The following is a 54,621-nucleotide window of genomic DNA, read 5'->3' as shown; positions in this document are numbered from 1 at the left end:
CGCGTGCTGTTGGCCGGGCTGGTGTTTATCCCGCTGACCCGCTGGCGCTCGGTAGAACCGGCGTTCATGCGTGGCATGCTGTTGATCGGCGCGCTGCAGTTTGGCGTGACTTACGTATGTCTGTATTTGAGCTTCAGAGTACTGACGGTGCCGGAGGTGTTGCTGTTCACCATCCTCACGCCGTTGCACGTGACCCTGATCGAAGACGCCCTGAACCGCCGCTTCAATCCGTGGGCGCTGGTGGCCGCATTGGTAGCGGTGACGGGAGCGGCGGTGATCCGCTTTGACCAGATCACCCCGAACTTCTTCGTGGGCTTCCTGCTGCTGCAACTGGCGAACTTCACCTACGCTGCCGGGCAGGTGCTTTATAAGCACTTGGTGGCCCGCCATCCGAGCGATCTACCGCACTATCGGCGCTTTGGTTACTTCTACCTCGGCGCGTTGGCGGTGGCATTGCCGGCGTTCCTGATGTTCGGCAAGGCCAATTTCCTGCCGGAAGCACCGTTGCAATGGGGCGTTTTGGTGTTCCTCGGGCTGGTCAGTACGGCACTGGGCATGTACTGGTGGAACAAGGGCGCGTGCATGGTCAATGGCGGCACATTGGCGGTGATGAATAACCTGCATGTGCCGGTGGGGTTGTTGCTGAACTTGCTGATCTGGAATCAGCATGAGCCGCTCGGCAGGCTGTTCCTGGGTGGCTCGGTGATCCTGGCGGCGGTGTGGATCAGCCGGTTGGGCCTGCGGTCGTCGGCGCCAACTGCGTCACCAAAAAATCAATGAACGTGCGGGTCTTTTGCGGCACGCGTCGCGCTGACGAGTAAACCGCGTTGATGGTGATTGCCGGCGCCTGCCACTCGCAGAGCACCGGCACCAGGCGTCCGGCGTTCAGGGCGTCTTCGACGATAAAGTCCGGCAACAGGGCGATGCCCATCCCGGCTTCTGCCGCCTGGGCCAGCAGGTCGCCATTGTTGGCGTGTAGAGGGCCGGTAACGTTGACCCGCTGGGTTTCCTGGCCCTTGCTCAGTTGCAGGCTGACGCCGCTTTGCAGATAGCCATAATTGAGGCATTGGTGCTGCCGCAGGTCTTGCGGGGTTTGCGGTGTGCCCGCGCGTGCCAGGTAGGCTGGCGCGGCCACCATGACCCGTGGCGCCGGCGCGAGTTGGCGAGCGATCATCGTTGAGTCTGGCATGCTGGCGATACGGATGGTCACATCGAACCCGCCGCGTACCGGGTCCACCTGCTGGTCGCTGAGCACCAGTTGCAGCTCGATATGCGGATGCTGTTCATGGAACAGCGGAATCAATCTTCCCAGGCGGTGCAGCCCGAACGACATCGGCGCATTGACCCGCAACACTCCCCGTAGCTCCCCTATGCCGTCTCTGGCTCTCTGTTCGGCCTCATCCAGGGCGGCCAGTACTTCACGCGCCGCTTCAAAATACTCGGCCCCGGCCTCTGTCAAATGCAGGCTGCGGGTGGTGCGCTGAAGCAGTTGCACGCCTATGGCTTCTTCCAGAGCCTGAATCTGTTTGCTGACTTTTGAGCGCGGTACGTCCATGGCGCGCGCGGCGGCCGCAAAGCCGTTCTCGCCGACGGTGACGACAAACGCGCGCATGCATTCAATGCGATCCATGATTGTCACTTTTTTAGAATCAATGATTCTCGATTTTAGGTAATTGTCTCGATTTTATCCAGATCGTAAAGTTACTTCCAAGCCGCCAGCAAAGCTTCAAAGCGGCGCTGAACGCACCCCTTACCGAATCGAAAACATTAAAAGGAAGTCACCATGTCTATTCGCGAATTGCTCAACCCAACCAACTCCACCCTGATCTTGATCGACCACCAGCCACAGATGGCCTTTGGCGTGCAGTCGATCGATCGCCAGACCCTGAAGAACAACACGGTGGCGCTGGCCAAGGCCGCCAAGATCTTCAACGTGCCGACCATCCTGACCTCGGTTGAGACCAAGAGCTTCAGCGGCTACATCTGGCCGGAGCTGTTGAACGTGTTCCCGGACCAGCAGCCGATCGAGCGCACTTCGATGAACTCCTGGGAAGACAAGGCACTGGTGGCCGCGGTGAAGGCCACCGGCCGCAAGAAGCTGATCATGGCGGCCCTGTGGACCGAGGTTTGCCTGAACTTCCCGGCCCTGGAAGCCCTGGCCGAAGGCTACGAGGTGTACATCGTCACCGATGCCTCCGGCGGCACCAGCAAAGAAGCGCACGACATGTCGGTGCAGCGGATGATTCAGGCCGGCGCGGTACCGGTCACCTGGCAGCAAGTGCTGCTGGAGTACCAGCGTGACTGGGCTCACAAAGAGACTTACGACGCGGTGATGGGCCTGGTCCTGGAGCACAGCGGTGCTTACGGCATGGGCGTGGATTACGCCTACACCATGGTGCACGGTGCGCCGCAGCGTCAGGTCAAGTAAGGCTGAACGCAAAAAAACGGCACAACGCAGGTTGTGCCGTTTTTTGTTGTTACATCACTGCCTTTTCCGCCGGGGGCAGGTGACTGGCCCCCAATACCGCCGGCAACATCCCGGCCCGCAAGTCACCGCCACTCGGCTGCTGGTACAGGCTCAAGCCAAACTCCGGCAGTACTGCCAGCAGGTAGTCGAAGATATCGCCCTGGATCCGCTCGTAGTCGGCCCATGCGGTGGTGCGGGTGAAGCAGTAGATCTCCAGCGGAATGCCCTGGGCCGTGGTCTGCATCTGCCGCACCATGCAGGTCATGTTCGGCTGGATTTCCGGATGGCTTTTCAAATAGGCCAAGGCATACGCGCGGAAGGTGCCGATATTGGTCATGCGCCGACGGTTGGCCGACATCGCGGCGACATTTCCCTGGGCTTCGTTCCAGGCCTTGAGCTCGGCCTTCTTGCGGCTCATGTAGTCGGTCAGCAGGTGTACCTGGGAAAGCCTCAGCTCTTCGTCGTCGCGGATGAAACGCACGCCGCTGGCATCGATGTACAGGCTGCGCTTGATTCGCCGGCCACCGGAAGCCTGCATGCCGCGCCAGTTCTTGAACGACTCGGACATCAGGCGCCAGGTGGGAATCGAGACGATGGTCTTGTCGAAGTTCTGCACCTTCACGGTGTGCAGGGTGATGTCCACCACGTCACCGTCCGCGCCGACCTGGGGCATTTCGATCCAGTCGCCGACCCGCAGCATGTCGTTGCTGGTCAACTGCACGCTGGCGACGAACGACAGCAGGGTGTCCTTGTAGACCAACAGGATCACTGCCGACATCGCACCCAAACCGGAAAGCAGCAAGAGCGGCGAGCGGTCGATCAAGGTGGCGACGATGATGATGGCGCCAAACACGAACAGCACCATTTTCGCCAACTGCACGTAGCCCTTGATCGAGCGGGTGCGGGCGTGTTCGGTGCGGGCGTAGATATCCAGCAGGGCGTTGAGCAGTGCACTGATCGCCAGCACCATGAACAGAATGGTGAACGCCAGGGCGACATTGCCGATGAACAGGGTGGCGGTCTTGCTCAAGTCCGGCACCAGGTACAGGCCGAACTGGATCACCAGCGACGGCGTCATCTGCGCCAGGCGGTGGAAGACTTTGTTGTGCCGCAGGTCGTTGAGCCAGTGCAGCGCGGGTTGCCGGCCCAGCAACTTGACGGCGTGCAGGATGAGGTACCGAGCCACTCGTCCGAGCAGCAATGCCACCACCAGCAACACCACCAGCGCCAGGCTGGAGTGCAGCAGCGGATGTTCGTCGAGGGTGCCCCAAAGGTCTTTGACGTTGAGCCAGAGCTGTTTGATATCCATGGGTAAACGCGATTCTTCTGTAGGACGTGACGGGGCGATTAGAGCATTTAAGCAAGTCAAAGTTGTCGTTGTGGACAAATTCTCTGACAAAAAAGCGGCTGATTAACGCAGTTCGCGTAAAGAAACTCGGCCTGAGCGCCCGAAACCGTTACCCTATGCAGCTGTTTTTTTGTATTTCTTCGAGGTAGCACCCGTGTTTTCCCAATTCGCCCTGCACGAACGCCTGCTCAAAGCCGTGGCCGAGCTTAAATTTGTCGAGCCAACGCCTGTGCAAGCAGCGGCCATCCCGCTCGCGCTCGAAGGGCGTGACCTGCGGGTGACGGCTCAAACCGGGAGTGGCAAGACCGCCGCTTTCGTCCTGCCGATTCTTAACCGTCTGATCGGCCCGGCGAAAGTCCGTGTCAGCATCAAGACCCTGATCCTGCTGCCGACCCGCGAACTGGCCCAGCAGACCTTGAAGGAAGTGGAGCGCTTCTCGCAGTTCACCTTCATCAAGTCCGGCCTGATCACCGGCGGTGAAGACTTCAAGGTCCAGGCTGCCATGCTGCGCAAGGTGCCGGACATCCTGATCGGCACCCCGGGCCGGATGATCGAACAACTGAACGCCGGCAACCTGGACCTCAAGGAAGTTGAAGTCCTGGTGCTCGACGAAGCCGACCGCATGCTCGACATGGGCTTTGCCGACGACGTGCAGCGCCTGGTGCAAGAGTGCGTGAACCGCCAGCAGACCATGCTGTTCTCGGCCACCACCGGTGGTTCGACCCTGCGTGACATGGTTGCCAAGGTCCTGAACAACCCCGAGCACTTGCAGGTCAACAATGTCAGCGACCTGAACTCGACCACCCGTCAGCAGATCATCACCGCTGACCACAACGTGCACAAAGAGCAGATCCTCAACTGGTTGCTGGCCAACGAGACCTATCAGAAGGCCATCGTGTTCACCAACACCCGGGCCATGGCCGACCGTATCTACGGTCGCCTGGTGGCTCAGGAGTACAAGGCGTTCGTCCTGCACGGTGAAAAAGACCAGAAGGACCGCAAGCTGGCCATCGACCGCCTCAAGCAAGGCGGCGTGAAGATCCTGGTGGCCACCGACGTTGCCGCCCGCGGCCTGGACGTGGATGGCCTGGACATGGTGATCAACTTCGACATGCCCCGCAGCGGCGACGAATACGTACACCGTATTGGTCGTACCGGGCGTGCCGGCAACGATGGCCTGGCGATCTCGCTGATCTGCCATGGCGACTGGAACCTGATGTCGAGCATCGAGCGCTACTTGAAGCAGTCGTTCGAGCGCCGCACCATCAAGGAAGTCAAAGGCACCTACGGCGGGCCGAAGAAGGTCAAGGCGTCGGGCAAGGCTGTTGGCGTGAAGAAGAAAAAGGTCGACGCCAAGGGCGACAAGAAGAAGGCCGGTGCCAAGTCGCCGACCAAACGCAAGATTGCCAACCGTCCAAAGACCGACAACCTGTCGTTGGTCAGCAAGGATGGCATGGCGCCTCTGAAGCGCCGCAAGCCGGAAGCACCGGCTGCCGAGTAAGGCTTGAGCCATAAAAAAACCGGACAATGTCCGGTTTTTTTTCGCCTCAGTTTTTGGCTTTTGCAGCGGCCTCGTCCATTTCCTTGAGGCGCTGGTCGATCAGTTGGCACTTGTCGGGCAGGTCTGCGCTGGCGGTTTCCAGCTTCATGTTCTGCAGCTCTTCGTTGATCTCCTTGGCCTTCTCCGGGTTCTGTTGGGTGAGCTTGGTCACCTCCTTGGCCAGTTGTTCACGCTTGGCGGTGGCTTCTTCCAGCGTGCAGGCCCAGGCGGGCAGGGCGGCGAGCAGCGTGGCCGCGACGGCCATATTCAGCAGGGTTTTCATGATTCGGACCTCCATGGCGATGATGTTCGGTTGAGGGTTGCGAACGCTTAAAAGTTCAGCGAAATCGCGCCTGTCCGCTAGGCTGAACGGACGATGGGTCCGGCATGTCACACCTTTGAAGGGCCTATTTCGTGTGCCTTCAGGAGGAATCAGGATGACGACTTACGATTGGGATTTGATCGAACGATTGCTGCATGAGGTACAGAACGGTGGCGCCAACTTCGCCCCGCGCAAATATGCCGAAGAGGAAGCAACTAGAAGGGCTGCTGCCGGAGAGCACATCGGTAATCTCGATGAGTTTAAAAAGCTCGCAGCGGATTACGAGGCGTTATTGTTCAAGCACGGCTTTATTGAGTCGAGGTCAGAGGAAGAGTGCGGCAATGGTGAGAATTTCAAATTGACCCTGCGCGGCTCTCAGCTGCTGAGCCTGATCGACAGCAGCATCCCCGGCGATAATCACCCGCGGCAGGTGCTGGACGAGCAGGCGGATGCGCTGGATCCGGCGACGTTTGACGAAGTGTCGTCGAAAGCACAGATTGCCTGATGTCTACGGGGTGCCAGCCTTCAGGCATTTAAGGGCCTTGAAGTCACTGCGCACCTTGTCGATTTTCTGCGTGAGCTTCTGGCGTTGCTGCACCGTGCTTTCCGCCATCAGGTCGATGATCAAACTACGGGCTGCGGTTTCGGTCTGGGCGTAGGCCTGGCGGTACTCCGGGGTCCACAGGCTTTCGCGGTCCACCAGCAGTTGCTCGATCTTCTGTGGGAAATCGCTGCTATGGCGGTCTTTGACCGCTGCGATAAATAGCGTTTGCCAGTGGGCGCGGTTGCCAATCCATTGTTGGTTCTGCTCACCCAAGGCGATCGACCAGGCGGTGACGCGATTCTGCTGGCTGACGCTTAACGGCCCGAGCCATGCATCGAGGCGCTTGTTCATACGCTCGGCGCGCTCCTTGATCTGCTGTTCGAGGGGCGGTTTCAGGTATTCGTCCTGGCGCTTGCGCAGGTCCTTGGCGAATGCCTGCTCCATATCCTGTACTTGCTGGTCGTCCAGCCCCTGCAATAGCTCGACGGCGGACGGCGTGATCGCCCGGGCGCTTTCGGCAATGGCTTGCTTGGCCTCGGTAGTCCGGGTTTGCAGGGCTGCGTCGGTCACCTGGTTGTTGTCGACCATCTGTTGCAGGCGGTCGAGCCAGTCCAGGTAGCCCGGCAATTGAGTGGTGCAATGCCAAGCCAGGTGTTCCTTGAGTTTGTCGTTGAACCAGCTCTTCTGCCCGGCATTCATCTCCAGGTAGTCGCTCAGGGTCCAGGGGATGATCACATCCAGATTGCGATAGGCCAGGCCTACCCGATTGCAGCCGGCGAGTACCAGGCTGAGGGTCAGCAACATCACCAGAAGTTTTAACCGGCGCAGCATGAGCGAGTCCTTGCGCAGACGAGAGTATTGCATCTGAACCCGTCAGTGCAGCGACAGTTCAGCCCATCAATAAAACGCCCGCTCTGCTTTCAGGGTCAATAGTCCGTCGCATTGCGAGTTGTGTCCGGAGTAGGCCGAGCAATCGCCGCCGCTGAGGCTGGAGTCGCTGTAGATCAGGTTCAGGTCGACGCCCATCCACGGCCGGGAGAATTGCACTGACCAATCGCTGAAACTGCGGATGGAGCTGCCATCGGCGACTGAGACCGGAGTGCCCAGTTGGTGGGTGGTGTACTTCATGCTGACGCCGATGCCAAAAGGCTTGGTGCCGCCGAGGTCGGCAAACAAGGTGCTGTCCTGGCGGTCCGGGTCGTTGCTGAAGGAGGCGCCGAAGCGGTTGCCCAGCACGGTCAGGCCGCCGTAGAACTCCTGGCTGTCGAGGGGGCTCAGCTTGGGATAGCTGTAGTGAATCATCCCCAGTTCGTAGCCCAGGGTCTGGTCAAAAGGGCGCTTGAAGCCCAGGTAGGAATCGACTTCCAGATTGCTGGTAGGGGAAATCCCCATACTCGGTGAGAATTGGCCGAGGTACAGGCCGCTGCCGTGGCTCAGGTCCAGGCCGCCGTGGAACGAGTCGCTCCCGGGTGCGGTGGGTTTTACCAGGCCTTGGGCCATGCTTCGGCTGGGTGTCGTGCCCAATTTCAGGTCGAAATCACCCAATTCACGCTGGAAAACCTGCGCTTCGGCGAGGGGGCTGGCCAACAGGGCACCGGCCAGGAAAATGCAGGATTTGAGCATGCTTCACTCCATGAAAAGCGAGGAGCAGTAACGGGAAATATCAGGCAAATGCACGATCTAGACGTGTGCAAGCATACCGGCGATGGTTCGCAGATGAAGCCCGTTCGTCGATTGGTGTAAAAGGGGGTGGATCAGAGGGTGTTGCGGGCTCTAGTCCTAGCGCCTTGAAAGGCAAAGCGCTTAGGGACCAGGTGTGATGCGCCAGTATTACTTTTTACCCAGGGTGATCTGCTTGGACGGGCCGAAAGTCTGGCCGCTTACGCCTTTGGCAATCTGCTGGATTTCGCCGCCCTGCTTGAGGAATGCAGCGATTTGGCTGTTGATCGATTCGCTGGTTTCAACGGCGGGAGCTGGCTTTGCTTTGCTGTTGGATGCTTTTACGCGCATGGCGGCCACTAACCTGTAGAAAATTAACTTGGCCATGCATCGTACATGAAATGCTTGACAATTGCTTGGCAAATATCCCCCTGAAATATACGGCGGGCTTATGAATTGTCTGCAATGAATGATTGAAATAGTCACCTAACTTGCTGTTTTAAATCGAAACCGAGCAAGAAAACATGCCCGGGGCGCCTGCAGAATTCAGGCTGATGATCTGACGAGCGGGGCGCCGTCCGTCAAACCCATGATTTTTCAGGGCTGTACGCCTCTACACGGGACCGCCGCCGTCAACTCGGGTAGAATGCCGCCCACGCAATGAGGGTATTTGAGATGGCTTTAGTCGGGCGCTACAACAGCTTGCAAGTGGTTAAACACACTAACTTTGGTTTGTACCTGGATGGTGATCAAGAGGGCGAAATCCTCTTGCCCAACCGTTATATCCCCAAAGATATTCCCAGTGAAGATGAAGACTGGCTCAACGTTTTCATTTATCTGGACAGCGATGACAAACTTATCGCGACCACCGAAAAACCAAAAGTACAGGTGGGTGAATTTGCCAGTCTGAAAGTGGTTGAAGTCAACAGCATCGGTGTATTCCTCGATTGGGGCCTGCCGAAGGATTTGCTGCTGCCTTACTCCGAAGAAAAGCGCCAGCTGACCGCGGGTGAATATTGCGTGGTGCATGTCTACCTCGACAAACACACCAAGCGCATCACCGCCACTGCGCGCCTTGACCGCTACCTGGACAAGACCCCGGCCACCTACAAGGTCGGCCAGGAAGTTGATTTGTTGGTGGCCGAGGCCACCGACATGGGCTTCAAGGCCATTATCAACAACAAGCACTGGGGCCTGATCCACAAGAACGAAGTGTTCAAGTTCCTGCGCCCGGGCAAGGAAGAGAAAGGCTTCATCAAGGAAATCCGCGCCGATGGCAATATCAGCCTGAGCCTGCAGCCGGTCGGTGAAGAAGCGGCCTCCAGCCTGAACTCGAAGATCCTCGCCAAGCTGCGTGACAACAACGGCACCTTGCCGGTCAGCGATAAAAGCGATCCGGCAGTGATCAGCAGTTTGTTCGGTGTCAGCAAAGGCAACTTCAAGAAGGCCATCGGTGCCCTCTACAAACAGGGTCACATCGTGATCCATGCGGATCGCATTGAACTAAGCTGATCCGGGTTTGCTCTTTTGTAGGAGCACGTTCGCTCCTACAAAAGGCCCGCCAGGATGTCCAGGAAAACACTCTTCGCCTACCTCGGCACCTTGCTTGCTTTTCTGATCCTCGACGGTCTTTGGCTCGGCGTCCTGATGGGGCCGACCTACAAAGCGCTGCTCGGCCCACTGATGCTCGACCAGCCGCGCCTGTTCCCGGCCGCGGCGTTCTATCTCCTCTACGTATTCGGTTGTGTGGTGTTTGTCGTCCTTCCGGCTTTGGCGAGCGGCGGCTGGCAGCGTGCCGCGCGGCTGGGCGCATTCCTGGGGTTGGTGGCTTATGGCACTTATGATCTGAGCAATTGGGCGACTTTGCAGGGCTGGTCCGCCGGGCTAGCCATCATGGATATTGCGTGGGGTACCTTCCTCAGCGCCGTTTGCTGCACCGTCGGCTATCAATGTGCACGCAGGGTGCACAATTGATTGTGTACAGGATTGGTCTGCACCATCCCTGAGCGAGCCTGCAGCGTCTAATCATCCCTGCTCCATTGTGTAACCTTCTGAAGACCGTTGTTTCAGAGGGATTGTGCCGAGTTTTAATTCATTGGCACGCATTCTGCTCATCAACTCGTATACAAACGATGCCGCCTCCCGTACGCACTCCCGTCGCGGGTGGCAGGCCGGTATTTACGAGTATTTACGAGGAGCCCTGCGATGACCGAACAATTGCCCAAAGGCTACAGCCCGCGCCTGTACAATCAGGACTTGGGGCCGCTGCCGCAAAAATGGAACTGGTACAACATCTTCGCCTTCTGGATGAGCGACGTGCACAGCGTCGGTGGCTACGTATTCGGCGCCAGCCTCTTCGCCCTGGGGCTGGCCAGTTGGCAAGTGTTGATTGCCTTGCTCGCCGGGATTTGCATTGTGCAATTGATCGCCAATCTGGTGGCCAAGCCGAGCCAACAGGCGGCGGTGCCTTACCCGGTGATCTGCCGGCTGGCCTTTGGGGTTTTTGGGGCGAACATCCCGGCAGTGATTCGCGGCTTGATCGCGGTGGCCTGGTACGGGATCCAGACGTACCTGGCGTCCAGCGCACTGATCATTGTGGTGCTGCGCTTTTTCCCACAGATGGCGGTATACGCAGAGCCGCATTTTGCCGGTCTGTCGTACCTGGGCTGGTTTGGTTTCCTCAGCCTGTGGACGCTCCAGGCGCTGGTGTTCTGGGCCGGCATGGAATCCATACGTCGTTTTATCGACTGGGCGGGGCCCATCGTCTATGCGGTGATGTTTGCCCTGGCCGGCTGGATCGTCTGGAAGGCCGGCTGGGCCAATATCAGCTTCACCCTGGCGGAAAAGTCCCTGTCAGGCTGGCAGGCGTTTGGCCAAATCATCGTGGCGACCGCCTTGGTGGTCTCGTACTTCTCCGGGCCAACCCTGAATTTCGGTGATTTCAGCCGCTACTGCCGGACGATGAAGGACGTACGTCGCGGCAACTTCTGGGGCCTTCCGGTAAATTTCCTGGCGTTCTCCTTGGTCACCGTGGTGATCGTCTCGGGCACCTTGCCGGTGTTTGGTGAAATGCTCCACGACCCAATCGCTACCGTTTCGCGCATCGACAATGACATGGCCGTGCTGCTGGGGGCGTTCGCCTTCGTTACCGCGACCATCGGCATCAACATCGTGGCCAACTTCGTCTCGCCGGCCTTTGATTTTGCCAACGTGGCACCGAGCAAAATCAGCTGGCGTGCCGGTGGAATGATTGCGGCGGTGGCGTCGATCTTCATCACTCCATGGAACCTGTTCAACAACCCGTTGATGATCCACTACACCCTCGACATCCTTGCCGCGTTTATCGGGCCGTTGTTCGGGATTCTGCTGGTGGATTTCTACCTGATCAAAAAACAGAAGATCGACGTGGATGCGCTGTTCGATGACAGCCCGAGCGGACGCTACTACTTTGACGGCGGCGTAAACTGGACGGCGGTCAAGGCACTGGTGCCCGCGACGCTGGTGGGCGTCGCGATCACCTTTACCCCGGCGCTACAGGGCATGGCCAACTTCGCCTGGTTTACCGGCTGCTTCCTGGGTGGGCTGTTTTTCCTGGTGCTGGCGCGGCGTGAACAGGTTCGCGCGCCTGTGCCGATGATTGCCGGCTGACCAGTACCGATCCGGCCACTAGCAATCCGGCGCCGGCGACCACCAGCGCCGGTTGCAGGCCACCGCTGAGGTGGCTGCTCACCGACGCCAGCAACGGCCCGCTCAATTGGCCGATTGCAAAGCTGGCGGTCAGCAACCCGGTGCTGCGCTGGTAGCCGTGGGGGGCGACCTCACGCAAGCGCGCCATCACCAGTTGCATGCACGCCAGGAATGGCCCGCCGCACAGCAACACTCCCAGCGCCAGGCCCCAACCGTTGCCCAGCAGGCAGGCAAACACCCCGGCCGCTTGCAGCCAAAGGGTGGTCATCAGCCAGCGACGGGTGGTGTCCGGGTCCTTGCGGCGCAAGCTCGCGACCACCACGCCAATCGCAGCAGCCAGGCCAAAGCAGGGCCAGAACAGGTCCGCCTGCCAGGCGCCTTTGAATTGCGCACTGGCCATCTGTGACAGGAACGTCGCCGGGATGATGTAGCCAAGGCCATACAACACGTAGATCCAGCACAGGTGAGTGATGCTGCCGTTGCTGGCCACGTCGGTGTGGCTGGCAACGGGGGAGCTGGTGGCGGAAGGCTTGGGCAGGAACGGCAGGATTGCCAGCAGCATGACCAGCGCGACCACGCCATACACCAGCCACAAGGTCGCAGAATCTTGCCCCAGCAGGTTGGAGCCCAGCGCCAGCAGCCCGGTCAACAGAATCCCCAGCCCCGGCCCGGCAAATACCAGCGCACCCAAGCGTGGGCGCCCGGCCGCAATGGCCAGTGGCTGGCTCAGGCTAGTGATCATCACCAACGCCCAGGCGCTCGCCACGCCGGTACCGAAGCGCAACAGCAGATGCGGCCAGAACCCATGGGCCCAGTACGACGCCAGGGTCAGCAGCACACATAACCACAGCCCACCGTACAAACGTCCGCGTACATGGTGATGGCTGCGGGCGAATATCGAATCCACCGCGCCGACGAAATAGCCCAGGTAGTTGGCCGCCGCAATCAGGCCAGCGCCGGTCAGGTCGATCTGGCCTTCGCTGAGCAAATGCGGCATTTGCGGGGTGAGTGCGAAGCGGCCAATGCCCATGGCCATCATCAAGGCGATAAAGCTGGCTAGTAAGCGGATCAGCGGTGACATGATGTTTTTTCCTGGGAGCAGCGAGTGACCATCAGGCTAAAGCGGATTGACTTTCTGTAAAAATGAATAATAGTGAGTAACTTGTTCAGTTTTGGAGAAAGGTGATGGAGTTTAGTCAATTGCGGATTTTCCAGGCCGTGGCCGAGGAGGGCTCCATCACCCGTGCCGCCGAGCGTTTGCACCGGGTGCCGTCCAACTTGTCGACCCGGCTTAAACAAATGGAAGAACAGCTCGGCGTCGAACTGTTCGTGCGCGAGCGTCAGCGTTTGCAGCTTTCTCCCGCAGGCAAAGTATTGCTGGACTACAGCGCGCGCCTGCTGGCCCTGCATGACGAAGCCCATGGCGCGGTGCAGGGCGGGCAACCGGCCGGCGACTTTGTGCTCGGCAGTATGTACAGCACGGCGGCGATTCATTTGCCCAAGCTGCTGGCGCGTTACCACAAGGCCTATCCGATGGTGAACCTGCAGGTGCAGTCGGCCCCCAGTGGTGAACTGCTGGAAGGATTGATCACCGGGCGCCTGGACGCCGCGCTGGTGGACGGGCCGTTGACCCTCGCCACCCTCGATGGCGTGCCGCTGTGCGAAGAGCGCCTGCTGCTGATCTGCGAGGCGGATCACCCGCCCGTGCGTGGGCCGCAGGATGTTGCCGGCCGCTCGGTGTTCACTTTCCGACGCAGTTGCTCCTACCGGGCGCGCCTGGAAGCCTGGTTTTCCCACGACCGCGTGGCTATGGGCCGGGCTATCGAGATCGAGTCCTACCAGGGCATGCTGGCCTGTGTGATCGCCGGATCCGGGGTGGCGCTGATGTCGGAATCGATGCTCGACAGCTTGCCGGGCAAGGACAGCGTGTCCATTCATCCGTTGGCGGAGCCATTTGCCAGCGCCACCACTTGGTTAATGTGGCGCAAGGGCATGCTCGGCGCTAACCTCAATGCGTGGATTGATCTGCAACAAGAGGGCAAGGTGCTACCGGAAACCGAAACCAGAGCGATCGCTTGAACGATCCGTCAGGATTTTGATCAATTCAGTAATAGTTCGTTGTGGTTTCGTTCAAGCAATACGTAGGACTTAAGACTACTATCTGTAGGAAGCGGCCACAGAATTCCAGCCGCTCGGCATTACCCCAAGGGGGCACCATGAAAGAGAAACTGCAAAACTGGCTGCACGACCTCGGCGTCGCACTCGGCTTGATCGAGCCACCGCTGCAACCGGTGCCAATCCGCACCGATGACGAGCAGCGTCGCCCACGTCGCAGGTAAGTCCTGGAAAGCGCTCAAGCACGTTTGTTTGGGCGCGGTCAGGTGGTCTTCCCACGTATTGAAGTCATGATTGATCATGACCTGTCCCTGTGTACTTCTATTCTTCGTCTGGCCTTGGCCGGACGTTTTCGTTTCTGCGGGTTGGTGAGTTTCTCAAAAGCGCCTGCTTTCAGAAACCCTTCAAGAACCCTTCAAGGATTTTGTTTAATCACGCCACGGTGATACGGATAAGTCGTCCGAACTTGTAAGCGTCAATCAGACCTCGGTGTTAAGCGTCGGAAGTGGACTACCTGTTTATCAGAGTTGACTGGCTTATTGGATTCTAAAGATAAGCGTAGGTTGAGTGTCATCACGAAAAGATTTGTATCGTTTGTAGTTCTACAAACTCCCAACTTTATTGAATTCCGATCTCCGGGGCATGAGTCAGTCAGAATTGTTGGAGACAAAACTATGATGTTCTCTTCCGTTCCGCCAGTCGCCGCTTCACTTATCGCCACTACCGAAAATATTTTGCATATCGCACCTGCGTCGAGAGGCTGGAAGGCTGACGCACCCAGCAACGTAGTGTTTTTCCCTCCGACATTAACCAAGCAAGCTCTGCTTATACAGATTGGACTTCTGCGGCCATCAACGATCATTGTCGCGGACCAAGTTATCGATGCCGACGTCATCGGCCAATGGCGTATATCTCATCCATTTGGAAACCTCCACTTGGTCCGTCGTGGTGCGAGTCTGGATAAGGTGCGTCTTGATCTTTGCGAGTCCAACGATATTCAAGTAATCAATACACCAGGCATTAACGCGCCGCATGTCGCCGCCTATATAGCGCACTGGTTGACACTGGCGGATGGCTCCATGCCCCGTGATATCTGTGTGCTGGGATACGGCAATGTAGGGAAAGAGCTTGTTGAGTTACTACTTGATCAAGATCCGGGTGTTCGGATCAAGGTGTTGGATCGACGTGATGGAGTAGCGGGCAATATCGGGAAAGCCTCTTCCGATTGTAGAGTCTCATTTGCCGCTAACTGGCTCGACGCGCTGGAGGGTGCCTATGCGGTCGCCATATGCGTGTCCTTGAATGATGAATCCGCGCATCGCATTGATCGGACCCTCATTCAACGTCTGCACAGACAAGCTCGCCTGGTCTGTGTCTCCAAGCCGGATGTCTTTAGCGATGATGCTTTGCAGACCCTGGCAATGGCTGAAGACATCCAGCTGGTATTGGACTACGGCCCCCGGACATTGGATGCGTTTCGGATGCGCGCACAAGCGCTCGGCTGCTGTGTCTCCAAGTGGCGCAAGCCGGCGACGCTGACGACACAGGCGGCCACCACCGAAGCCTGCCATTGCGACCTCGACTATGCGGTCTCTGTGCAACTGAGCTTGATGGCCTTGCGCGGCCTTGTCAGGCGCAAGCTTGCACACTCATTGACGATCCCCTCTCAGCAGGCCGATGCCGGTGCGCCGCGCGTGTCGATCATCGGCAGAGGTATCAACGGCCTGCTCCAGGCTGTGATGTTCCGCCTGGCGAATTATCAGGTCATGGTTTACGGAGGAAATCAGGAGCGCGATGGCGCCAGTCACAAGCAGGTGAACATGCGTCATCTGTCAGCAACGGAGACGACTGCAAAGCCGCTGCATAACGATTATCTGACTCCCGGAAATCAGTACTTGGCCGTTGAGTGCAATCGAGCAGGCATCGAGCTGCTTGAAAAGCTCCTGGCCGACAACCCGTCGTTGGCGCGATTCGCGCGGTCGCGGATCGTACGCGCCTATGTGGACGGCGCCAGTGGCGTAGAGGCCGCGATCAGCGAGCAACGTGATATCGAAAACAGGCCTTGGCCGAGTGGCAAGCCGGGACGTGAACTTGCAGAGATCGGTCAACTGCAATTCCAGGCAACGTATGGCGTCCCTGGGGTCTGTCGGGCGATTGAGGTGTCGGGCTACGATCTGGAGTTCAGCCATCTTATGGAGGAGATGGCGTCGCTTTTGCAGGGCTCCGGGGTCCAGTTCATGCCCCAGCGCCTAAGCCCGATCCAAATTGCTGACCTGAGTAGAGAGCACTTCGTCGTCACCGCCATGGGGGTAGAGGAGCCGGAGGTAGTTGCGATTATTGGCTGGTTTTTCAAGCTTCGCGCCGTTGGTAATGAAGGTGTCGAAATGCGCGGACTCAAGCTGCAGTACGATCTGCCAATCGGCGTCATGAATTGCCGGTTGGACGGGGACTGCATTCTTGTCTCAGGCGGGCAGGTTCCGCCCGATTCGACGCCGCAGTACAAGGAGCAGATACGGGCGGCGTGCCTGGCTGCTGTTTCTCGGCACTTTCCACAGTCCTACGCCAGGGCGATCGAACGTGGCGACTTGCAGCTTATCGAATGTGCCAGGCCCGGCACCGCAGATGGACTTTCAATCGTCCATTGGTCCGCCTACAACCGAATTGTGGCGGGGGCAACTTACGCCGCAGGTACAACCCAGGGATTGGTTTGGGCCTCTTTGGTGCAGGCCGTCATCCAGGCAAGAGCGCCGGCGGTTTCGGCAATGTGGGAATAAAAAAAACGGGTGCGACATCCGACGTCGCACCCGCTGAAGAAAGCTTCTTTCAAATGTTTTTTCAGATCGCCCGAGCGGCTACGGCCTCCGGACGACGCGACAGCAAGCTCACCACCACAAAACTCACAAGACCCACACCCAGGCTGTAGTAGATCGGCGTGTTGGCATCCAACCCATCCTTAATCATGAACACCAGTGCGGTCACAAAGCCCAGGGTCATGGAGGTGATCGCTCCGGACGTCGTCGCACGTTTCCAGAAAATCGCGCCGATCAGCGGAATCAACATACCGCCCACCAACAGGTTGTAAGCCAGGGTCAGCGCGCTGATCACATCGCTCACCACCAGTGCGATACCCAGTACGGCGATACCGGTCAGCAAGGTAAACAGGCGGTTGATCTTCAGGCTCGACTGTTTACCGCCCCGCAGGCGCGGCAGCAGGTCTTCGGTCAATACGGTGGACGCGGCGAGCAAGCCGGCACTGGCGGTGGACATCATCGCGGCCAGTGCGGCGGCGATCACCAGGCCGCGGATACCGTCCGGCAACGAGACTTTGACGATGGCGGCAAACGCGTTGTTGACGTTGTCCAGGTCCGGGATCAGTACATGGGCGGCCATGCCGATCAGCGCACAGGCCAGGCCGTAAAGGATGCAGTAGAAACCGGCGAATGTACCTGCGTACTTGGCGACCTTTTCGTCACGGGCGGTGAACACCCGTTGCCAGATGTCCTGGCCGATCAGGATGCCGAAGAAGTAGATCATGAAGTAGGTGATGATGGTGTCCCAGCCGATTTCAGTGAAGCTGAAATTCGACGCGGGCAGCTTGGCCACCAATTCATCCCAGCCGCCGACGCGGTACAGGCAGATTGGCAGCAGGATAAACATCAGGCCGACGGTCTTGATCACGAACTGCACGATGTCGGTCAGGGTCAGCGACCACATGCCGCCGATGGTCGAGTAAACCACCACCACACCACCGCCCACCAATACCGAAATCCAGAACGGCAGGTCGAACAGCACTTGCAGCACGGTGCCTATGGCGAGGATCGAGGTCACGCCGATCATCAGCGCGTAGGCCAGCATGATCACTGCGCTGGCCTGGCGGGCCATGGGGTTGTAGCGTTTTTCCAGGACCTGGGTCACGGTGAAGATTTTCAGCTTCAGCAGCGGCTTGGCCAGGAACAGGTTCAGCGCAATGATCCCGGCACCCAGCGCGGCGCATAGCCAGAAACCGGAAATGCCATGGACATAGCCCAAGCGTACGGTGCCGACGGTGGACGCACCGCCCAACACCGTGGCGGCCATGGTACCCATGTACAGCGTCGGGCCGAGGTTGCGGCCGGCCACCAGGTAATCTTCATGGGTCTTGGCGCGGCGCATGCCGTAGTAGCCGAGCACCAGCATGCCGGCGGCGTAGATGAGGACGACGAATAGATCTAAAGCCATGACGGCGGGTCTCCGATTATCTTTTTTATGTGGGGCTAAGGGGCGCAATGTGGCGAGGGAGCTTGCTCCCGTTGGGCTGCGCAGCAGCCCCAATCCATTCCAGGCAATTCATCAGGCGGCCTCACGACTGCTGCGCAGTCGAACGGGAGCAAGCTCCCTCGCCACAGTCGGCCCGTAAACGGAAGCCGGTTCAGGGAACAGGCGAAGCAACGTCAGGTACACCAGCGAGGCAAGGCCAAGCGTCACCGGCAAGCTGATGTCGATGCCATCGGCGAGGTTGCCCAGCGGCCCGACAAACTGTCCCGGCAGGTTGACGAAGCACAGACCCACCAGTGCACTCGGAATCCAGGCCCCCAGGCCGCGCCAGTTCCAGCCGTGGCTGAACCAGTAGCGCCCGCCGGTTTCACCGCGGGTGAATACTTGCAGGTCGTCCGGGCAGTAATAGCCCCGGCGCACGATCAGGCCGATGATCATCATCACCATCCACGGCGTGGTGCAGGTGATGATCAGCACGGCGAAGGTCGACACGCTCTGCACCAGGTTGGCGGCGAAACGTCCGATAAAGATGAAGGCAATCGACATCACCCCGATCAGCAGCGTCGCCTTGACCCGGGACAGCAGGCGCGGGAACACGCTGGACATGTCCAGCCCGGTGCCATACAGCGAGGTGGTGCCGGTGGACATGCCGCCGATCACCGCGATCAGGCACACCGGCAGGAAAAACCAGCTGGGTGCTACCGCCAGCAGGCCGCCGACGTAGTTGTTGGCCGCGATGTAGTCCGGTGCCTTGACCGCCACGATGGTCGCGGTGGCCAGGCCGAACAGGAACGGGATCAACGTCGCGATCTGCGCGAACACCACCGCCAGCATGATCCGCATCTTCGAGGTTTCCCGCGGGATGTAGCGCGACCAGTCACCGAGGAATGCGCCGAAGGAAATCGGGTTGCTCATGGCCACCAGTGCCGCACCGATAAACGCCGCCCAGAAACCGGTCTGGCCGAGGGCAACGGTGCCGGCGAAGTGGCTGTCGAAAGCGGGGGCGAAGGCGAAGATGCCCAACAGGAACAGCAGGCTCGCCGCCCATACTGCAATGCGGTTGACCCACAGCATGAAGCGAAAGCCGTAGATGCACACCGTCAGTACCAGAATGGCGAACACGCCGTAGGCCAGGCCCAGGGTCAGGTCGGTTTCCGGCAAGCCCACCAGACGTTTCGCACCGCCCACCAGCGCATCGCCTGAACTCCACACCGACAGTGAGAAGAATGCGATAGCGGTCAGCAGCGACAGGAACGAGCCGACAATCCGCCCGTGCACGCCAAAGTGCGCACCGGAAGACACGGCATTGTTGGTGCCATTGAGCGGGCCGAACAGGCCCATGGGCGCGAGGATCACCGCACCCACCAGCACGCCCAGCACAATCGCCCAGACGCCGGCCTGGAACGACAGGCCAAACAGCACCGGAAAGCTCCCCAGCACCGCAGTGGCGAAGGTGTTGGCACCGCCGAAAATCAGGCGAAACAAATCCTTCGGCCCGGCGGTACGTTCGTGGTCCGGGATCTGTTCGACGCCGTTGGTTTCTATGTTGCGAATACTGTTTTCGTTGTTTTTATTATTCATGATCTGCTCCGATCACATTGGCTAATGGGGCGGCAGCCCTTCCGGCATAGCGGACAAATGTTCGTGACAGGCCAGCCACAGGCCTTCTTTTTGTTGTGTGCGATCCCCTTGTCGCTTGAAGACAATGGTCTCGCGTTCCTGGCTAAAGAATTGCTCCCCGTTCATGCGCAGCTCGGTGGCCACGTCATGCACAAATACCGCGACGTCACCTTGCAGGCTGACGAAAGCGTTGCTTGAGGTGCAGGACAGCACCTCAAATCCCTCGTCCCGGCGCCAGCTGTCCCACAACACCTGATAGGCATCGCGACTCAGCAGCGGCTGGGGGAGGGTGTAGAACACGAAGCTGGCGTCGGCACTGAACGCACCGAAATAGGCATCGCGATCATTGCGGGCGAAGGCCGACACCAGGTCGGCCGCGGCTTTTAATACCTCGGCCTGGGCGCTCATCAGCGGTGCGCCACGCCCGGCAGTACGCAGAGCATTTCGTACAGCAGGTTGGCGCCGAGCAGCGAGGTGTTGCCAGTGGTGTCGTACGGCGGCGAAACTTCTACCAGATCGCAACCAATCAGATCCAGGCCTTGGCAGCCACGGATGATTTCAATCGCCTGGATCGTGGTCAAGCCACCGATTTCCGGGGTGCCGGTGCCAGGCGCCCAGGCTGGGTCAATGCCGTCGATGTCGAAGCTCAGGTACACCGGGCCGCCGCCGACTTTCTCGCGCACTTCCGCCATCAAGGGGGCCAGGGAGTGGTGCCAGCATTCTTCGGCCTGGACCACACGGAACCCCTGTTTGCGGCTCCAGTTGAAGTCTTCGGCGGTGTAGCCCTGGGCGCGCAGGCCGATTTGCACCACGCGGTCGCAATCCAGCAAGCCTTCTTCCACCGCGCGGCGGAAGGTGGTGCCGTGGGCGATTTTCTCGCCGAACATATGGTCGTTGACGTCGGCGTGGGCATCAATGTGGACCAGCCCGACCTTGCCGTGTTTCTTGTGGATCGCCCGCAGGATCGGCAGGGTGATGGTGTGGTCGCCACCCAGGGTCATCGGGATCACGTTGTGTTCGAGGATCTCGTCGTAGGCTTCTTCGATGATGCGCACGGCGTCCAGCAGGTTGAAGGTGTTGATCGCCACGTCGCCGATGTCGGCAACCGACAGCGAGTCAAACGGCGCGGCGCCGGTGGCCATGTTGTAAGGGCGGATCATCACCGATTCAGCGCGGATTTCCCGCGGCCCGAAACGGGTGCCGGCACGCAGGGAGGTGCCGATATCCAGGGGCACGCCGACAAAGGCAGCATCCAGGCCCTTGGCCGATTGCAGATGGGGAAGACGCATCATGGTGGCGATGCCGGCGAAGCGCGGCATTTCGTTGCCGCCCAGTGGTTGGTGGAAAATCTTGTCCACGGGATTGCCTCATCGTTGTGTTTATTAGAGGCCGATTCTGCGAAATGCACGGGAAGGGAAGAATCGGCAGGGGCAAATACTTAGTTCAGATTTTTCTAAACTAATGCCTGAGGTAAACTCGGCTCCCACAGGTTTTATGTTTGCTTCTGGAGAGCCCATGGCCAACGCCTTGCCCGACCTGAAACTCCTGCGCATCTTCGTCAGCGTCGTGCGGCACCAGGGTTTCGCCAATGCCCAGCACGAACTCAACCTGTCGACCTCGGCCATCAGCACTTACATGAGCCAATTGGAAGCCGCGTTGGGTCTGGTGCTGTGCCATCGCGGCCGGGGCGGGTTCAGCCTCACCAGCAAGGGCGAGCTGTTCCATCAGGAAACCCTGCGCCTGCTGGGCGAGCTGGAAGGCTTCGAGCAATACGCCGCTGCGCTGAAAGGCGAGTTGCGCGGCACTCTGAAACTCGGTGTGCTCGACTCCACCGTCAGCGACAAAGCCTTGCCGTTTGCCGAAGTCATCGGCGCCTACAGCCAGGAACACCCGGCGGTGCATCTGCACTTGTCAGTGATGAGCCCTTACGAATTGCAGTTGGGGGTACAGGACAATCGCCTGGACCTGGCCATCGGTGCCTTCTCCAACCGCATGAGCGGGCTGATCTACATGCCGCTGTACCGCGAACAGCACTGGCTGTATTGCAGCACCCGTCACCCGCTGTTCAACGAGCGGCGCATCCCGGAGCAAGTGATCACCCAGCAACGCATGGTCGGTCGTGGTTATTGGAGCCAGGCCGAACTGGCGCGCCACGGCTTCAAGCACAGCGCCGCCACGGTCGAAAGTATGGAGGCGCAACTGATCCTGGTGCTGTCCGGCGCCTACATCGGCTACCTGCCGGAACACTACGCCCAGGCCTGGGCCGACAAGGGGGATTTGCGGGTGCTGCTGCCGGCGACCTTTGGCTATCAGGCGCCGTTCTCGATGATCATGCGCCGGGGCCGCAGCCGCGAACCATTGATCCAGACCTTCCGCGATTTACTTAAAGCCCAGCTCAACCAGGCCTGAAAACCATGTCCAGACCCCAATGCCCCCGCTGCCTGCGGCCCATCACTCATTGCCTGTGCCCGCTGATTCCCCGGCTGGATAGTCGCACTCGAGTGTTGCTGTTGCAGCATCCGAGCGAGGTGAATCACGCCTTGAACACAGCGAGGTTGGCGGCGCTGGGGTTGGTGAATGCGCAGTTGGTAGTGGGCGAGGTATTTGAAGATTTGCAGGCGTTGTTGAATCCGCCGGGTTATCAGGCGCGGCTGTTGTTTCCTGCCGAGGATGCGCAACCGTTGCAGGCCTACACGCCATCCGACGAACCGTTGCTGCTGGTGGTGCCGGACGGCACCTGGCGCAAGGCACGCAAGTTGTTGCACCTCAATCCTTTGTTGGCAGCATTGCCAAGAGTGACGCTGGCGGAAGGCGCTGTGTCCCGCTATCGGCTGCGCAAGGCGCCGGGGCCCGGGGCATTGTCGACGGTGGAGGCCATCGTGCAGGCGTTGCAGGTGCTCGAAGCGCCCACGTCATTTGAGCCGCTGCTGAAACCGTTTGAGGCATTGATCGAAGGACAGATTGCCGCGATGGGCGATGAAGTGTTCCAGAGAAACCACGGCCCCACCTGACTTATTCCATTAAGCGATAAGCACCACACTTTGCGTGATATGGCCCGCCAGTCTTTCCCGGTATGATGGTCGCCCCCGCAGTCTGGATTGCGAATACGCCATGACCTTGCAGTACCCCACCATCGCCGATTGCGTCGGCAACACCCCGCTGGTCCGCTTGCAGCGCCTGCCGGGCAACACCAGCAATACCTTGTTGCTCAAGCTTGAAGGGAACAACCCGGCCGGCTCGGTCAAGGACCGCCCGGCGTTGTCGATGATCACCCGCGCCGAGTTGCGTGGGCAGATCAAGCCCGGCGACACCCTGATCGAAGCCACCTCCGGTAATACCGGGATTGCCCTGGCTATGGCTGCGGCTATCAAGGGCTACAAGATGGTCCTGATCATGCCCGACAACGGCAGCGCCGAGCGCAAGGCGGCGATGACCGCCTATGGCGCCGAGTTGATCCTGGTCACCCAGGAAGAAGGCATGGAAGGTGCTCGTGACCTCGCCGAGCGTATGGCCGCCGAAGGCCGTGGCCTGGTGCTGGACCAGTTCGCCAACGGCGACAACCCCGAGGCGCACTACACCACCACCGGCCCGGAAATCTGGCGCCAGACCCAGGGCACCATCACTCACTTCGTGAGTTCGATGGGCACCACCGGCACCATCATGGGCAACTCGCGCTACCTCAAGGAGCAGAATCCCGAGATCCAGATCGTCGGCCTGCAACCGATGGAAGGCTCGGCGATCCCGGGGATCCGTCGTTGGCCCGAAGAGTATTTGCCGAAGATCTACAACGCCGCTCGGGTTGATCGCATCATCGACATGGCACAGCGTGAAGCCGAAGACACCACCCGCCGTCTGGCCCGTGAAGAAGGTATCTTCTGCGGCGTGTCGTCCGGTGGCGCGGTAGCCGGGATGTTGCGCTTGTCCCAGGAGTTGGAAAACGCGGTGATCGTTGCGATCATCTGTGACCGTGGCGACCGTTACCTGTCGACCGGCATTTTCGACGCGCCCAACTGATGGCCAAGCACGAGAGAGGCCTGCGCTTCCAACCGACGGGCGGCAGCCGGGCCCCACAGATTCCAGTAGGCAAGAAGCAGCGCCTGACCATCGAGCGCCTGGCCAACGACGGCCGTGGCATCGTGTTCTTTGAAGGCCGCACCTGGTTTGTGGTGGGGGCGCTGGCCGGCGAAGAGGTGGAAGCGCGGGTGTTAGGCGCCCACGGCAAAGTGGTCGAGGCCCGCACCGAGCGCGTATTTACCGCCAGCGAACTGCGCCGCCCGGCACCCTGTGTACACGCCGGCCGTTGCGGCGGTTGCAGCCTGCAACACCTGCCCCATGACGAACAGCTCGCCCTGAAACAGCGCATGCTTGCCGAGCAATTATCCCGCGTGGCCGGTGTCGAACCCCAGGAGTGGGCCGCGCCTTTGAGCGGGCCGGAATTCGGCTATCGCCGCCGTGCACGCGTGGCCGTGCGCTGGGATGCCAAGGCGAAGAAACTTGAAGTCGGCTTTCGCGCCGTGGCCAGCCAGGACATCGTCGCCATCGACGATTGCCCGGTGCTGGTACAGGCCTTGCAGCCGATCATGCAGCGGTTGCCAAACATGTTGCGGCGCTTGAGCAAACCTCAGGCGTTGGGGCATGTGGAGTTGTTCAGCGGGTCGTCGATCGCCGTGTTGTTGCGACACATGGCGCCCTTGTCCGAAGCGGACCTGACGATCCTGCAGGAATTTTGTACTTTTCATGAAGCGCAATTGTGGCTGCATGGAGAGGGTCAGCCGCAACCCTTCGAACCGGACCAGGCCTTGGGCTATCGTCTGGAACAGTGGGATTTGCAGTTGGCGTACCGCCCGGGAGACTTTGTGCAGGTCAACGCCGGGGTCAACCAGGCGATGGTCGCCCAGGCCCTGGAATGGCTGGCGCCAAAGCCCGACGAGCGGGTGCTGGATTTGTTTTGTGGTTTGGGCAACTTCGCCTTGCCGCTGGCCCGCCAAGTGCGGGAAGTGGTGGCGGTGGAAGGCGTGCAGGCCATGGTGGACCGGGCGGCACACAATGCCGTCAGTAATAATTTGCATAATGTGCAGTTTTTTCAGGCCGATTTGTCTCAGCCTTTGACCGACGCGGAGTGGGCCAAAGAGGGCTTTTCTGCGGTACTCTTGGACCCACCCCGCGATGGTGCCCTGGAGGTTGTGCGCAAGCTCGCTACCCTGGGGGCTGATCGCCTGGTGTATGTGTCCTGCAATCCGGCAACGCTGGCGCGGGACACGGTCGAGTTGGTCAAGCAAGGCTACCGGCTAAAACGTGCCGGGATCCTCGACATGTTTCCCCAGACGGCCCATGTCGAGGCCATGGCGTTATTTGAAGCGGGCTAGGATGCCCGTTTAATCCGACTGGCCTGCATCTCCTGGGCCTGTGACCTGCCAGGGAGCGTGCACAAGCTTTTTTGTAAAGCAGGTCAGCGATGATTTTGACGCACTAAAGGTGCGTCGTAGGGAAGGTAAGCAAGATGGTACAGGTGAGAGCACACCAGCCGATCAACACCGACGGCAGTATCAATCTCGAGGCATGGCTGGATCATGCCATCAGTGTCGACCCGGCACTGGACCGTGAAGCCTTGAAAGCAGCCTGCGAGTTCGCTCGTGAGTCTGAACAGCAAGACAATGCGGCCAAGAACCTGTGGGCCGAAGGCACTTCAAGCTTTCGCACCGGGTTGGAAATCGCCGAGATCCTCGCCGATCTCAAGCTCGATCAGGATTCGCTGATCGCAGCGGTGCTGTATCGCGGCGTGCGCGAAGGGCATATTCAATTGCCCACCGTCAGCCAGCGCTTCGGCACTGTGGTGGCCAAGCTGATCGACGGCGTGCTGCGCATGGCCGCGATCAGTGCCAGCCTCAGCCCGCGCCAGTCCATGGTGCTGGGCACCCAGGGCCAGGTGGAAAACCTGCGCAAGATGCTGGTGGCGATGGTCGACGACGTACGTGTCGCCCTGATCAAGCTGGCCGAACGCACCTGCGCGATTCGTGCAGTGAAAACCGCTGATGACGAAAAGCGCAACCGCGTCGCCCGCGAGGTGTTCGACATCTACGCGCCCCTGGCCCACCGCCTGGGCATCGGCCATATCAAGTGGGAACTGGAGGACTTGTCCTTCCGTTACCTCGAACCCGATCAATACAAACAGATTGCCACGCTGCTCCATGAGCGGCGGCTGGACCGTGAGCGTTTCATCGCCGACGTGATGAGCCAGTTGCGCACGGAGTTGCAGGCCACCGGCGTTGAAGCCGACATCAGCGGCCGGGCCAAACACATCTATTCCATCTGGCGCAAAATGCAGCGCAAGGGCCTGGCCTTCAGCCAGATCTACGACGTGCGTGCCGTGCGCGTGCTGGTGCCGGAAATGCGCGACTGCTACACCGCGCTGGGTATCGTGCACACGCTGTGGCGGCACATCCCCAAGGAATTCGACGACTACATCGCCAACCCCAAGGAAAACGGTTACCGCTCGTTGCACACGGCAGTGATCGGCCCCGAGGGCAAGGTGCTGGAAGTACAGATCCGTACCCATGCGATGCACGAAGAAGCGGAGCTGGGTGTATGCGCTCACTGGCGCTACAAGGGCACCGACGTCAAGGCCGGGTCCAACCAGTACGAAGAGAAAATTTCCTGGTTGCGCCAGGTGCTGGAATGGCATGAAGAGCTGGGCGACATCGGTGGTTTGGCCGACCAGTTGCGGGTGGACATCGAACCCGACCGGGTCTACATCTTCACCCCCGACGGCCACGCGATCGACCTGCCCAAGGGCGCCACGCCACTGGACTTTGCCTACCGCGTGCACACCGAGATCGGCCACAACTGCCGTGGCGCGAAGATCAACGGGCGCATCGTACCGCTCAACTACAGCCTGCAGACCGGTGAACAGGTCGAGATCATTACCAGCAAGCACGGTACGCCGAGCCGCGACTGGCTGAACCCGAACCTGGGCTACATCACCACGTCCAGGGCGCGGGCGAAGATCGTCCATTGGTTCAAATTGCAGGCGCGCGACCAGAACGTCGCCGCCGGCAAGACCTTGCTCGAGCGCGAATTGGCGCGCCTGGGCCTGCCGCAGGTGGACTTCGACAAGCTGGCCGAAAAGGCCAACATGAAGATCGCCGAAGACATGTTTGCCGCCCTCGGTGCCGGTGATTTACGCCTGGCGCAGTTGGTGAATCTGGCCCAGCAACTGGTTGAGCCGGAGCGTGGCAGCGAGCAGCTGGAACTGATCCCGCGTAAAGCCACCGGCTACAAGCCAGGCAAGCGTGGCGATATCCAGATCCAGGGTGTCGGCAACCTGATGACGCAAATGGCCGGCTGCTGCCAGCCATTGCCGGGCGACGCTATCGTCGGTTACATCACTCAGGGACGCGGGGTGAGCATTCACCGTCAGGACTGTGCCTCGGTGTTGCAATTGGGCGGGCGCGAGCCGGAGCGGATCATCCAGGTCAGCTGGGGCCCGGTGCCGGTGTTGACCTATCCGGTGGACATCGTCATCCGTGCCTACGACCGTTCCGGCCTGCTGCGCGACGTGTCGCAGGTGCTGCTCAATGAGCGGATCAACGTGCTGGCGGTCAATACCCGCTCGAATAAAGAGGACAACACCGCGTTGATGTCCCTGACTATCGAGATTCCTGGGCTGGACGCGTTGGGGCGGTTGCTGGGGCGTATTTCCCAGTTGCCGAACATCATTGAGACCCGGCGTAATCGCACGCCATGAGTAGCTGGATGAGCGCGGACTAAAATGTGGGAGCGGGCTTGCTCGCGAAGGCGTCGTGTCAGTTGCATGATATTTGACAGACACACCGCCTTCGCGAGCAAGCCCGCTCCCACATTTGATCCTCAGCGTTTCCACTTCTGCGGAAAGAGACTGATGTATTCACTTGAAGACCTGCTGCACCTGATGAACCGCCTGCGCGACCCGCAATACGGTTGCCCGTGGGACATCAAGCAAACCTACGCCACCATCGTCCCCCACACCCTGGAAGAAGCCTACGAGGTCGCCGACGCCATCGAACGCGGGGATTTTGATCACCTGCAAGGTGAGCTGGGCGACCTGTTGTTCCAGGTGGTGTATTACAGCCAGTTGGCGCGGGAAGAAGGGCGCTTTGAATTTGCCGGGGTGATCGACAGCATCACCCGCAAACTGATTCGCCGTCACCCGCATGTGTTCCCCACCGGTGATTTGTATGCGCCGCTGGATATCCCGCAGTTGAGCGAAGAGCAAGTCAAGGAACGCTGGGAAGCGATCAAGGCCGAGGAGCGTGCGGAAAAGTCCGACGCGCCACAGCAATTGTCCCTGCTGGATGACGTACCCACGGCCTTGCCCGCGCTTTCCCGTGCCGCCAAATTGCAAAAGCGCGCCGGGCAGGTGGGTTTTGACTGGCCGGCGGCGTTGCCGGTGGTGGATAACGTACGCGAAGAGCTGGATGAAGTGCTGGAAGCCATGGCCGATAACGACCCGGCAGCCATCGCGGATGAGGTGGGCGACCTGCTGTTTGCGGCGGTCAACCTGGCCCGTCACCTCCAGGTCGACCCGGAAGCGGCCCTGCGTTTAGCCAACGCAAAATTCGAACGACGTTTCCGATTTATCGAACAGGCATTGCGCGAGACCCACCGTCCCATAGAAGATTGCACCCTCGAAGAGTTGGACGCCCTGTGGGGCGAAGCCAAACGCCAGGAAAAGAATCTGTCCAGCTGCGGCTGAGCCGTTGCCCAAGTGAGTAAGCACCATGAGCATTTCCCTTCGCGACCAGTTGCTCAAAGCAGGCCTGGTCAACCAAAAGCAGGCCAAGCAGGTCGGCAAAGAGAAACAGAAACAGCAGCGGCTGGTGCATAAAGGCCAGGTCGCAGCCGACGATACCCAGGCGCGCCTGGCCATCGAAGCGCATGCCGAGAAGGTCAAGCGTGACCAGGAGCTGAACCGTCAGCAGCAGGAAAAAGCCGAGGCCAAGGCCCGTGTTGCCCAGGTCAAGCAACTGATCGAAACCTCGCGCCTGCCCAAGTTGACCACCGAGGACTACTACAACTTCGTGGATGACAAGAAGGTCAAGCGCCTGTCGGTCAACACGCTGATGCGTAACAAGCTGAGCAATGGCTCCCTGGCGATCGTGCATCACGGTGGCGGTTACGAGGTGATCCCGCGCGAAGCTGCGCTGAAGATCCAGGAGCGGGCGCCGGAGCGTATCGTCCAGATGAACGTCCTGACCGAAAGCCAGGTGCCGGATGAGGATGATCCGTACGCCGCCTACCAGATCCCTGACGATCTGATGTGGTAATGCGTTAGAAACCACATTGTGGCGAGGGGGCTTGCTGTGGCGAGGGAGCTTGCTCCCGCTGGGGCGCGAAGCGCCCCCAAAATCCCAATCCACAAAAACACAAACCCCGCTCAAAAGGCGGGGTTTGTGTTTTTAGATATTCCAGCTGCGTGGAGCTGGCTACCTACAGGATTTCAGAGTTTCAGGAGCTTTGCGCCTGGCGTTTCATCTCAAGGGTCTCGAGCTCGTTTTTATAATTATGAGCTTCGGTCTCGTCGTGAAACATGCCGACCAGCAGGTCTTGCTGGTGTACATCCCAGATGTGAATCCCGTGGGCTACTGCTTCATGGGACATATGTTCATCGTCGCGTTCAGTTACTTTTACAGTCATCTGCTTGCTCCAATCTCTGGTTGATCTGCGGCAAGGCGTCGCAGGCCTTTGTTATATGATTTGTTAGCTTGCTAAGTAAATAACCAGGAATTGCAACACACCTTTACAGGATTTGCAGTAATCGCCCGAGCCCACGGAAACCGCGACATTGCGTCGCAGGGCGCTGAGTTATATGACAAAAGTTTCATGTTGGCGTCAGGTGACAGGCGAAAAAAAGCCCCGCATGCGCGAGGCTCTTTCACTGTGCTGAGGATCAGCTGCCTTTGACAGCCTTGCCGTCAACGGTACCGTCTTGCAGCATGATGTTGTATTCCTTGCCGTCGGTCTCGACCTGACGCAGGGCAACCAGGATGCCGCCCCAGTCCTTGGCAAACCACATTTGGGTAATGCGCTTGCTTTGAGTCGGGTCACGCACGCGCTCGACCTTGATTGCATCGATGGAGCCGGCTTTGGTCTGGACCTTTTCCGGGCCGATCACGCGGAAGTCGTAGGTGTCGACATCAGTGCCTTCGACGACGTTGTAGCTCATGCTTTTCTTGCCGGCTGCAACATCGCGCTGCAATGCCAACTGGTAGGTCGACTTATCGAGCATGCCGCTTTGAAGGGCCACGTTGACCGGGTCCTTGTTTTCAAAGCCGGTGACTTTCTTGGCCGTCTGATCGAAGTCGAGGTTGATCTTCTTCGTCTTGCCGAGGCCGCCGCGTTCGAAGGTGTAGCTCACCGGCTGCAGGGCATCTTTGTCGAAGCGAATCACACTGGTTTCAGTCAGGCTGGCGATCATCATGGAAGCCTTGAAATTCAAGGTCCAGCTGCCGTTGTCATTCTTGGTCAGGCTACGCTCTGCCGAACCACTCATGGGCAACTGTTTCCAGTCGGCGGTGTAGCTCGCGGAGAAAGGGTGAAGGTCTGCCGCTTGCACGGCAGGCAAGGCGAACAGCGCAAAGGCGAAGAGCAGGGCGCGACGCATAAAGTCTCCTAGGTTCGAATCAAGTGGCCGCTGGCCGCAAGTAACTGACCGTCCAATAATGCACCGTGGTCGCCAAGAATCAACCGCCCCTCAGCGAACCAGCGAACAGCCAGCGGGTAAATCCTGTGTTCCTGGGTGTGAACCCGTTGCGCAAGTGTCTGCGCAGAGTCCTCAGACTCTACCGGAACTACTGCCTGTACGACCAGAGGCCCGCCATCGAGTTCCTCGGTAACAAAGTGCACGCTGCAGCCGTGCTCGGTGTCGCCGGCCTCCAGGGCACGCTGGTGGGTGTGTAACCCTTTGTATTTGGGCAGCAGGGACGGGTGGATATTCAGCAGTCGCCCGTTGTAGTGGCGCACGAAGTCAGCGCTGAGAATGCGCATGAAGCCGGCCAGTACCACGAGCTTGGGATTGAAGGCGTCGATCAGTTCGATCAAGGCGCTGTCGAAGGCCTCGCGACCTTCGAAGGCGTTGTGATCCAGGGAGCGGGTGTCGATACCCGCGTCCCTGGCGCGTTGCAGGCCGTAGGCGTCGCTGCGGTTGGAGATCACCGCAGCGATGCGCACCGGACTGTCGCCGGTACGCGTGCTATCGATCAGGGCCTGCAAGTTACTGCCGGTGCCGGAGAGCAGCACCACGACATCACAGGTCTGGGACATCAATGAGCCTTGAGGTTCTTCAGTTCAACCTGGGCAGCGCCTTCTGGGGCGGTAGCGATCTGGCCGATGACCCAAGGCTGCTCGCCGGCTTCACGCAGGACGTTCAGCGCGGTTTCAACGTGCTCTTGAGCCACGCAGATGACCATGCCCACGCCGCAGTTCAGCACGCGGTGCATCTCGGTTTCGTTGACGTTGCCTTTCTCTTGCAGCCAGTCGAAGACCGCCGGGCGCTGCCAGCTGGCCACGTCGACAATCGCCTGGGCGCCTTTAGGCAGTACGCGCGGGATGTTGTCCAGCAGGCCGCCACCGGTGATATGGGCCATGGCCTTGACCGCGCCGGTGTCCTTGATCAGCTTGAGCAACGGCTTCACGTAGATGCGGGTCGGGGCCATCAGCAGGTCGGTCAAAGGCTTGCCGTCGAGCTGGATGGTTTCGATGTCGGCACCGGACACTTCGATGATCTTGCGGATCAGCGAGTAGCCGTTGGAATGCGGGCCGGACGATGGCAGGGCCAGCAGGGCGTCACCGGCGGCGACTTTGGAGCCGTCGATGATTTCGGATTTTTCGACAACGCCGACGCAGAAACCGGCCAGGTCGTAGTCTTCGCCTTCGTACATGCCTGGCATTTCAGCGGTTTCGCCGCCGACCAGGGAGCAGCCGGAGAGTTCGCAGCCAGCGCCAATACCGGTAACCACTTGGGTCGCGGTCTCGACGTTGAGCTTGCCGGTGGCGTAGTAGTCAAGGAAGAACAGCGGCTCGGCGCCACACACCACCAGGTCGTTCACGCACATGGCAACCAGGTCGATGCCGATGCTGTCGTGCTTGTTCAGGTTCAGTGCCAGGCGCAGCTTGGTGCCCACACCGTCGGTGCCGGAGACCAATACAGGCTGCTTGTAGCCGGCCGGGATCTCGCAGAGGGCGCCAAAACCGCCCAGGCCGCCCATGACTTCGGGGCGCGCAGTGCGCTTGGCGACGCTCTTGATGCGTTCGACCAATGCTTCACCGGCGTCGATGTCTACACCGGCGTCCTTGTAGCTCAGGGAGGGTTGCTTGCTCATGATCCAGGCCTTTAGGGGGGATTCAGGGGTAACGACCGAATGCGGCGGGTATACCGAAACCTGAAGTTTCAGCATGGCCTGCCATTGACGGTCTGCGAAGGCGCGCGATTTTATCAGGCTTGAGGGGCAGCGGCCATCCTCGGGCCGACGGGCAGGGGCAATAGCTGTTAAAAAAATCGCTAATCGAGTCGGTCACGGGCCGTATTAAGGTATAGCCTTTAACTCGCTATCGTTATGACAGTACAAAAACTTACCGAGCCCCTGTGAATGTTTTGCCGGTCGCTGTGGTCACAGCCTTGCTCAACAGTGTTCACGCGGTCTGTTCCAACCGCTTATTTTGCCGTTCGGGAATCTTCTTTCATGGGTCTGAGTAAATATTTTTTTGTGGGCTGCTTGTCGTTGGTCAGCCTGGCGAGTCATGCCGAAACCCTCAATGGCCTCTATCAAGTGCTGGAGCCAGTCAGCAGCCAATCTCCCCAGGAGCGTGATCAGGCTACCCAGCGTGCCCTGCAAACCCTGGTGATCCGCCTGACCGGCGACGCCAAGGCCGCTGATGGCCCAGGCCTGGCGGCGATTCGCAAGGACCCGCAACAGATCATCAGCCAATACGGCTACGACGCCGGCCCTCCGGAAAGTCTGCAAGTGGATTTCGACCCCGTCAGTACCGATCGCGCCTTGCGTGGCGCAGGCTTGGCGCTGTGGGGCAGCAATCGGCCGTCGATCCTCGGTTGGTGGCTGAACGACTCCGTCGAAGGCAGCAGCCTGGTGGGCGATGGCCAGGCCGTCGCCCAACCGCTGCGTCGCGCGGCCCAGCACCGTGGTTTGCCTTTGCGCCTGCCGCTGGGTGACCTGGACGAACAAATCGTCGCCACCGCTCCGAATCTTGAAAGCCCCGACGCCACGCCGCTGCGTGCCGCGTCCGAACGTTACGGCGCCGACGCCTTGCTGGCGGTGCATGCCCGCGAAGACGGCGGCCAATGGTCGGCCAAGTGGCGCCTCTGGTTGGGCGATAAAAGCGAGCAGGGCACCGCCACCGGTACTGACACCGCTGCGCTGGCCGACGCCGTGCTGCTGGCCGTCAGCGAACGCCTGGCCCCGCGCTTTGCGGTCAAGGCCGGCGCTGCCACCAGCGATCAGTTGCTGGAAGTGCAGGGTATGAACCTTGAGCATTACGCCGCCCTGGGGCATCTGCTGGAGCCGTTCGGTGCCCAGCCGGTGCGGGTGGATGGCAGTCGCATCGTCTATCGTGTGAATGGCAGCGCCGAGCAGTTGCGCACTCAGTTGAGCCTGGCCAAGTTGCAGGAAATCCCGGCGGGTGAAGCACCGGCTCCGCAGCCGGTGGTGGAAGGTGCACAACCGGCGCCGGTCGAGCCGACGCCGCAACTACGTTTTCATTGGTAAACCTTCCTTCTTATATAGAAGCAGGAAGCAAATAACAGAGGGAAGGGTTTATGGCGGATACGCGTCGTTGGGTGTGGCTTGGCGGGATTGTCCTGCTGTGCGTTTTTGTGTTCCTGCTGCATTCGATCCTGACGCCGTTCCTGGTCGCGTTACTGCTGGCCTATCTGTTCGATCCCGTGGTGGATCGCCTGGAAAAGATCGGCCTGTCACGTACCTGGGGCGTAGTGGCGGTGTTTGCGTTGTTCACCTTGATCATCACGGCGCTGGTGCTGGTGCTGGTGCCGATGCTGGCCAAGCAGTTGTTCAAGCTCTATGAACTGGCGCCGCAGATGCTCGACTGGCTGCAACACACGGCCATGCCGTGGGCGCAGGCCAAACTGGGGCTGGCGGACGGCTTCTGGAAGTTCGACAAGGTCAAGGCCGCCATCAGTGAGCACATGGGCCAGACCACTGACATTGTCGGCGTGGTGTTGAGCCAGGCGACAGCTTCGAGTCTGGCGCTGATCGGCTGGCTGACTAACCTCGTGTTGATCCCGGTGGTAGCGTTCTACTTGCTGCGGGACTGGGACATCATGATGGCCAAAATCCGCGGCCTGCTGCCGCGCGACCGTGAGGAGCGCATCGTCTCCCTGGCCGAGGAGTGTCATGAGGTGCTTGGCGCCTTCGTTCGTGGCCAGTTGTTGGTGATGCTGGCCCTGGGGATCATCTATGCGGCGGGGCTGATGGCTATTGGTCTGGAGCTGGGGCTGTTGATCGGCCTGATCGCTGGCCTGGCGGCCATCGTGCCGTATATGGGTTTTGTGATTGGTATCGGTGCGGCGCTGGTGGCCGGGCTGTTCCAGTTCCACGGCGACCTGTATCCGATGCTCGGGATTGTCGCGGTGTTTATGGTCGGTCAGGCCCTGGAAGGCATGGTGCTGACGCCGTTGCTGGTGGGGGACCGGATCGGTCTGCACCCGGTGGCAGTGATCTTTGCGATCCTGGCGGGCGGCGAGCTGTTCGGCTTTACCGGGATCCTGCTGGCGCTGCCGGTAGCGGCGGTGATCATGGTGTTGGTGCGCCATGTGCACGACCTGTACAAGGACTCGGACATGTACGCCGGGGTCGACGAACCGGAGTTGTAACCGCAGTATCACAAACCCGGCTCAAGGCCGGGTTTGTCATTTATCGGCTCTGGCGTTTCGCCATTGCGTCAAACAATCCTCACCAAATCCAACAAGTTAACGCAAACCTTTGATTTTGCTTGTGGTCTGCTGCATTGTGCGCCCGGCGTCACGGGTATAAACTTTGCAAACTTTACACAGAGGTTACTAACGGTTCGATTGGAACCGTTCAGTCAGCATGAAACCGATTCAGCTGCCCCTAGGTGTGCGTCTGCGTGACGACGCCACCTTTATCAATTACTACCCAGGCGCCAATGCCGCTGCACTCGGCTATGTCGAGCGGCTCTGCGAAGCCGACGCCGGTTGGACCGAAAGCCTGATCTACCTCTGGGGCAAGGACGGCGTGGGGCGTACCCACTTGTTACAGGCCGCTTGCCTGCGCTTCGAGCAGATGGGTGAGCCGGCAGTTTACTTGCCGTTGGCGGAGCTGCTGGACCGTGGTATCGAGATCCTCGACAACCTTGAACAATACGAACTGGTGTGCCTGGATGATTTGCAGGCGGTAGCGGGGCGGGCGGATTGGGAGGAGGCGCTGTTCCATCTGTTCAACCGTTTGCGGGACAGTGGTCGGCGCTTGTTGATTGCTGCATCCACCTCGCCACGTGAGCTGCCGGTGAAGCTGGCTGACTTGAAGTCGCGGCTGACCCTGGCGCTGATTTTCCAGATGCGCCCGTTGTCCGACGAAGACAAATTGCGTGCCCTGCAACTGCGTGCTTCCCGCCGTGGATTGCACCTGACGGATGAAGTCGGGCATTTTATCCTCACCCGTGGTACCCGCAGCATGAGTGCACTGTTCGACTTGCTCGAACAGCTCGATCAGGCCTCCTTGCAGGCTCAGCGCAAGCTGACCATCCCCTTCCTGAAGGAAACACTCGGCTGGTAGCCAGCCCTTTAAAATCGCGGCTTTCGGCAAATTACAGGCGCCAGAAAACCTGCGTTTGTGCCGTTTTGGCCACGCAAATGGGGTCTATAGGGTGTTAAGGGCTTAGATGTCATAGTTCAAACAAGAAGTCACATAGATCACGATTGAATTTGCAAATCGATGTGATAGAAGGCATAGTCTCGGCTTCTTTACACATCAGCCACGGTCGTGCCCATGCTAAATCGCTTCGCACCCCTCGTGCCTCTCGCACTCGTTACCCTGTTGTTTGGTTGCGCCACCCACACTCAAAACGTGGCTGAGCAGCAAAAACCAGTACAGCAGTCCCAGGCAAAATTCGTTGCGTCGCAGTCTTCCACTGTTTATCAGGAAGAGATCGCAACTGAAAAAGAACTCGCCGACTTCGCCGGCGCCAAGCCTTACCAGCTTCCAGTTCTTGCCGACAGCATTCTCGAACGCGGCATGTCCCTGATCGGTACCCGTTACCGTTTCGGCGGTACCTCTGAAGCCGGTTTCGACTGCAGCGGCTTCATCGGCTACCTGTTCCGCGAGGAAGCCGGCATGAATCTGCCGCGCTCCACCCGCGAAATGATCAACGTGGATGCACCGTTGGTCGCACGAAACAACCTCAAGCCCGGTGATCTGCTTTTCTTTAGTACGGCTGGCCGTGGTCGCGTCAGTCACGCCGGTATCTACCTGGGCGATAACCAGTTTATCCACTCCAGCAGCCGCCGCAGCGGTGGTGTGCGAGTCGACAACCTGGGTGACAGCTACTGGAGCAAAACCTTCATCGAAGCCAAGCGCGCCCTGGCGATGGCCCCGACTACAGTTACCGCTAGCAAGTAAAGTTAAAGTGATACTTGAAGTTTGACGTGTAAGCGCTAGAATCCCTGGACATTGTTGTAAATTGATCGCGCGAGCTTTGCTTGCGCGTTCTGTTTTTCAACGTTCGGCAGCGAAAGCCGCATCCAGATCAGGATTGTTCTGCCCATGTCGACCTCGGCCCGCCTAATTCTTCTCGTTTGCGCCGCGCTGCTCAGCGCCTGCGCAAGCCGTCCTCCGCCTGCTCCCGTGGCCGTCAAGCCCAAGCCGGTGTTCAACACCTACGCCACCCAAAGTTTCTCGCCTGCGGCCGAAGACGTGCTTTTTCGTGCGCTGGGCCTGGTCGGCACGCCTTATCGTTGGGGCGGCAACACGCCGGACTCGGGGTTTGATTGCAGTGGCTTGATCGGCTTCGTCTACCGTGACGCGGCGGGCATCTCTCTGCCGCGCACTACCCGCGAGCTGATCGTGATGCGCGCTCAGGACGTGAGCGAAAACAACCTGCAGACCGGCGACCTGATTTTCTTCGCCACCGGTGGCGGCTCGCAGGTCAGCCACGCCGGGATCTACGTAGGTGAGGGGCGCTTTGTGCATGCGCCGCAAACCGGCGGTACGGTGAAGCTGGACACGCTGTCCAAGGCTTATTGGCAGAATGCCTACCTGAGCGCCAAGCGTGTGTTGCCGGCGGAGCATCTGGCACGAAACCCCTAGGAAAACACGAAACCAAATGTGGGAGCGGGCTTGCTCGCGAATGCGGTGGATCAGCCGACAACCAGGTGACTGACACACTGCATTCGCGAGCAAGCCCGCTCCCACATTTGTTTTGCGGTGTTTGCGAAGTTGGCTATTTAGCCGCCGACACCCGCCATACCTTGTTCCCCACATCATCCGCCACCAGCAAATCCCCCTGCTTGTCGATCACCACGCCGACCGGACGGCCCATGGCTTTCTCGTCGCTGTTGAGGAAGCCGGTCAGCACATCCACCGGCTGGCCTTTTGGCTTGCCGGCCTCAAACGGCACGAAGATCACCTTGTAGCCACTGTGGGGCTTGCGGTTCCACGAACCATGTTGGCCGATAAACGCGCCATGGCTGAACTGCGCCGGTAACTTGCTGCCCTCGGCAAAGGTCAGTCCCAAGGAAGCTGTGTGCGGACCCACCGCGTAGTCCGGTGCAATCGCCTTGGCCACCAGCTCCGGGTTCTGCGGATTCACGCGCACATCCACGTGCTGCCCGTAGTAGCTGAAGGGCCAGCCGTAGAAGGCGCCATCCTTGACCGAGGTGATGTAGTCCGGGACCAGGTCGCTGCCGATTTCATCGCGCTCGTTGACTGCGGTCCATAGCTTGCCGCTCTGCGGTTCCCAAGCCATGCCGTTGGGGTTGCGCAGGCCGGAGGCGAAGATGCGGTGCTGGCCGGTAGCACGGTCCACTTCCCAGATCGCGGCCCGGCCTTTTTCGGCTTCCAGGCCGTTTTCCGCGACGTTGCTGTTGGAGCCCACGCTGACGTACAGCTTGCTGCCGTCCTGGCTGGCGACCACGTTCTTGGTCCAGTGATGGTTGATGCTGCCGCCCGGCAAGTCGGTCACCGTGGTGCCGGCTCCCTTGATCGAGGTTTCGCCTGGCTGATAGGGGAAACGCAGCAACTTGTCCGAATCGGCGACATACAGGTCGTTGCCCACCAGTGTCATGCCGAACGGCGAGTTCAGGTTCTCCAGGAACACCGTGCGGGTTTCGGCTACGCCGTCGTGGTCGGCGTCCCGCAGCAGGGTGATGCGGTTCGGGCTCGGCACGCCGGCCCCGGCACGGCCCATGACTTTCTCCATCACCCAACCACGAATGCCCTTGGCATCATCCGGCTTGGGCGGTGCGTTGGTTTCCGCCACCAGTACATCGCCATTGGGCAGTACGTACAGCCAGCGCGGGTGATCCAGGCCTTCAGCAAACGCTGCCACTTGGGTGCCTGCCGCCGGGGTAGGCTTGGCGCCTTCGGGCCAGCCGATGGCCGGGGCGATGTTCACCGTGGGGATCAGGGTTTTATTCGGTTCCGGCAGTTTGGGCGAGGGCCCGGTGCCGTCGGACACTTGCAGGGTAGAGCTTTCGCCGCAGGCGGCGAGGGTGCCGGCGAGCATGATCAGTAGGGCAAGTCGGGTCTTGTGCATGGTTTTCTCCTTAATACCTGTAGTGGTAGAGGAGCGCAGCGGCCCGATGGTTCACGCGCATGTCCGGCTTTAATTGACGCTCCCCCCCCAACCCACTAACCTTCGCGGCTTGTTTCAGGTGCTCTGTGGCGTACGCGCCGACTGAGTGAAACAGGGAAGCCGGTGAGTGAGCGCATTTTTCTACAGTGCCGCCACGATCCCGGCGCTGCCCCCGCAACGGTAAATGAGTCAAGACGGTGCCTTAAGCCACTGTATCGCCCGCGATATGGGAAGGCGCACCCTCGGCATCCGATGCCACTCATGAGCCCGGAGACCGGCCTGATCCATCCAACAGCATCACGGTGGGCGATGCTTGGCTGTCTGTATGTGTCTTTTTCCTGCCCGCCGTTTTTGTCCAGCCCCAACGGAGAGCTGCCATGACTGAATCCCCCGATCGTGACGAACGCCACCTGGCGCGCATGCTGCGCAAAAAAGCCGTGATTGACGAGCGCATTGCCAATTCACCGAACGAGTGCGGATTGCTGCTGGTGCTCACCGGCAACGGCAAAGGCAAGAGCAGCTCTGCCTTTGGCATGCTCGCGCGAGCAATGGGCCACGGCATGCAGTGCGGCGTGGTGCAGTTCATCAAGGGCCGCAACAGCACCGGCGAAGAACTGTTCTTCCGCCGTTTCCCCGAGCAGGTGCGCTTCCACGTAATGGGCGAAGGTTTTACCTGGGAAACCCAGGACCGTGCGCGCGACATCGTGGCCGCCGAAGCCGCCTGGGCGGTCTCCCGAGAAATGCTGCAGAACCCGGCCATCGGCCTGGTGGTGCTGGACGAGCTGAACATCGCCCTCAAGCACGGCTACCTCGACCTGGACCAGGTACTCAGCGACCTGCAGGCCCGCCCGCCGATGCAACACGTGCTGGTCACCGGCCGTGGCGCCAAACCCGAATTGATCGAAATGGCCGACACCGTGACGGAAATGGGCATGCTCAAGCACGCCTTCCAGGCCGGTATCAAGGCGCAGAAAGGCATCGAACTTTGAATCAGCCCCGTCACTGTCCTGCTGTCCTGATCGCCGCACCGGCGTCCGGCCAGGGCAAAACCACCGTCACCGCCGCGCTCGCCCGTTTGCACCGCAACCTGGGGCGTAAGGTGCGGGTGTTCAAATGCGGCCCGGACTTTCTGGACCCGATGATCCACGAGCGCGCCAGTGGTGCGCCGGTCTATCAATTGGACATGTGGATGGTGGGCGAGCAGGAAAGTCGCCGGTTGCTGTGGGAAGCGGCGGGCGAAGCCGATCTGATCCTGATCGAGGGCGTGATGGGCCTGTTCGACGGCACGCCCTCCAGCGCCGACCTGGCGCGGCACTTTGGTGTGCCGGTACTGGCGGTGATCGACGGCACGGCCATGGCCCAGACCTTCGGCGCCCTGGCATTGGGCCTGGCGCGTTACCAGCCGGACCTGCCGTTTGCCGGTGTGCTGGCCAACCGTGTCGGCACGCTGCGCCATGCGCAACTGCTTGAAGGCAGCCTCACCGAAGGCCTGCGCTGGTACGGGGCACTGTCCCGGGAAACCGGCATCGAGTTGCCCAGCCGCCACCTCGGCCTGGTGCAGGCCAGTGAACTGAACGACCTCGACTTGCGCCTCGACGCCGCCGCCCAAGCCTTGGGCAGCAGCTGTGAGGTAGCGCTGCCACCGCCGGTGGAGTTCGCCGCACCCGAGATGATCGAGGCTGAGCCGTTACTGGCCGGCGTACGCATCGCCGTGGCCCGTGACGAAGCCTTCGCCTTTACCTATGGCGCCAGCCTCGACCTGCTGCGGGCGATGGGCGCCGAACTGTGCTTCTTCTCGCCGATTCGTGACCGCGCATTGCCCGAAGCTGACAGCCTCTACCTGCCCGGCGGTTACCCGGAACTGCATCACCAGGCGCTGTCGGAAAATACCGCGATGCTGGACGCCATTCGCGCCCATCACGCTGCCGGCAAGCCGCTGCTGGCCGAATGCGGCGGCATGCTCTATCTGCTGGACTCGCTCACCGATGTCGACGGCACCCGTGCCGAACTGGTCGGCCTGCTCCAGGGTGATGCCGTGATGCAGAAACGTCTGGCGGCGCTGGCCCTGCAAAACGTCGAACTGCCAGAAGGCCTGTTGCGCGGTCACACCTACCATCATTCGTTGACCAGCACCGAGTGGCAGCCGATTGCCCGGGGCCTGAGCCCGAATGGTGGGCGTGGCGCCGAGGCGGTTTATCGTCAGGGCCGGATGACGGCTTCCTACGTGCACTTTTACTTCCCGTCCAACCCGACGGCGGTGGCTGCGCTGTTTGCGCCGGGCCTTGAGACCGCCATCGCAGGCAAGCCAGCTCCCACACTTGACCGAGTTGAAACGCAATCTACGGTGGAAGCGGGCTTGCCCGCGATGAGGCCATGACGGACAACGCCTTTCCGGAAGCCGATCGCGAAGCCGTCTACCGCGCCATCGCCGAACGCCGCGACATGCGCCACTTCAGCGGCGGCGCCGTCGCGCCTGAATTGCTCCACCGCCTGCTGCAAGCCGCCCACCAGGCGCCGAGCGTCGGGTTGATGCAGCCCTGGCGGTTTATCCGCATCAGCGACCGCAACCTGCGCGGCCAGATCCAGCAGTTAGTGGAAGAAGAACGGGTACGCACCGCCGAGGCCCTTGGCGAGCGCTCCGACCAGTTCATGAAGCTCAAGGTCGAAGGCATCAACGACTGCGCCGAAGTACTGGTGGCGGCGTTGATGGACGATCGCGAACGGCATATCTTCGGGCGCCGTACCTTGCCGGAAATGGACATGGCATCGTTGTCCTGTGCTATCCAGAATCTATGGCTGGCAGCCCGCGTCGAAGGGCTGGGCATGGGCTGGGTCTCGCTGTTCGAGCCCCAGGCCCTGGCCGACCTGCTGGGCCTGCCGCCCGGCGCCAAGCCGCTGGCCGTGTTGTGCCTGGGCCCGGTGACCGAGTTCTACCCGGCACCGATGTTGCAGCTCGAAGGCTGGACCGAACCACGGCCACTGAGTGACATGTTGTATGAGAATGTTTGGGGAGTGAGTCAATGAGTGTGGCCTTGCTGAGTGTCGCTGCGGTGGCGCTGGATGCGCTGCTGGGCGAGCCCAGGCGCTGGCATCCGCTGGTGGCGTTCGGTAATTTTGCCGGGCGTATCGAGCAGCGTTTCAACTCCGGCGGCCGTGGCTGGCGCAGCCATGGCGTTACCGCATGGGTGATTGCGGTGGTGCCGCTGACCCTGTTGGCCACGGCCCTCTCGTGGGCGCCTTACATCGGTTGGGTCCTGGAAATCCTCGCGCTGTATTGCGCCCTCGGCATGCGCAGCCTCGGCGAACACGTGCTGCCGGTGGCGCAAGCGTTACGCAGTGATGATCTGGACGAGGCGCGCAAGCGTGTCAGCTATCTGGTGAGCCGCCAGACCAGCGAGCTGGATCGCACCGAAGTCGCCCGTGCAGCCACCGAATCGGTGCTGGAAAACGGCAGCGACGCGGTATTTGCCGCCTTGTTCTGGTTTGTGGTCGCCGGCGTGCCCGGCGTGGTGCTCTATCGCCTGAGCAACACCCTGGATGCCATGTGGGGCTATCGCAATGAACGCTTTGAGCGTTTCGGCTGGGCCGCAGCAAAGATCGATGACGTGCTCAACTACATTCCGGCGCGCCTGGTGGCGTTGACCTACGCGCTGCTGGGCAAAACCCGCCTGGCCCTCAAATGCTGGCGCACTCAGGGCCCGACCTGGGACAGCCCCAATGCCGGCCCGGTGATGGCGGCAGGCGCTGGTGCCCTTGGCGTGGAGCTGGGTGGCGCGGCGATTTATCACGGCGAGCTGCACCAGCGCCCGCAACTGGGCGAAGGCCCGCCGGCAGATGCGGATTCCATCGAGCGTGGCTGGCAACTGGTGCAACGCGGCGTGTGGCTGTGGTTGCTGATCCTGTGTGTGGGGGCTGAATTTTATGCTTGAGCACGGTGGCCGCTTGCGCAAGGCGGCGTTGCAATACGGCATTGCAGAGGCCGATTGGCTGGACCTGTCCAGTGGTCTGGCGCCATGGCCGTTTCCGATCCCGGACATCCCGCTGCGGGCCTGGGCGCGCCTGCCTGAAACCGATGACGGCCTGGAACAGGCCGCCTGCGAATATTACGGCGCGACCCACGTACTGCCAGTAGCCGGCTCCCAGGCCGCGATCCAGTTATTGCCGCGACTGCGCCGGACGGGCAAGGTCGGTGTGCTGTCGCCGTGTTACGCCGAACACGCCGAAGCCTGGCGTCGCGCCGGGTACATCGTGCGCGAAGTACTGGAGCAGGAAGTCGACTTCTTCCTCGAGAGCCTCGACGTGCTGGTGGTGGTCAACCCCAACAATCCCACCGGCCTGAGCCTGACGCCGCAACGCCTGCTGGACTGGCATGCACGCTTGGCCCAGCGCGGTGGCTGGCTGGTGGTGGATGAAGCCTTTATGGACATCACCCCGCAGTTGAGCCTGGCAAGCCAGGCCCACCAAGTCGGCCTGATCGTGCTGCGCTCGTTCGGCAAGTTCTTCGGCCTGGCCGGCGTGCGGCTGGGGTTTGTGCTGGCCGAGCGCAATCTGCTCAAGCTGCTCGCCGAACAGGTGGGGCCGTGGGCCGTCAGCGGGCCGACGCGGGTGCTTGGGCAAGTGTGTCTGCGCGATACCGTCGGCCATGCGCAACAGCGGCTGCGTTGCGAGTCGGCCAGCCAGCGTCTGTTTGACGTACTTGAACGCCATGGCTTGCGGCCTCAGGGCGGCTGCGGGTTGTTTCAGTGGATGATCACGGACCGAGCAGAACAGCTGCATGAATTCATGGCCCAGCGCGGCATTCTGTTGCGCCTGTTTGTCGACAACAGCAGCTTGCGTTTCGGCCTGCCTGATACCGAGGCCGACTGGTTACGGCTGGAACAGGCGCTGAGCGCCTACAGGGAAGCCTCATGAGTACCTTGATGGTGCAGGGCACCACATCCGACGCGGGCAAAAGCACGTTGGTGACCGCGCTGTGTCGCTGGTTGGTGCGCCAGGGCATACCGGTGGTGCCCTTCAAACCGCAGAACATGGCACTCAACAGCGCCGTGACTGCCGAAGGCGGCGAAATCGGCCGAGCGCAGGCGGTGCAGGCCCAGGCGGCGAACCTGGCGCCCCACACCGACATGAACCCGGTGCTGCTCAAACCCAACAGCGACACGGGCTCCCAAGTGATCATCCACGGGCGCGCCGTGACCACCATGAATGCCGTGGCTTATCACGATTACAAAGCCATCGCGATGCAAGCGGTGCTGGCCTCTCATGCGCGGTTGAGTGCGGCTTACCCGGTGGTGATGGTCGAGGGCGCGGGTTCGCCGGCCGAGATCAATCTGCGGGCGAACGACATTGCCAACATGGGCTTTGCCGAAGCGGTGGACTGCCCGGTGCTGCTGATTGCCGACATCAATCGCGGCGGGGTGTTTGCGCACCTTGTGGGCACTCTGGAATTGTTGTCACCCACCGAACAGGCGCGGGTCAAAGGTTTCATCATCAATCGCTTTCGCGGCGATATCGCGCTATTGCAGCCGGGGTTGGATTGGCTGGAAGCGCGTACAGGCAAACCGGTGGTGGGGGTGTTGCCGTATGTGATGGATCTGCATCTGGAGGCTGAGGACGGTATCGACCAGCGCCAGATCGACAAGGCGGCGCAAGTGCTCAAGGTGGTGGTGCCGGTATTGCCGCGGATCAGTAATCACACGGATTTTGATCCGTTGCGGTTGCATCCGCAGGTGGATTTGCAGTTTGTGGGGCCGGGGCAGGCGATTCCTGCGGCGGACCTGATTATTTTGCCGGGCTCGAAGAGTGTGCGCAGTGATTTGGCGTATTTGCGGGCCAACGGGTGGGACACGGCGGTGGCTCGGCATCTGCGTTATGGCGGGAAGGTGTTGGGGATTTGTGGTGGGTTGCAGATGCTCGGGGAGCAGGTGCATGACCCGCTGGGGCTGGAAGGGCCTTGCGGTTCGAGTGTGGGGTTGGGGTTGTTGGCGTTCAGTACGACCCTGGAGGAGGAGAAGCAACTGCGTAACGTGCGGGGGCGGTTGTTGCTGGAGGATGCCGAGGTGAGTGGGTATGAGATCCACGCGGGCGTTACCAGTGGCGCTGGTTTGGTGCGGGCTGCGGTGCAGTTGGACGATGGGCGTCGGGATGGGGCTCAGAGTGAGGATGGGCAGATCCTTGGGACCTATTTGCATGGGGTGTTTGAGGCTCCGGCGGCCTGTAGTGCTTTGTTGCGTTGGGCCGGGTTGGAAGATGTGCAAGAGGTGGATTATCACGGGTTGCGGGAGCGGGATATTGAGCGGTTGGCGGATTTGGTAGAGCGGCATTTGGATACGGGTTTGTTGCGTTCGTTGTGTGGGGTTTGAGTTGTTTGTGATGGACGGTGTACATATCCGTTGCTGCGGTAACGGCCGCTTATGGTTCCGCTCTTACAGCGGGTCACTTTTGGCAAACGCCCCAAAAGTAACCAAAAGGTCTTTGCCCCACCACTCGGTGCCTCGCCTAGGCTCGGCATGCCCGCACTCCGGCCCGATTCCGCGGGCCGCCGCGACGGGCCATCCATGGCCCGGCGCGGCTAAATCGGCATCCTTGCCGATTTACCCGCTCCACCGTGCCTGCTTGCGGCCATCGTGGTTAACGGGGCCCGCAGATCAAAATCAAAAGCAGATCAAGATCAAAGGCACGCAGCCTCGCTGGCGCTCGACAGCTGCTACGGGGTGGCGCTGCTTTTCTGTGGGAGCTGGCTTGCCTGCGATGCAGACAACTCGGTGCATCAGGTACACCCAGTTGATGCTATCGCAGGCAAGCCAGCTCCCACATTTGACCGTGCCCGCTCTTGATTTGGCTTGTGCCTTTGCTTCACCACACTCAAGCCGGCCGGTAGGCCGCTGTGCTGTTGATCTGCTTTTGATCTTGATCTTAGGCGCCCCGTTAAACCACGCTGGCCGAACGCAGGCTTTGGAGCGTGGGTAACCCGGCAGGACGCCGGGTTAGCCGCGCTGGGCCAAGGATGGCCCATCGCGGCGGCCCACGGTCCAAAGCCGGAGTGAGGGCACACCGAGCCTAGGCGAGGTGCCGAGTGGTGGGGCAAGAGCGTTTTGCTTACTTTTGCGCTTTTCAAAAGTGAGCCGCCGTAAGGGCGGAACCCATATCAGCCGTTACAAAAATAACGGATATACACACAGTCAAAAACAGAGGCACAACCCATGCTCCAGTTGATCCTCGGCGGCGCCCGCTCCGGCAAAAGCCGCCTGGCTGAAAAGCTCGCCGCCGACAGCGCCCTAAGCGTCACCTACATAGCGACGAGCCAACCCCTGGACGGCGAAATGAACGCACGCATCGCCCACCACCGCGAACGCCGCCCATCCGAATGGGGCCTGATCGAAGAGCCCATCGAACTGGCCCGTGTCCTCAAGGAAAACGCCACCCCGAACCATTGCCTGTTGGTCGACTGCCTGACTTTATGGCTCACCAACCTGCTGATGCTCGAAGACCCCGACCGTCTCAACCTCGAGCGCGAGGCCTTGCTACAAACCCTGGCCACCCTCCCAGGAGAAATCATTTTTGTCAGCAACGAGACCGGACTGGGTGTCGTCCCGCTGGGCGAATTGACTCGCCGCTATGTCGATGAAGCCGGATGGCTGCATCAAGCCTTGGCCGAACGTTGTCAGCGCGTTGTCCTGACCGTCGCCGGCCTGCCCCTGACTTTAAAAGGTACTGCGTTATGACCGACACCTGGTGGCTTAACCCCTGCAAAGCAATCGACACCCAAGCCCACGAACAAGCCCTGGCCCGCCAGCAGCAACTGACCAAGCCCGCCGGCTCCCTCGGCCAACTGGAAGCCGTGGCCGTCCAACTGGCCGGCCTCCAGGGCCAGGTCAAACCCAGCGTCGACCACCTGTGGATCGCGATCTTCGCCGGCGACCACGGCGTAGTCGCCGAAGGTGTCTCCGCCTTCCCCCAGGAAGTCACCGGCCAGATGCTCCACAACTTCGTCGCCGGTGGCGCGGCCATTAGCGTGCTGGCCCGTCAACTCGACGCCAAGCTGGAAGTGGTCGACCTCGGCACCATCACCCCGACGTTGAACCTACCGGGCGTACGCCACCTGAATATCGGTCTCGGCACCGCCAACTTCGTCAACGGCCCGGCCATGACCGAGGCCCAGGGCCAACTGGCCCTGCAAGCCGGCCGCGACAGCGTGCACCGCGCCATCGCGAGCGGCGCGCAGCTGTTTATCGGCGGCGAAATGGGCATCGGCAATACCACCGCCGCCAGTGCCCTGGCCTGCGCGCTGCTGGATTGCCAGGTCAGCGACCTGACCGGCCCCGGTACCGGCTTGAACGCTCAGGGTGTCAGCCACAAAGTCGCCGTCATCGAACGCGCCCTGGCGCTGCACGCAGGCGACCGTGATGACGCCCTGAAAACCCTGTTCAACCTCGGAGGCTTTGAAATTGCCGCGCTGGTCGGCGCCTACCTGGCCTGCGCTCAAGAAGGGGTCGTGGTGCTGGTGGACGGCTTTATCTGCACGGTCGCCGCGCTGGTCGCCACGCGCCTGAATCCCGGCTGCCGTGAATGGCTGCTGTTCGGCCACCGCGGTGCCGAGCCTGGCCATCGTCACGTGCTGCAAAGCCTCAATGCCGAACCACTGCTGGAACTCGGCCTGCGCCTGGGCGAAGGCAGTGGCGCCGCGCTGGCAGTGCCGTTGCTGCGCCTGGCCTGCGCGCTGCATGGGCAAATGGCGACTTTCGCCGAAGCGGCCGTGGCGGACCGCCCGGCATGACTTTGCACCTGGACCTGCTGCGCCACGGCGAAACCGAACTGGGCGGCGGCTTGCGCGGCAGCCTGGACGATGCGCTTACCGCCAAGGGCTGGGAGCAGATGCGTGGGGCGGTGGTGGAGCAGGGCCCGTGGGACCGACTGGTCAGCTCGCCGCTGCAACGGTGCGCGCGGTTTGCTGATGAGCTGGGCGCGCGCCTGAACCTGCCGGTCACCCTGGAAAAAGACCTGCAGGAGCTACACTTCGGCGCCTGGGAAGGGCAGAGCGCCGCAGCCTTGATGGAAACCGACGCCGACGCGCTGGGTCTGTTCTGGGCTGACCCCTACAGTTTCACGCCGCCGCAGGGCGAGCCGGTGTCGCAGTTCTCCGCGCGTGTATTGGGTGCCGTCGCGCGCTTGCATCAAGCCTATTACGGTCAGCGAGTGCTGCTGATCAGCCACGGCGGAGTCATGCGTTTGCTGCTGGCCCAGGCCCGCGGTTTACCTCGTGAGCAACTGTTGAATGTCGAAGTCGGCCACGGTGGCCTGTTCAGCCTGCAGGTCGAGGCCGATGGCGTATTAAGGGAAGGACTCTGAGCATGTTGCCGTTCTGGATCGCCTTGCAGTTTCTCAGCAGCCTGCCGATTCGCTTGCCCGGCATGCCGCAGCCGCAGGAGTTGGGGCGGTCGTTGCTGTTTTATCCGCTGGTGGGGCTATTGTTCGGGCTGCTGCTGTGGGGCTTGAACGCGGTGTTGATGGGCGCGCCATTGCTGCTGCACGCCGCGCTGCTGTTGACCGCATGGGTGCTGCTCAGTGGCGGCCTGCACCTGGACGGCCTGGCCGACAGCGCCGACGCCTGGCTCGGTGGCTTCGGCGATCGCGAGCGCACCCTGACCATCATGAAAGACCCGCGCAGCGGGCCGATCGCGGTGGTCACCCTGGGCCTGGTGCTGTTGCTCAAGTTCACCGCGCTGGTAGCGTTGATTGAGCAGCACAACGGCGCCGCGCTGATCCTCGCACCGTTGATCGGCCGCGCTTCGATGCTGGCGCTGTTTCTCACCACACGCTATGTGCGCGCGGGTGGGTTGGGGCAGGCCTTGGCGGATCATTTGCCACGGATCGTCGGCCAACAGGTACTGATCCTCAGCGGTCTGGCGTGTATCTTGATCGGCGGTTTCAGCGGCGGGATTGCCGTATTGCTGGCGGGCCTTTGCTTTATCGGCTTGCGCCAGCTGATGGTTAATCGCCTCGGCGGCACCACCGGCGACACCGCCGGCGCGCTGTTGGAGCTATTGGAGGTTGCGGTGTTGGTCGGCCTGGCGCTGTAACAGTTTCTTGCATTTCATTAATCCCGGGTATATACACGCTCTATGCTTGCTTCCCAATGTTTATGCACCAACCTGCGTCGCGCCGCTCGTGGCGTCAGCAGGCATTACGACGGCGCTCTCGACGGCTTCGGGATCAACGTTGCCCAGTATTCTTTGCTGTGTAACTTGCAGCGCCTCGATCAACCGAGTATTTCCAGCCTGGCCGACGCCATGGGCCTGGATCGCAGCACGCTGGGGCGTAATTTGCGGGTGCTGGAGGGCGAGGGCCTGGTGCAACTGGTCGAGGGCGATGACCTGCGCAATCGCCTGGTTCTGCTCACCGAGGCAGGTAACGAACGGCTTGCGGCGGCATTGCCGGCCTGGGAAGCGGCGCAGCAGAAATTGATCGATAAGTTGGGCGCCGAAAAGCGCGAAACCCTGTTGGCCTTGCTGGATGAACTCGCTTAAAGCGAGTTTTTTCGATGATAAGCGGGTATATACCCGCGAGCGGAGAATAAGAAATGACCTCGATGTGGCGCACCAGCGGCTGGATTCTTGTGGGGAGTGCGCTGATTCTCGCGTTGTCCTTGGGCGTGCGGCATGGCTTTGGGCTGTTCCTGGCGCCCATGAGTGCCGAATTCGGCTGGGGCCGTGAAACCTTTGCCTTTGCCATTGCCCTGCAAAACCTGATCTGGGGCCTGGCGCAGCCCTTTACCGGCGCCCTGGCCGACCGCTTTGGTGCGGCCAAGGTGGTGATGATCGGTGGCGTGCTTTATGCGCTGGGCCTGGTGTTCATGGGCTTATCGGATTCAGCGTGGTCGCTGTCCCTGAGTGCCGGATTGCTGATCGGCATTGGTCTGTCGGGAACCTCATTCTCGGTGATCCTCGGCGTCGTGGGCCGCGCCGTGGCGCCGGAAAAGCGCAGCATGGCCATGGGCATCGCCAGCGCCGCCGGTTCCTTCGGCCAGTTCGCCATGTTGCCGGGCACCCTGGGTTTGATCGGCTGGCTTGGCTGGTCCGCCGCGTTGCTGGTGCTGGGGCTGATGGTGGCGCTGATCGTGCCGTTGGTGACCATGCTGAAGGACCGTCCGCTGCCCGCGGTAGCCGGTCAACAGACCCTGCGCGAAGCCTTGGGTGAAGCCTGCTCCCATTCGGGGTTCTGGCTGCTGGCGTTTGGGTTCTTTGTTTGCGGTTTCCAGGTGGTGTTTATCGGCGTGCACTTGCCGTCGTACCTGGTGGACCAGCACTTGCCGGCTTCTGTGGGTACCACGGTACTGGCATTGATCGGCCTGTTTAATATCTTCGGCACGTATACGGCGGGATGGCTCGGCGGGCGTATGTCCAAGCCGCGCCTGTTGACCGGTTTGTACCTGCTGCGGGCGGTGGTGATTGTGATTTTCCTGTGGGCGCCGGTGACGCAAACCAGCGCCTACCTGTTTGGCATGGCCATGGGCTTCTTGTGGCTGTCCACGGTGCCGCTGACCAACGGCACGGTCGCGACCCTGTTTGGTGTCAGAAACCTTTCCATGCTCGGTGGGATCGTGTTCCTGTTCCACCAACTGGGTTCGTTCCTCGGGGGCTGGTTGGGCGGGGTGGTCTATGATCGAACCGGTAACTACGATTTGATCTGGCAGGTGGCAATCGTCCTGAGTCTGGTGGCAGCGGCGCTGAACTGGCCGGTGCGCGAGCGCCCGGTGGCACGTTTGCAGGCGCAATTGGGGGGAGCATGAATTCGACCTGGCATTGGCTCGGCGCAGCAGGGGCAGCAGTCCTGCTGCTTCTGGCGTGGTGGGGCTGGCAACAGGGCGGTCTGGCATTGATGCAGTTGGGCATGGCGATCTGTTAAGTTCTGTGTCTGAGACTTTTCAAGGACACCTGACATGCAGATGCGCTGGCTCGCAGTACCCGCTCTGATGGTGGCTTTTGGCGGCGTCGCCATGGCCGCCGATTGCCCGCCGTTGCTTGAAGGCCAACTGCCCAAGCTGCGCGCCAAGGAATCCATCGACCTGTGCCAGCGCTTCGCCGGCAAGCCGCTGGTGATCGTCAACACCGCCAGCTTCTGCGGTTTTGCGCCGCAGTTCAAAGGGCTTGAGGCCTTATACCAGCGCTATAAGGGCCAGGGGCTGGAGGTGATAGGCGTGCCGTCCGATGACTTCAAGCAGGAAGCCAAGACCGGGGAGGAGACGGCCAAGGTTTGTTATGTGAACTATGGCGTGACCTTCACCATGACCGAGCCACAGAAGGTTAGGGGCCCGGACGCGGTGCATCTGTTCAAGATCCTGGCGCAGCAGAGCAGTGCGCCGAAGTGGAATTTCTACAAGTACGTGGTGGACCGCCAGGGCAAGGTGATCGCCAATTTCTCCAGCCTGACCAAGCCGGATAGTCCGGACCTGATCAAGGCGGTGGAAGAGGCGTTGGCTTCTAAACCCTGATTACCGCCCACTAAAAAGCCCCGCCTCTTTTGCAAGAGAGCGGGGCTTTTTTATGTCGCTTTACATCAGAACTTGTACGTTACGCCCAGGCCGAAACCGTTGGCGCTGTTTTCGTACTTGGCGCTGTAGGAACCCAGTGCATTGGACTTGTTGACTTTGACCGGCTCTTCCTTGAGGTAGGAATAAGCCAGGTCGACAGTCATGTTATCCATCACGGCATAACCCAGGCCCACACTGAAGATGGTCCGGTCGCCAGTAGGAATACGTGGGGAGCGGTCAGTGTTGTTGGTTGGCGACTGGTCGAACGTCAGGCCGGTACGCAGTACCACTTGCTTGGTGACCTGGTACGAAGTACCCAGGGCGTAGGCCCAGGTGTCGTGCCAGTTCTGAGGTTCAGTGATAGTGCCGATGACCGAAGGTGCGAGAAAGCCGTTGGCGCCTGTTACACCTTGGTTCTTGACCGTGATGTCTTTCAGGCGGCTCCAGCGGGTCCAGGTAGCACCACCATAGAGTTTCCAGGCATCAGTCAGGTCCTGGGTTACCGACAGGTCGTAAGACTCTGGCGTATCGATGCTCAGCGAGGCGTCGTAGCGGCCACTGCCAATAGCGCCGGCAGTCGGAGCAGGCGCCGTCACCTCGGTGTGGCCGTCAAGCTTGTAGCTGACCTTGGAGTGGTAGGTCAGGCCGACGCGGGTGGTATCGGTGGCCTGTACCAGTACGCCGACGTTGAAACCAATGGCGGTATCGTCGCCCTTGATCGTGACGTTGGTCGAAGGCACGGCAGGGTTCAGGGTCAGCTCGGATTCCAGCTTGCCGGAAATCCGGTTGATGGTGGGGCCGAAACCGATGGAAACCCGGTCGTTGAACGCGTAGCTGACCGTCGGCTGGAGGGTGATGACAGACACTTTGCTGTAGCTGCCAAACCCGCTGCCCTGGAAGCCGCGTTCATAATCAGTCACCAGGCCGAACGGTGCGTAGACACCAAAGCCGACAGCCCACTGATCGTTGAGTTTGTTGGTGTAGAAGCCGAACGGTACGCCGGTGAAGGGAACCATATCGCCTTTGTTGGTGCCCCTGGAACGGCCGCCGGCATCTTTGATGTCGGTCGAGGCGTCGATGGCTGCAACACCACCCGTAATCTGCTGGCCTTCAAGGCGAGCCATACCGGCAGGGTTGCCATAAACAGTGCTTGCGTTATCGGCAGATGATGAGCGCCCCGCAAAACCGGTACCCATCCCAGCAACGTCTTGTTCGTTGAGGGCGAAGCCGCTCGCGAACACGTGGGAGGATGCCATTGCAACGGCGAGGCTAAGTGTCGTCTTGAGCATTACTTTTTTCATTATTAGAACTCCGTGGTGATCACCGCTGCGGAAAGTAACAATATTTTTAAGTTAGCGCTATAGGCTGAAACATAGGAGATAGAGCGGTTTTGTAGGACAATCCGACCAAAATCAACGTTTTTAGCCGAATCTTGCAAATCACCCGGTCAACAGGCGACGTGATTCATGGGTAAAACACAGGTTTGCCAGGCTTGGGTGAAATCCCGAAGCCGGCCCTGGGGGTGAAATATTTCTTTCCAGATACGCGCCATCGCCAATACATCATCGGCCGATGGCAGGTTTGGACGGTGTTGTTCCACCAGCAGCCACGCGATGGCGGTGGCGTAACGCAGGTTGACCGTCAGCTCGAGCTGCGGCCCGCTGAGGAAGGCATGCTGGCTGGCGAGGCCGCGAACCAGGCTGGCGCGCTCGGGGTCCAGCGCCAGGTAGTCATCCCACAGCGCACGGTGGCGGGGTTCGGTGATGCTGTAGAGGCCATGGCCGCGGCGGTCGTGCAGGGCTGAGCCAAGTGCCGACTGGCTGGCGGCGATGCCCAGCAGCAGGGATTCGGCAGTCGGGTTATGGCGACCCAGATAAAGCAGGGTGGGCCGGATCACATAACGACACAATTCGCTGGCGGCGATGCCCATAAAAGCCTCAATCCATGAAATTGGTCGGCGATACCTGAGAGGGGGCTTGGCAGCAGTGAATCGGATCTCAGGCTCGCCGGAAGCGGATCATGCCGCTTGAGTTGAAGTGTAGTGTCATATTTGCGACGTAAAGGACTGTTTTTAAAATATTTTCATCATTTAGTTATATCGTTTATATCAATTTAAACTTAGCGCGCCTGAATTTCAGGCAATAAAAAACCCCGGGTTTTAACCGGGGTTTTTGTGTTTCAGCGATCCGGGTCGATCAGGCAACCAGTGCCTGACGAGTACGATCGATCACGGCCTGCAGCGGTTCTGCGCTGGAGTATTGATCGGGGTACAGGCGTTCGCTGTGACGAGCGATGCCGTGTTCGTTGACCAGGGTAAAGCTGAAGCAGCCTTTGCGAGCGGCCATGATCAGGCAGTTCATTGGTGCAAAAGCGTTGGTGAGGGTGCGAATGGCATCCTGAGTGTGGATTTGAGTGGACATATTATTGGTGTTCCTACAAATGACACGGTTAAGAACCGTGCAACGTTAAAACGTTCCAGTGACGTTGATCACCATTGATCGAACGAAGAACCCGACTGGAACAAAGCAGCCAGTTTGAAGCGCTATTAAGTTGGCGCGCTTGGGCTGGCAGGTAGGTACTTAGGAGGGCAGGCAACACAACAGGGGCAAAGGTTCTGGGCCCGGGGTGAAGATCCTGATCAATTTGCAGGTTGGTTCTTTCAGAGTATTGAGACTTCGCGACACCCTTTGCATTGTTCAAAGGCTGTGTCGTCGCAAGTGATACCTGGAAACCATCGAGGTGGTCGATCCCTTTTTGTCGGCGGTGCCGTGAGGGAGTTGTTCGACCAGAATTGACTTTCAGCTTGGTACTAACGCCGCGGATAGTAACGGATTGAAACGATGAAAGGAAGTGTGCTAGGTAAAAAACTTTTCTGGCCTCGGTGCGTCGGTAACATGCCTCAGCCGCCTTCCGACCAAAAAACGCGCTTGATATAACCGCCAGGTGGGTAGTTGTGCACATTGGTTGCGCCCTGTGTAACCGCACTGACATACGCCCTGCAATGTCCCCGGGTGCCTGCAACTAAAATTTAAGTCAATGAAAAATCGAGCTTTTTTTTATTGGTGAAAAAATCGTCAGTTTGAGCGCGGCCCCCGTTCCATGGGCCTTTGCGAGAGTTACGTAACGGTTGTCCACTGAGTTATCCACAGCTTCTGTGGATTGTCCCAAGCGCTTGCTCTAGAACGGGCGTGCAGGCTTTTTTCAGCTTTACCTGTACGAAAAAAAGAGTAGAGTGGCGCGCCTTCCGTTCTGTCCCACAGTGCTTTATGAAGTTTCGCTCAGTATCACCTTCTGTTACCGACAGCCCTCAGGTTGTTACCGCACCCAAGCGTTTTTCTCTGAAAGTTGCCTTGTGGTTGCTCGACAGCCCACGCCTGGGCCACAGCCCCAACGTCAAACACTTCGCCGGGCATTTGCTCAAGCAACCCGCTCGTGCTGGCGTAGTAGTAGCGCAAAGCCGTCTGGGCCAGTTGATGTGCCGCGAGTGCGGCAATGCCCGCGACCGCCGTATCGGCCACGAACTGCTGCGCCAGGCAGCCCGCGCCGGCGACCGCACCGCCCAGCGTGAACTGGGCCAGATCGAAGACTGAGCTGTCCTCAATGCGCAGGCTTGGTTAACCTTCTTCTTTTCGGGTGACGGCAGGAATCGCTATGGCTTTTGACTGGACCAGTGTTGCGCTGGGTCTCGCCGGTGCTGGATTGCCGCTGTTGGGCCTGTGC

Annotated in this window: 55 protein-coding genes and 1 riboswitch (1 of these 56 running past the window's edge); of the genes, 36 read left to right on the top strand and 19 right to left on the bottom strand. The window is 60.3% G+C overall.

Annotation, left to right across the window (positions count from 1 at the left end; genetic code table 11):
• On the top strand, positions 1–780 hold the 3' portion of the coding sequence (locus tag BLU46_RS08440) for a carboxylate/amino acid/amine transporter (RefSeq protein WP_063032486.1). Its footprint begins 102 nt before the window's first position; only the last 780 of its 882 coding nucleotides appear in the window; the start codon falls outside the window, past its left edge; the stop codon is at positions 778–780.
• Here the strand turns inward: BLU46_RS08440 and BLU46_RS08435 are convergent.
• Positions 725–1,630: a LysR family transcriptional regulator gene (locus BLU46_RS08435; RefSeq protein ID WP_063032483.1), complete on the bottom strand. Its 906-nt coding sequence runs from the start codon at positions 1,628–1,630 to the stop codon at positions 725–727. The genes BLU46_RS08440 and BLU46_RS08435 overlap by 56 nt on opposite strands.
• Before the next feature lie 153 nt (positions 1,631–1,783).
• Here BLU46_RS08435 and BLU46_RS08430 point away from each other — a divergent pair, with 153 nt between their 5' ends.
• Positions 1,784–2,428: a hydrolase gene (locus tag BLU46_RS08430; protein WP_063032481.1), complete on the top strand. Its 645-nt coding sequence runs from the start codon at positions 1,784–1,786 to the stop codon at positions 2,426–2,428.
• A gap of 49 nt (positions 2,429–2,477) precedes the next feature.
• Here BLU46_RS08430 and BLU46_RS08425 read toward each other — a convergent pair whose 3' ends face one another.
• A complete protein-coding gene (locus BLU46_RS08425; RefSeq protein ID WP_063032480.1) occupies positions 2,478–3,776 on the bottom strand; it encodes a mechanosensitive ion channel family protein in 1,299 nt (432 codons plus the stop codon).
• 193 nt (positions 3,777–3,969) lie between these two features.
• Between BLU46_RS08425 and BLU46_RS08420 the strand changes: the two genes are divergently transcribed.
• Complete coding sequence (locus BLU46_RS08420; protein ID WP_063034035.1) at positions 3,970–5,316, top strand: DEAD/DEAH box helicase; 1,347 nt, start codon at positions 3,970–3,972, stop codon at positions 5,314–5,316.
• A gap of 46 nt (positions 5,317–5,362) precedes the next feature.
• Here the strand turns inward: BLU46_RS08420 and BLU46_RS08415 are convergent, their stop codons facing one another.
• On the bottom strand, positions 5,363–5,638 hold the full coding sequence (locus BLU46_RS08415; protein WP_063032478.1) for a hypothetical protein: 276 nt from the start codon (positions 5,636–5,638) through the stop codon (positions 5,363–5,365).
• Between the two features lie 154 nt (positions 5,639–5,792).
• On the opposite strand from BLU46_RS08415, the gene BLU46_RS08410 reads away from it, so the two are divergent.
• Positions 5,793–6,182 (top strand): hypothetical protein, encoded by a 390-nt coding sequence (locus BLU46_RS08410; RefSeq protein WP_063032476.1) that lies wholly within the window; start codon positions 5,793–5,795, stop codon positions 6,180–6,182.
• Between the two features lie 3 nt (positions 6,183–6,185).
• On the opposite strand, the gene BLU46_RS08405 is transcribed toward BLU46_RS08410, so the two are convergent.
• From BLU46_RS08405 to BLU46_RS08395, 3 genes are all read right to left on the bottom strand, one after another.
• A complete protein-coding gene (locus BLU46_RS08405) occupies positions 6,186–7,052 on the bottom strand; it encodes a DUF6279 family lipoprotein (protein ID WP_093200593.1) in 867 nt (288 codons plus the stop codon).
• Positions 7,053–7,118: 66 nt separating this feature from the next.
• Positions 7,119–7,844 (bottom strand): TorF family putative porin, encoded by a 726-nt coding sequence (locus BLU46_RS08400; protein ID WP_093200590.1) that lies wholly within the window; start codon positions 7,842–7,844, stop codon positions 7,119–7,121.
• A 207-nt stretch (positions 7,845–8,051) separates the two neighbouring features.
• A complete protein-coding gene (locus tag BLU46_RS08395; protein ID WP_003210722.1) occupies positions 8,052–8,231 on the bottom strand; it encodes a hypothetical protein in 180 nt (59 codons plus the stop codon).
• Between the two features lie 324 nt (positions 8,232–8,555).
• Here BLU46_RS08395 and BLU46_RS08390 point away from each other — a divergent pair, with 324 nt between their 5' ends.
• The 3 genes from BLU46_RS08390 (at position 8,556) to BLU46_RS08380 (ending at position 11,528) form a co-directional block, all read left to right on the top strand.
• Entirely contained in the window at positions 8,556–9,392 is an 837-nt protein-coding gene (locus tag BLU46_RS08390) for a CvfB family protein (protein WP_017479141.1), read from the top strand.
• A gap of 54 nt (positions 9,393–9,446) precedes the next feature.
• Positions 9,447–9,854 (top strand): DUF2177 family protein, encoded by a 408-nt coding sequence (locus BLU46_RS08385; protein WP_093200585.1) that lies wholly within the window; start codon positions 9,447–9,449, stop codon positions 9,852–9,854.
• Between the two features lie 231 nt (positions 9,855–10,085).
• The gene (locus BLU46_RS08380; protein ID WP_093200581.1) at positions 10,086–11,528 is read left to right on the top strand and encodes an NCS1 family nucleobase:cation symporter-1; all 1,443 of its coding nucleotides are present in this window, start codon (positions 10,086–10,088) and stop codon (positions 11,526–11,528) included.
• Here BLU46_RS08380 and BLU46_RS08375 read toward each other — a convergent pair.
• Positions 11,440–12,648 (bottom strand): MFS transporter, encoded by a 1,209-nt coding sequence (locus BLU46_RS08375; RefSeq protein WP_093200578.1) that lies wholly within the window; start codon positions 12,646–12,648, stop codon positions 11,440–11,442. The genes BLU46_RS08380 and BLU46_RS08375 overlap by 89 nt on opposite strands.
• A gap of 104 nt (positions 12,649–12,752) precedes the next feature.
• On the opposite strand from BLU46_RS08375, the gene ptrR reads away from it, so the two are divergent.
• From ptrR to BLU46_RS08365, 3 genes are all read left to right on the top strand, one after another.
• Positions 12,753–13,646: a putrescine utilization regulator PtrR gene (gene ptrR, locus BLU46_RS08370; protein WP_003210727.1), complete on the top strand. Its 894-nt coding sequence runs from the start codon at positions 12,753–12,755 to the stop codon at positions 13,644–13,646.
• Positions 13,647–13,783: 137 nt separating this feature from the next.
• Entirely contained in the window at positions 13,784–13,906 is a 123-nt protein-coding gene (locus BLU46_RS33370) for a PA1414 family protein (protein ID WP_003210728.1), read from the top strand.
• 450 nt (positions 13,907–14,356) lie between these two features.
• On the top strand, positions 14,357–16,456 hold the full coding sequence (locus BLU46_RS08365) for an FAD-dependent oxidoreductase (RefSeq protein WP_093200574.1): 2,100 nt from the start codon (positions 14,357–14,359) through the stop codon (positions 16,454–16,456).
• 61 nt (positions 16,457–16,517) lie between these two features.
• On the opposite strand, the gene BLU46_RS08360 is transcribed toward BLU46_RS08365, so the two are convergent.
• From BLU46_RS08360 to speB, 4 genes are all read right to left on the bottom strand, one after another.
• Positions 16,518–17,900 carry a sodium:solute symporter gene (locus BLU46_RS08360; protein WP_063032460.1) on the bottom strand — a complete coding sequence of 461 codons (1,383 nt, stop codon included), beginning with the start codon at positions 17,898–17,900 and terminating at the stop codon, positions 16,518–16,520.
• A gap of 111 nt (positions 17,901–18,011) precedes the next feature.
• Positions 18,012–19,517, bottom strand: a complete 1,506-nt coding sequence (locus BLU46_RS08355; protein WP_063032458.1) for a purine-cytosine permease family protein — start codon at positions 19,515–19,517, stop codon at positions 18,012–18,014.
• A 21-nt stretch (positions 19,518–19,538) separates the two neighbouring features.
• On the bottom strand, positions 19,539–19,964 hold the full coding sequence (locus tag BLU46_RS08350) for a YybH family protein (RefSeq protein WP_093200570.1): 426 nt from the start codon (positions 19,962–19,964) through the stop codon (positions 19,539–19,541).
• Positions 19,964–20,914, bottom strand: a complete 951-nt coding sequence (gene speB, locus BLU46_RS08345; protein ID WP_003210733.1) for an agmatinase — start codon at positions 20,912–20,914, stop codon at positions 19,964–19,966. Before speB ends, BLU46_RS08350 begins: the two co-directional genes overlap by 1 nt.
• Positions 20,915–21,071: 157 nt before the next feature.
• Here speB and BLU46_RS08340 point away from each other — a divergent pair, with 157 nt between their 5' ends.
• The 7 genes from BLU46_RS08340 (at position 21,072) to BLU46_RS08310 (ending at position 28,858) form a co-directional block, all read left to right on the top strand.
• Positions 21,072–21,965 (top strand): LysR family transcriptional regulator, encoded by an 894-nt coding sequence (locus BLU46_RS08340; RefSeq protein WP_003210734.1) that lies wholly within the window; start codon positions 21,072–21,074, stop codon positions 21,963–21,965.
• A 5-nt stretch (positions 21,966–21,970) separates the two neighbouring features.
• Positions 21,971–22,567 (top strand): tRNA-uridine aminocarboxypropyltransferase, encoded by a 597-nt coding sequence (locus BLU46_RS08335; protein ID WP_093200566.1) that lies wholly within the window; start codon positions 21,971–21,973, stop codon positions 22,565–22,567.
• Positions 22,568–22,667: 100 nt separating this feature from the next.
• Positions 22,668–23,570 (top strand): cysteine synthase CysM, encoded by a 903-nt coding sequence (gene cysM / locus BLU46_RS08330; protein ID WP_017479132.1) that lies wholly within the window; start codon positions 22,668–22,670, stop codon positions 23,568–23,570.
• Positions 23,570–24,922, top strand: a complete 1,353-nt coding sequence (rlmD, locus tag BLU46_RS08325) for a 23S rRNA (uracil(1939)-C(5))-methyltransferase RlmD (RefSeq protein WP_093200562.1) — start codon at positions 23,570–23,572, stop codon at positions 24,920–24,922. Before cysM ends, rlmD begins: the two co-directional genes overlap by 1 nt.
• A 134-nt stretch (positions 24,923–25,056) precedes the next feature.
• Positions 25,057–27,300 carry a GTP diphosphokinase gene (gene relA, locus BLU46_RS08320; protein ID WP_010176475.1) on the top strand — a complete coding sequence of 748 codons (2,244 nt, stop codon included), beginning with the start codon at positions 25,057–25,059 and terminating at the stop codon, positions 27,298–27,300.
• Positions 27,301–27,453: 153 nt separating this feature from the next.
• Positions 27,454–28,287, top strand: a complete 834-nt coding sequence (mazG, locus tag BLU46_RS08315; protein ID WP_063032452.1) for a nucleoside triphosphate pyrophosphohydrolase — start codon at positions 27,454–27,456, stop codon at positions 28,285–28,287.
• Between the two features lie 25 nt (positions 28,288–28,312).
• Positions 28,313–28,858, top strand: a complete 546-nt coding sequence (locus tag BLU46_RS08310) for a DUF2058 domain-containing protein (protein ID WP_093200557.1) — start codon at positions 28,313–28,315, stop codon at positions 28,856–28,858.
• A 181-nt stretch (positions 28,859–29,039) separates the two neighbouring features.
• On the opposite strand, the gene BLU46_RS08305 is transcribed toward BLU46_RS08310, so the two are convergent.
• The 4 genes from BLU46_RS08305 to purM form a co-directional block, all read right to left on the bottom strand.
• Positions 29,040–29,228, bottom strand: a complete 189-nt coding sequence (locus BLU46_RS08305; protein ID WP_008438187.1) for a hypothetical protein — start codon at positions 29,226–29,228, stop codon at positions 29,040–29,042.
• Between the two features lie 253 nt (positions 29,229–29,481).
• Complete coding sequence (locus BLU46_RS08300) at positions 29,482–30,195, bottom strand: DUF3108 domain-containing protein (protein ID WP_003210742.1); 714 nt, start codon at positions 30,193–30,195, stop codon at positions 29,482–29,484.
• A gap of 8 nt (positions 30,196–30,203) precedes the next feature.
• Complete coding sequence (gene purN / locus BLU46_RS08295; protein ID WP_093200552.1) at positions 30,204–30,854, bottom strand: phosphoribosylglycinamide formyltransferase; 651 nt, start codon at positions 30,852–30,854, stop codon at positions 30,204–30,206.
• Entirely contained in the window at positions 30,854–31,912 is a 1,059-nt protein-coding gene (gene purM, locus BLU46_RS08290) for a phosphoribosylformylglycinamidine cyclo-ligase (RefSeq protein ID WP_063032448.1), read from the bottom strand. Before purM ends, purN begins: the two co-directional genes overlap by 1 nt.
• Positions 31,913–32,272: 360 nt before the next feature.
• Here purM and BLU46_RS08285 point away from each other — a divergent pair, with 360 nt between their 5' ends.
• The 5 genes from BLU46_RS08285 (at position 32,273) to BLU46_RS08265 (ending at position 36,889) form a co-directional block, all read left to right on the top strand.
• A complete protein-coding gene (locus tag BLU46_RS08285; RefSeq protein WP_063032446.1) occupies positions 32,273–33,313 on the top strand; it encodes a DUF2066 domain-containing protein in 1,041 nt (346 codons plus the stop codon).
• 50 nt (positions 33,314–33,363) lie between these two features.
• Positions 33,364–34,437, top strand: a complete 1,074-nt coding sequence (locus tag BLU46_RS08280) for an AI-2E family transporter (RefSeq protein ID WP_063032444.1) — start codon at positions 33,364–33,366, stop codon at positions 34,435–34,437.
• Between the two features lie 217 nt (positions 34,438–34,654).
• Entirely contained in the window at positions 34,655–35,359 is a 705-nt protein-coding gene (hda, locus tag BLU46_RS08275; protein WP_010176467.1) for a DnaA regulatory inactivator Hda, read from the top strand.
• Between the two features lie 213 nt (positions 35,360–35,572).
• Positions 35,573–36,202, top strand: a complete 630-nt coding sequence (locus BLU46_RS08270) for a C40 family peptidase (RefSeq protein WP_003210748.1) — start codon at positions 35,573–35,575, stop codon at positions 36,200–36,202.
• Positions 36,203–36,346: 144 nt separating this feature from the next.
• Positions 36,347–36,889, top strand: coding sequence for a C40 family peptidase (locus BLU46_RS08265; RefSeq protein WP_003210749.1), 543 nt, complete (start codon positions 36,347–36,349; stop codon positions 36,887–36,889).
• 133 nt (positions 36,890–37,022) lie between these two features.
• Here the strand turns inward: BLU46_RS08265 and BLU46_RS08260 are convergent, their stop codons facing one another.
• Positions 37,023–38,336: a PQQ-dependent sugar dehydrogenase gene (locus BLU46_RS08260; protein ID WP_093200548.1), complete on the bottom strand. Its 1,314-nt coding sequence runs from the start codon at positions 38,334–38,336 to the stop codon at positions 37,023–37,025.
• Between the two features lie 99 nt (positions 38,337–38,435).
• Positions 38,436–38,672, top strand: a riboswitch (cobalamin riboswitch).
• An 80-nt stretch (positions 38,673–38,752) separates the two neighbouring features.
• Here BLU46_RS08260 and cobO point away from each other — a divergent pair.
• The 13 genes from cobO to BLU46_RS08185 all read left to right on the top strand — a co-directional run bounded on the left by cobO (position 38,753) and on the right by BLU46_RS08185 (position 50,862).
• On the top strand, positions 38,753–39,364 hold the full coding sequence (cobO, locus tag BLU46_RS08255; protein ID WP_003210751.1) for a cob(I)yrinic acid a,c-diamide adenosyltransferase: 612 nt from the start codon (positions 38,753–38,755) through the stop codon (positions 39,362–39,364).
• The gene (locus tag BLU46_RS08250) at positions 39,361–40,752 is read left to right on the top strand and encodes a cobyrinate a,c-diamide synthase (RefSeq protein ID WP_093200543.1); all 1,392 of its coding nucleotides are present in this window, start codon (positions 39,361–39,363) and stop codon (positions 40,750–40,752) included. Before cobO ends, BLU46_RS08250 begins: the two co-directional genes overlap by 4 nt.
• Positions 40,749–41,399, top strand: a complete 651-nt coding sequence (bluB, locus tag BLU46_RS08245) for a 5,6-dimethylbenzimidazole synthase (RefSeq protein WP_063032436.1) — start codon at positions 40,749–40,751, stop codon at positions 41,397–41,399. The genes BLU46_RS08250 and bluB overlap by 4 nt, the downstream gene beginning before the upstream one ends.
• Positions 41,396–42,304, top strand: coding sequence for an adenosylcobinamide-phosphate synthase CbiB (gene cbiB, locus BLU46_RS08240; protein WP_063032432.1), 909 nt, complete (start codon positions 41,396–41,398; stop codon positions 42,302–42,304). The genes bluB and cbiB overlap by 4 nt, the downstream gene beginning before the upstream one ends.
• Positions 42,297–43,286 carry a threonine-phosphate decarboxylase CobD gene (gene cobD / locus BLU46_RS08235; protein WP_063032430.1) on the top strand — a complete coding sequence of 330 codons (990 nt, stop codon included), beginning with the start codon at positions 42,297–42,299 and terminating at the stop codon, positions 43,284–43,286. The genes cbiB and cobD overlap by 8 nt, the downstream gene beginning before the upstream one ends.
• Complete coding sequence (locus BLU46_RS08230) at positions 43,283–44,734, top strand: cobyric acid synthase (RefSeq protein ID WP_093200538.1); 1,452 nt, start codon at positions 43,283–43,285, stop codon at positions 44,732–44,734. The genes cobD and BLU46_RS08230 overlap by 4 nt, the downstream gene beginning before the upstream one ends.
• An 840-nt stretch (positions 44,735–45,574) precedes the next feature.
• Positions 45,575–46,096, top strand: coding sequence for a bifunctional adenosylcobinamide kinase/adenosylcobinamide-phosphate guanylyltransferase (gene cobU / locus BLU46_RS08215; RefSeq protein WP_093200533.1), 522 nt, complete (start codon positions 45,575–45,577; stop codon positions 46,094–46,096).
• The gene (gene cobT, locus BLU46_RS08210; RefSeq protein WP_093200528.1) at positions 46,093–47,148 is read left to right on the top strand and encodes a nicotinate-nucleotide--dimethylbenzimidazole phosphoribosyltransferase; all 1,056 of its coding nucleotides are present in this window, start codon (positions 46,093–46,095) and stop codon (positions 47,146–47,148) included. The genes cobU and cobT overlap by 4 nt, the downstream gene beginning before the upstream one ends.
• The gene (cobC, locus tag BLU46_RS08205) at positions 47,145–47,720 is read left to right on the top strand and encodes an alpha-ribazole phosphatase family protein (RefSeq protein WP_093200524.1); all 576 of its coding nucleotides are present in this window, start codon (positions 47,145–47,147) and stop codon (positions 47,718–47,720) included. The genes cobT and cobC overlap by 4 nt, the downstream gene beginning before the upstream one ends.
• A gap of 2 nt (positions 47,721–47,722) precedes the next feature.
• Complete coding sequence (locus BLU46_RS08200; protein ID WP_093200519.1) at positions 47,723–48,451, top strand: adenosylcobinamide-GDP ribazoletransferase; 729 nt, start codon at positions 47,723–47,725, stop codon at positions 48,449–48,451.
• A gap of 42 nt (positions 48,452–48,493) precedes the next feature.
• Positions 48,494–48,898, top strand: coding sequence for a MarR family winged helix-turn-helix transcriptional regulator (locus BLU46_RS08195; protein ID WP_063032418.1), 405 nt, complete (start codon positions 48,494–48,496; stop codon positions 48,896–48,898).
• A gap of 62 nt (positions 48,899–48,960) precedes the next feature.
• Positions 48,961–50,160 (top strand): MFS transporter, encoded by a 1,200-nt coding sequence (locus BLU46_RS08190; protein WP_167410190.1) that lies wholly within the window; start codon positions 48,961–48,963, stop codon positions 50,158–50,160.
• A 150-nt stretch (positions 50,161–50,310) separates the two neighbouring features.
• Positions 50,311–50,862, top strand: coding sequence for a glutathione peroxidase (locus BLU46_RS08185; RefSeq protein WP_093200514.1), 552 nt, complete (start codon positions 50,311–50,313; stop codon positions 50,860–50,862).
• 65 nt (positions 50,863–50,927) lie between these two features.
• Here the strand turns inward: BLU46_RS08185 and BLU46_RS08180 are convergent, their stop codons facing one another.
• The 3 genes from BLU46_RS08180 to BLU46_RS08170 form a co-directional block, all read right to left on the bottom strand.
• The gene (locus tag BLU46_RS08180) at positions 50,928–52,202 is read right to left on the bottom strand and encodes an OmpP1/FadL family transporter (protein WP_026078188.1); all 1,275 of its coding nucleotides are present in this window, start codon (positions 52,200–52,202) and stop codon (positions 50,928–50,930) included.
• A 146-nt stretch (positions 52,203–52,348) separates the two neighbouring features.
• A complete protein-coding gene (locus tag BLU46_RS08175; protein ID WP_093200509.1) occupies positions 52,349–52,831 on the bottom strand; it encodes a hypothetical protein in 483 nt (160 codons plus the stop codon).
• 265 nt (positions 52,832–53,096) lie between these two features.
• Positions 53,097–53,321, bottom strand: coding sequence for a hypothetical protein (locus tag BLU46_RS08170; protein WP_003214941.1), 225 nt, complete (start codon positions 53,319–53,321; stop codon positions 53,097–53,099).
• Between the two features lie 846 nt (positions 53,322–54,167).
• On the opposite strand from BLU46_RS08170, the gene BLU46_RS08160 reads away from it, so the two are divergent.
• Positions 54,168–54,491, top strand: coding sequence for an SEL1-like repeat protein (locus BLU46_RS08160; RefSeq protein WP_063032412.1), 324 nt, complete (start codon positions 54,168–54,170; stop codon positions 54,489–54,491).
• Positions 54,492–54,621: the final 130 nt, after the last annotated feature.

This window comes from Pseudomonas yamanorum (assembly GCF_900105735.1).
In the GTDB taxonomy this organism is placed as follows: Bacteria; Pseudomonadota; Gammaproteobacteria; order Pseudomonadales; family Pseudomonadaceae; genus Aquipseudomonas; species Aquipseudomonas yamanorum.
This window is presented reverse-complemented; position numbering and strand designations above follow the sequence as displayed.

What these genes read in the sequence shown, in the direction of transcription:
- BLU46_RS08435 (WP_063032483.1), bottom strand. Translation starts at nt 1,630, where the DNA reads ATGGATCGCATTGAATGCATGCGCGCGTTTGTCGTCACCGTCGGCGAG.
- BLU46_RS08430 (WP_063032481.1), top strand. Translation starts at nt 1,784, where the DNA reads ATGTCTATTCGCGAATTGCTCAACCCAACCAACTCCACCCTGATCTTG.
- BLU46_RS08425 (WP_063032480.1), bottom strand. Translation starts at nt 3,776, where the DNA reads ATGGATATCAAACAGCTCTGGCTCAACGTCAAAGACCTTTGGGGCACC.
- BLU46_RS08415 (WP_063032478.1), bottom strand. Translation starts at nt 5,638, where the DNA reads ATGAAAACCCTGCTGAATATGGCCGTCGCGGCCACGCTGCTCGCCGCC.
- BLU46_RS08410 (WP_063032476.1), top strand. Translation starts at nt 5,793, where the DNA reads ATGACGACTTACGATTGGGATTTGATCGAACGATTGCTGCATGAGGTA.
- BLU46_RS08405 (WP_093200593.1), bottom strand. Translation starts at nt 7,052, where the DNA reads ATGCTGCGCCGGTTAAAACTTCTGGTGATGTTGCTGACCCTCAGCCTG.
- BLU46_RS08400 (WP_093200590.1), bottom strand. Translation starts at nt 7,844, where the DNA reads ATGCTCAAATCCTGCATTTTCCTGGCCGGTGCCCTGTTGGCCAGCCCC.
- BLU46_RS08395 (WP_003210722.1), bottom strand. Translation starts at nt 8,231, where the DNA reads ATGCGCGTAAAAGCATCCAACAGCAAAGCAAAGCCAGCTCCCGCCGTT.
- BLU46_RS08390 (WP_017479141.1), top strand. Translation starts at nt 8,556, where the DNA reads ATGGCTTTAGTCGGGCGCTACAACAGCTTGCAAGTGGTTAAACACACT.
- BLU46_RS08385 (WP_093200585.1), top strand. Translation starts at nt 9,447, where the DNA reads ATGTCCAGGAAAACACTCTTCGCCTACCTCGGCACCTTGCTTGCTTTT.
- BLU46_RS08380 (WP_093200581.1), top strand. Translation starts at nt 10,086, where the DNA reads ATGACCGAACAATTGCCCAAAGGCTACAGCCCGCGCCTGTACAATCAG.
- BLU46_RS08375 (WP_093200578.1), bottom strand. Translation starts at nt 12,648, where the DNA reads ATGTCACCGCTGATCCGCTTACTAGCCAGCTTTATCGCCTTGATGATG.
- ptrR (WP_003210727.1), top strand. Translation starts at nt 12,753, where the DNA reads ATGGAGTTTAGTCAATTGCGGATTTTCCAGGCCGTGGCCGAGGAGGGC.
- BLU46_RS33370 (WP_003210728.1), top strand. Translation starts at nt 13,784, where the DNA reads ATGAAAGAGAAACTGCAAAACTGGCTGCACGACCTCGGCGTCGCACTC.
- BLU46_RS08365 (WP_093200574.1), top strand. Translation starts at nt 14,357, where the DNA reads ATGATGTTCTCTTCCGTTCCGCCAGTCGCCGCTTCACTTATCGCCACT.
- BLU46_RS08360 (WP_063032460.1), bottom strand. Translation starts at nt 17,900, where the DNA reads ATGGCTTTAGATCTATTCGTCGTCCTCATCTACGCCGCCGGCATGCTG.
- BLU46_RS08355 (WP_063032458.1), bottom strand. Translation starts at nt 19,517, where the DNA reads ATGAATAATAAAAACAACGAAAACAGTATTCGCAACATAGAAACCAAC.
- BLU46_RS08350 (WP_093200570.1), bottom strand. Translation starts at nt 19,964, where the DNA reads ATGAGCGCCCAGGCCGAGGTATTAAAAGCCGCGGCCGACCTGGTGTCG.
- BLU46_RS08340 (WP_003210734.1), top strand. Translation starts at nt 21,072, where the DNA reads ATGGCCAACGCCTTGCCCGACCTGAAACTCCTGCGCATCTTCGTCAGC.
- BLU46_RS08335 (WP_093200566.1), top strand. Translation starts at nt 21,971, where the DNA reads ATGTCCAGACCCCAATGCCCCCGCTGCCTGCGGCCCATCACTCATTGC.
- cysM (WP_017479132.1), top strand. Translation starts at nt 22,668, where the DNA reads ATGACCTTGCAGTACCCCACCATCGCCGATTGCGTCGGCAACACCCCG.
- rlmD (WP_093200562.1), top strand. Translation starts at nt 23,570, where the DNA reads ATGGCCAAGCACGAGAGAGGCCTGCGCTTCCAACCGACGGGCGGCAGC.
- relA (WP_010176475.1), top strand. Translation starts at nt 25,057, where the DNA reads ATGGTACAGGTGAGAGCACACCAGCCGATCAACACCGACGGCAGTATC.
- mazG (WP_063032452.1), top strand. Translation starts at nt 27,454, where the DNA reads ATGTATTCACTTGAAGACCTGCTGCACCTGATGAACCGCCTGCGCGAC.
- BLU46_RS08310 (WP_093200557.1), top strand. Translation starts at nt 28,313, where the DNA reads ATGAGCATTTCCCTTCGCGACCAGTTGCTCAAAGCAGGCCTGGTCAAC.
- BLU46_RS08305 (WP_008438187.1), bottom strand. Translation starts at nt 29,228, where the DNA reads ATGACTGTAAAAGTAACTGAACGCGACGATGAACATATGTCCCATGAA.
- BLU46_RS08300 (WP_003210742.1), bottom strand. Translation starts at nt 30,195, where the DNA reads ATGCGTCGCGCCCTGCTCTTCGCCTTTGCGCTGTTCGCCTTGCCTGCC.
- purN (WP_093200552.1), bottom strand. Translation starts at nt 30,854, where the DNA reads ATGTCCCAGACCTGTGATGTCGTGGTGCTGCTCTCCGGCACCGGCAGT.
- purM (WP_063032448.1), bottom strand. Translation starts at nt 31,912, where the DNA reads ATGAGCAAGCAACCCTCCCTGAGCTACAAGGACGCCGGTGTAGACATC.
- BLU46_RS08285 (WP_063032446.1), top strand. Translation starts at nt 32,273, where the DNA reads ATGGGTCTGAGTAAATATTTTTTTGTGGGCTGCTTGTCGTTGGTCAGC.
- BLU46_RS08280 (WP_063032444.1), top strand. Translation starts at nt 33,364, where the DNA reads ATGGCGGATACGCGTCGTTGGGTGTGGCTTGGCGGGATTGTCCTGCTG.
- hda (WP_010176467.1), top strand. Translation starts at nt 34,655, where the DNA reads ATGAAACCGATTCAGCTGCCCCTAGGTGTGCGTCTGCGTGACGACGCC.
- BLU46_RS08270 (WP_003210748.1), top strand. Translation starts at nt 35,573, where the DNA reads ATGCTAAATCGCTTCGCACCCCTCGTGCCTCTCGCACTCGTTACCCTG.
- BLU46_RS08265 (WP_003210749.1), top strand. Translation starts at nt 36,347, where the DNA reads ATGTCGACCTCGGCCCGCCTAATTCTTCTCGTTTGCGCCGCGCTGCTC.
- BLU46_RS08260 (WP_093200548.1), bottom strand. Translation starts at nt 38,336, where the DNA reads ATGCACAAGACCCGACTTGCCCTACTGATCATGCTCGCCGGCACCCTC.
- cobO (WP_003210751.1), top strand. Translation starts at nt 38,753, where the DNA reads ATGACTGAATCCCCCGATCGTGACGAACGCCACCTGGCGCGCATGCTG.
- bluB (WP_063032436.1), top strand. Translation starts at nt 40,749, where the DNA reads ATGACGGACAACGCCTTTCCGGAAGCCGATCGCGAAGCCGTCTACCGC.
- cbiB (WP_063032432.1), top strand. Translation starts at nt 41,396, where the DNA reads ATGAGTGTGGCCTTGCTGAGTGTCGCTGCGGTGGCGCTGGATGCGCTG.
- cobD (WP_063032430.1), top strand. Translation starts at nt 42,297, where the DNA reads ATGCTTGAGCACGGTGGCCGCTTGCGCAAGGCGGCGTTGCAATACGGC.
- BLU46_RS08230 (WP_093200538.1), top strand. Translation starts at nt 43,283, where the DNA reads ATGAGTACCTTGATGGTGCAGGGCACCACATCCGACGCGGGCAAAAGC.
- cobU (WP_093200533.1), top strand. Translation starts at nt 45,575, where the DNA reads ATGCTCCAGTTGATCCTCGGCGGCGCCCGCTCCGGCAAAAGCCGCCTG.
- cobT (WP_093200528.1), top strand. Translation starts at nt 46,093, where the DNA reads ATGACCGACACCTGGTGGCTTAACCCCTGCAAAGCAATCGACACCCAA.
- cobC (WP_093200524.1), top strand. Translation starts at nt 47,145, where the DNA reads ATGACTTTGCACCTGGACCTGCTGCGCCACGGCGAAACCGAACTGGGC.
- BLU46_RS08200 (WP_093200519.1), top strand. Translation starts at nt 47,723, where the DNA reads ATGTTGCCGTTCTGGATCGCCTTGCAGTTTCTCAGCAGCCTGCCGATT.
- BLU46_RS08195 (WP_063032418.1), top strand. Translation starts at nt 48,494, where the DNA reads ATGCTTGCTTCCCAATGTTTATGCACCAACCTGCGTCGCGCCGCTCGT.
- BLU46_RS08190 (WP_167410190.1), top strand. Translation starts at nt 48,961, where the DNA reads ATGTGGCGCACCAGCGGCTGGATTCTTGTGGGGAGTGCGCTGATTCTC.
- BLU46_RS08185 (WP_093200514.1), top strand. Translation starts at nt 50,311, where the DNA reads ATGCAGATGCGCTGGCTCGCAGTACCCGCTCTGATGGTGGCTTTTGGC.
- BLU46_RS08180 (WP_026078188.1), bottom strand. Translation starts at nt 52,202, where the DNA reads ATGAAAAAAGTAATGCTCAAGACGACACTTAGCCTCGCCGTTGCAATG.
- BLU46_RS08175 (WP_093200509.1), bottom strand. Translation starts at nt 52,831, where the DNA reads ATGGGCATCGCCGCCAGCGAATTGTGTCGTTATGTGATCCGGCCCACC.
- BLU46_RS08170 (WP_003214941.1), bottom strand. Translation starts at nt 53,321, where the DNA reads ATGTCCACTCAAATCCACACTCAGGATGCCATTCGCACCCTCACCAAC.
- BLU46_RS08160 (WP_063032412.1), top strand. Translation starts at nt 54,168, where the DNA reads ATGAAGTTTCGCTCAGTATCACCTTCTGTTACCGACAGCCCTCAGGTT.